The 53,217-nt window shown below is 70.3% G+C and carries 46 protein-coding genes and 1 riboswitch; of the genes, 35 read left to right on the forward strand and 11 right to left on the reverse strand.

The genetic code is table 11. The annotated features are described in order from the left end of the window. Nucleotides 1–61 precede the first annotated feature (61 nt). The 16 genes from C1I93_RS02760 to C1I93_RS02835 all read left to right on the forward strand — a co-directional run bounded on the left by C1I93_RS02760 (nt 62) and on the right by C1I93_RS02835 (nt 16,415). Nucleotides 62–1,336 carry an adenosylmethionine--8-amino-7-oxononanoate transaminase gene (locus C1I93_RS02760; RefSeq protein ID WP_111241613.1) on the forward strand — a complete coding sequence of 425 codons (1,275 nt, stop codon included), beginning with the start codon at nt 62–64 and terminating at the stop codon, nt 1,334–1,336. A 78-nt stretch (nt 1,337–1,414) separates the two neighbouring features. Continuing rightward, entirely contained in the window at nt 1,415–2,251 is an 837-nt protein-coding gene (gene pyrF / locus C1I93_RS02765) for an orotidine-5'-phosphate decarboxylase (protein ID WP_111241614.1), read from the forward strand. A 171-nt stretch (nt 2,252–2,422) separates the two neighbouring features. Then, on the forward strand, nt 2,423–2,740 hold the full coding sequence (mihF, locus tag C1I93_RS02770) for an integration host factor, actinobacterial type (protein ID WP_088962722.1): 318 nt from the start codon (nt 2,423–2,425) through the stop codon (nt 2,738–2,740). 26 nt (nt 2,741–2,766) lie between these two features. Next, nucleotides 2,767–3,300, forward strand: coding sequence for a nucleoside/nucleotide kinase family protein (locus tag C1I93_RS02775; RefSeq protein ID WP_111241615.1), 534 nt, complete (start codon nt 2,767–2,769; stop codon nt 3,298–3,300). A gap of 51 nt (nt 3,301–3,351) precedes the next feature. Beyond that, nucleotides 3,352–3,615, forward strand: a complete 264-nt coding sequence (gene rpoZ / locus C1I93_RS02780; RefSeq protein ID WP_007075826.1) for a DNA-directed RNA polymerase subunit omega — start codon at nt 3,352–3,354, stop codon at nt 3,613–3,615. Nucleotides 3,616–3,629: 14 nt separating this feature from the next. Continuing rightward, entirely contained in the window at nt 3,630–4,865 is a 1,236-nt protein-coding gene (gene coaBC / locus C1I93_RS02785) for a bifunctional phosphopantothenoylcysteine decarboxylase/phosphopantothenate--cysteine ligase CoaBC (protein ID WP_111241616.1), read from the forward strand. Between the two features lie 63 nt (nt 4,866–4,928). Beyond that, nucleotides 4,929–6,122 (forward strand): methionine adenosyltransferase, encoded by a 1,194-nt coding sequence (gene metK, locus C1I93_RS02790; protein WP_111241617.1) that lies wholly within the window; start codon nt 4,929–4,931, stop codon nt 6,120–6,122. Nucleotides 6,123–6,187: 65 nt separating this feature from the next. After that, the gene (locus C1I93_RS02795) at nt 6,188–8,146 is read left to right on the forward strand and encodes a primosomal protein N' (RefSeq protein ID WP_223256206.1); all 1,959 of its coding nucleotides are present in this window, start codon (nt 6,188–6,190) and stop codon (nt 8,144–8,146) included. A 147-nt stretch (nt 8,147–8,293) separates the two neighbouring features. After that, complete coding sequence (locus C1I93_RS02800; protein ID WP_111241618.1) at nt 8,294–9,277, forward strand: AAA family ATPase; 984 nt, start codon at nt 8,294–8,296, stop codon at nt 9,275–9,277. Nucleotides 9,278–9,413: 136 nt separating this feature from the next. Continuing rightward, a complete protein-coding gene (locus C1I93_RS02805) occupies nt 9,414–10,682 on the forward strand; it encodes a cytochrome P450 (RefSeq protein ID WP_111241619.1) in 1,269 nt (422 codons plus the stop codon). 42 nt (nt 10,683–10,724) lie between these two features. Further along, entirely contained in the window at nt 10,725–11,285 is a 561-nt protein-coding gene (gene def / locus C1I93_RS02810; protein ID WP_111241620.1) for a peptide deformylase, read from the forward strand. Nucleotides 11,286–11,289: 4 nt separating this feature from the next. Then, nucleotides 11,290–12,216: a methionyl-tRNA formyltransferase gene (gene fmt, locus C1I93_RS02815; RefSeq protein ID WP_111241650.1), complete on the forward strand. Its 927-nt coding sequence runs from the start codon at nt 11,290–11,292 to the stop codon at nt 12,214–12,216. After that, a complete protein-coding gene (locus C1I93_RS02820) occupies nt 12,171–13,628 on the forward strand; it encodes an RsmB/NOP family class I SAM-dependent RNA methyltransferase (RefSeq protein ID WP_223256216.1) in 1,458 nt (485 codons plus the stop codon). Before fmt ends, C1I93_RS02820 begins: the two co-directional genes overlap by 46 nt. A 50-nt stretch (nt 13,629–13,678) precedes the next feature. After that, nucleotides 13,679–13,927, forward strand: a complete 249-nt coding sequence (locus C1I93_RS02825) for a hypothetical protein (RefSeq protein ID WP_111241621.1) — start codon at nt 13,679–13,681, stop codon at nt 13,925–13,927. Next, complete coding sequence (locus C1I93_RS02830; RefSeq protein WP_181444986.1) at nt 13,924–14,238, forward strand: type II toxin-antitoxin system PemK/MazF family toxin; 315 nt, start codon at nt 13,924–13,926, stop codon at nt 14,236–14,238. The genes C1I93_RS02825 and C1I93_RS02830 overlap by 4 nt, the downstream gene beginning before the upstream one ends. A gap of 92 nt (nt 14,239–14,330) precedes the next feature. Then, a complete protein-coding gene (locus C1I93_RS02835; RefSeq protein ID WP_111241623.1) occupies nt 14,331–16,415 on the forward strand; it encodes a helicase-associated domain-containing protein in 2,085 nt (694 codons plus the stop codon). Here the strand turns inward: C1I93_RS02835 and C1I93_RS02840 are convergent. Together C1I93_RS02840 and C1I93_RS02845 are read right to left on the reverse strand one after the other, a co-directional pair. Then, entirely contained in the window at nt 16,409–20,017 is a 3,609-nt protein-coding gene (locus C1I93_RS02840) for a caspase, EACC1-associated type (RefSeq protein ID WP_111241624.1), read from the reverse strand. The two genes, C1I93_RS02835 and C1I93_RS02840, sit on opposite strands and share 7 nt — an antisense overlap. Next, the gene (locus C1I93_RS02845; RefSeq protein ID WP_111241625.1) at nt 20,017–20,397 is read right to left on the reverse strand and encodes a hypothetical protein; all 381 of its coding nucleotides are present in this window, start codon (nt 20,395–20,397) and stop codon (nt 20,017–20,019) included. The genes C1I93_RS02840 and C1I93_RS02845 overlap by 1 nt, the downstream gene beginning before the upstream one ends. Nucleotides 20,398–20,649: 252 nt before the next feature. Between C1I93_RS02845 and drmD the strand changes: the two genes are divergently transcribed. Genes drmD through C1I93_RS02865 form a run of 5 tightly spaced genes read left to right on the forward strand, consistent with a single transcriptional unit; the run spans nt 20,650 to nt 29,705 of the window. After that, on the forward strand, nt 20,650–23,826 hold the full coding sequence (gene drmD / locus C1I93_RS02850) for a DISARM system SNF2-like helicase DrmD (RefSeq protein ID WP_181444987.1): 3,177 nt from the start codon (nt 20,650–20,652) through the stop codon (nt 23,824–23,826). Beyond that, complete coding sequence (locus C1I93_RS02855; protein WP_111241626.1) at nt 23,826–27,944, forward strand: Eco57I restriction-modification methylase domain-containing protein; 4,119 nt, start codon at nt 23,826–23,828, stop codon at nt 27,942–27,944. Before drmD ends, C1I93_RS02855 begins: the two co-directional genes overlap by 1 nt. A gap of 39 nt (nt 27,945–27,983) precedes the next feature. Continuing rightward, entirely contained in the window at nt 27,984–28,313 is a 330-nt protein-coding gene (locus tag C1I93_RS33030) for a colicin E3/pyocin S6 family cytotoxin (protein ID WP_111241627.1), read from the forward strand. Further along, nucleotides 28,306–28,686 (forward strand): hypothetical protein, encoded by a 381-nt coding sequence (locus C1I93_RS31115; protein WP_146603413.1) that lies wholly within the window; start codon nt 28,306–28,308, stop codon nt 28,684–28,686. The genes C1I93_RS33030 and C1I93_RS31115 overlap by 8 nt, the downstream gene beginning before the upstream one ends. Further along, the gene (locus C1I93_RS02865) at nt 28,686–29,705 is read left to right on the forward strand and encodes an ImmA/IrrE family metallo-endopeptidase (protein WP_111241628.1); all 1,020 of its coding nucleotides are present in this window, start codon (nt 28,686–28,688) and stop codon (nt 29,703–29,705) included. Before C1I93_RS31115 ends, C1I93_RS02865 begins: the two co-directional genes overlap by 1 nt. A 39-nt stretch (nt 29,706–29,744) precedes the next feature. On the opposite strand, the gene C1I93_RS02870 is transcribed toward C1I93_RS02865, so the two are convergent. Further along, nucleotides 29,745–29,939, reverse strand: a complete 195-nt coding sequence (locus C1I93_RS02870) for a DUF397 domain-containing protein (protein ID WP_111241629.1) — start codon at nt 29,937–29,939, stop codon at nt 29,745–29,747. Next, nucleotides 29,939–30,838, reverse strand: a complete 900-nt coding sequence (locus C1I93_RS02875) for a helix-turn-helix domain-containing protein (protein WP_111241630.1) — start codon at nt 30,836–30,838, stop codon at nt 29,939–29,941. Before C1I93_RS02875 ends, C1I93_RS02870 begins: the two co-directional genes overlap by 1 nt. Before the next feature lie 135 nt (nt 30,839–30,973). On the opposite strand from C1I93_RS02875, the gene C1I93_RS02880 reads away from it, so the two are divergent. Further along, the gene (locus C1I93_RS02880) at nt 30,974–31,312 is read left to right on the forward strand and encodes a hypothetical protein (protein ID WP_146603414.1); all 339 of its coding nucleotides are present in this window, start codon (nt 30,974–30,976) and stop codon (nt 31,310–31,312) included. A gap of 1,034 nt (nt 31,313–32,346) precedes the next feature. On the opposite strand, the gene C1I93_RS02885 is transcribed toward C1I93_RS02880, so the two are convergent. From C1I93_RS02885 to C1I93_RS02895, 3 genes are read right to left on the reverse strand one after another with little or no spacing between them, the layout of a single operon-like run. Further along, complete coding sequence (locus C1I93_RS02885; RefSeq protein ID WP_111241632.1) at nt 32,347–33,261, reverse strand: hypothetical protein; 915 nt, start codon at nt 33,259–33,261, stop codon at nt 32,347–32,349. A gap of 19 nt (nt 33,262–33,280) precedes the next feature. After that, nucleotides 33,281–34,435, reverse strand: coding sequence for an AAA family ATPase (locus C1I93_RS02890; RefSeq protein WP_111241633.1), 1,155 nt, complete (start codon nt 34,433–34,435; stop codon nt 33,281–33,283). Further along, nucleotides 34,432–35,607 carry a DUF262 domain-containing protein gene (locus C1I93_RS02895; RefSeq protein WP_220039553.1) on the reverse strand — a complete coding sequence of 392 codons (1,176 nt, stop codon included), beginning with the start codon at nt 35,605–35,607 and terminating at the stop codon, nt 34,432–34,434. Before C1I93_RS02895 ends, C1I93_RS02890 begins: the two co-directional genes overlap by 4 nt. Before the next feature lie 149 nt (nt 35,608–35,756). Here C1I93_RS02895 and drmA point away from each other — a divergent pair, with 149 nt between their 5' ends. Genes drmA through drmC form a run of 3 tightly spaced genes read left to right on the forward strand, consistent with a single transcriptional unit; the run spans nt 35,757 to nt 41,898 of the window. Continuing rightward, on the forward strand, nt 35,757–39,260 hold the full coding sequence (gene drmA / locus C1I93_RS02900) for a DISARM system helicase DrmA (RefSeq protein ID WP_111241635.1): 3,504 nt from the start codon (nt 35,757–35,759) through the stop codon (nt 39,258–39,260). After that, complete coding sequence (gene drmB / locus C1I93_RS02905; RefSeq protein ID WP_111241636.1) at nt 39,257–41,098, forward strand: DUF1998 domain-containing protein; 1,842 nt, start codon at nt 39,257–39,259, stop codon at nt 41,096–41,098. Before drmA ends, drmB begins: the two co-directional genes overlap by 4 nt. After that, on the forward strand, nt 41,095–41,898 hold the full coding sequence (drmC, locus tag C1I93_RS02910; RefSeq protein WP_111241637.1) for a DISARM system phospholipase D-like protein DrmC: 804 nt from the start codon (nt 41,095–41,097) through the stop codon (nt 41,896–41,898). Before drmB ends, drmC begins: the two co-directional genes overlap by 4 nt. Nucleotides 41,899–41,910: 12 nt before the next feature. Here drmC and C1I93_RS02915 read toward each other — a convergent pair whose 3' ends face one another. After that, on the reverse strand, nt 41,911–42,798 hold the full coding sequence (locus C1I93_RS02915) for a septum formation family protein (protein WP_111241638.1): 888 nt from the start codon (nt 42,796–42,798) through the stop codon (nt 41,911–41,913). Nucleotides 42,799–43,046: 248 nt separating this feature from the next. Between C1I93_RS02915 and rpe the strand changes: the two genes are divergently transcribed. The 7 genes from rpe to ribH all read left to right on the forward strand — a co-directional run bounded on the left by rpe (nt 43,047) and on the right by ribH (nt 49,205). After that, nucleotides 43,047–43,727, forward strand: a complete 681-nt coding sequence (gene rpe, locus C1I93_RS02920) for a ribulose-phosphate 3-epimerase (RefSeq protein WP_111241639.1) — start codon at nt 43,047–43,049, stop codon at nt 43,725–43,727. A 1-nt stretch (nt 43,728) separates the two neighbouring features. Then, entirely contained in the window at nt 43,729–44,709 is a 981-nt protein-coding gene (locus tag C1I93_RS02925; RefSeq protein WP_111241640.1) for a response regulator, read from the forward strand. 57 nt (nt 44,710–44,766) lie between these two features. Further along, a riboswitch (FMN riboswitch) is annotated at nt 44,767–44,939 on the forward strand. A gap of 142 nt (nt 44,940–45,081) precedes the next feature. Then, a complete protein-coding gene (gene ribD, locus C1I93_RS02930; RefSeq protein ID WP_111241641.1) occupies nt 45,082–46,143 on the forward strand; it encodes a bifunctional diaminohydroxyphosphoribosylaminopyrimidine deaminase/5-amino-6-(5-phosphoribosylamino)uracil reductase RibD in 1,062 nt (353 codons plus the stop codon). 2 nt (nt 46,144–46,145) lie between these two features. After that, nucleotides 46,146–46,742: a riboflavin synthase gene (locus tag C1I93_RS02935; protein WP_111241642.1), complete on the forward strand. Its 597-nt coding sequence runs from the start codon at nt 46,146–46,148 to the stop codon at nt 46,740–46,742. Next, nucleotides 46,739–47,434: a nicotinamide riboside transporter PnuC gene (pnuC, locus tag C1I93_RS02940; protein ID WP_111241643.1), complete on the forward strand. Its 696-nt coding sequence runs from the start codon at nt 46,739–46,741 to the stop codon at nt 47,432–47,434. Before C1I93_RS02935 ends, pnuC begins: the two co-directional genes overlap by 4 nt. Continuing rightward, entirely contained in the window at nt 47,431–48,699 is a 1,269-nt protein-coding gene (locus C1I93_RS02945; RefSeq protein WP_111241644.1) for a bifunctional 3,4-dihydroxy-2-butanone-4-phosphate synthase/GTP cyclohydrolase II, read from the forward strand. The genes pnuC and C1I93_RS02945 overlap by 4 nt, the downstream gene beginning before the upstream one ends. Before the next feature lie 5 nt (nt 48,700–48,704). Next, a complete protein-coding gene (gene ribH, locus C1I93_RS02950) occupies nt 48,705–49,205 on the forward strand; it encodes a 6,7-dimethyl-8-ribityllumazine synthase (RefSeq protein WP_111241645.1) in 501 nt (166 codons plus the stop codon). 14 nt (nt 49,206–49,219) lie between these two features. Here ribH and C1I93_RS02955 read toward each other — a convergent pair whose 3' ends face one another. The 3 genes from C1I93_RS02955 to C1I93_RS02965 are packed head-to-tail and all read right to left on the reverse strand — an operon-like array spanning nt 49,220 to nt 51,675. Beyond that, complete coding sequence (locus tag C1I93_RS02955; protein ID WP_111241646.1) at nt 49,220–49,966, reverse strand: amino acid ABC transporter ATP-binding protein; 747 nt, start codon at nt 49,964–49,966, stop codon at nt 49,220–49,222. Nucleotides 49,967–49,969: 3 nt separating this feature from the next. Then, entirely contained in the window at nt 49,970–50,818 is an 849-nt protein-coding gene (locus C1I93_RS02960; RefSeq protein ID WP_223256207.1) for an amino acid ABC transporter permease, read from the reverse strand. Further along, entirely contained in the window at nt 50,815–51,675 is an 861-nt protein-coding gene (locus C1I93_RS02965) for an ABC transporter substrate-binding protein (protein WP_111241647.1), read from the reverse strand. The genes C1I93_RS02960 and C1I93_RS02965 overlap by 4 nt, the downstream gene beginning before the upstream one ends. 137 nt (nt 51,676–51,812) lie before the next feature. Between C1I93_RS02965 and C1I93_RS02970 the strand changes: the two genes are divergently transcribed. From C1I93_RS02970 to C1I93_RS02980, 3 genes are all read left to right on the forward strand, one after another. Continuing rightward, entirely contained in the window at nt 51,813–52,076 is a 264-nt protein-coding gene (locus tag C1I93_RS02970; RefSeq protein WP_013732805.1) for a phosphoribosyl-ATP diphosphatase, read from the forward strand. A 46-nt stretch (nt 52,077–52,122) separates the two neighbouring features. Beyond that, entirely contained in the window at nt 52,123–52,968 is an 846-nt protein-coding gene (gene hisG, locus C1I93_RS02975; protein ID WP_111241648.1) for an ATP phosphoribosyltransferase, read from the forward strand. Further along, nucleotides 52,965–53,217, forward strand: a 253-nt coding sequence (locus tag C1I93_RS02980; RefSeq protein WP_181444989.1) for a DMT family transporter, incomplete at its 3' end; no start/stop codon positions are given. The genes hisG and C1I93_RS02980, both read left to right, overlap by 4 nt.

Here is a 53,217-nt window from a genome sequence, read left to right on the forward strand (position 1 = left end):
CGCCCCGGCCCGCCCGGTGCCGCCCCCGCCGGGCCGCAGGCGGAGAGGGGACAGAGGGTAGATGACTCCGGAGGAGATTCTCGCCGCCGACGCCGCGCACGTCTGGCATCCGTACGCCGCGTTGCCGCCGGCGGTGCCGCCCTACCTGGTGGAGAGCGCCGAAGGTGTACGACTGCGCCTGGCCGACGGGCGTGAGCTGGTCGACGGCATGTCGTCCTGGTGGGCGGCGATCCACGGCTACCGGCATCCGGTGCTGGATGCCGCGGTCACCGACCAGGTGGGCCGGATGAGCCATGTGATGTTCGGCGGCCTGACCCATGCTCCCGCCGTGGAGTTGGCTCGCACCCTCGTCGAGTTGGCGCCGGAGGGGCTGGAACACGTGTTCCTGGCCGACTCCGGCTCGGTGAGCGTCGAGGTCGCGGTCAAGATGTGCCTGCAGTACCAGCGGGCCGTCGGTCGGCCGCAGCGTCGCCGGCTGGGCACCTGGCGGGGCGGCTACCACGGCGACACCTTCCATCCGATGAGTGTGTGCGATCCCGAGGGCGGCATGCACCATCTCTGGCGGGACGTGCTGCCCCGGCAGGTCTTCGCTCCGATGCCGCCCGCCGACCACGGGTCCACACCGGACCCTGGGTACGAGGCGGTGCTGGTCGAGGCGGTCGAGCGGCACGCCGACGAACTGGCGGCGGTGATCGTCGAGCCGGTGGTGCAGGGCACCGGGGGGATGCGTTTCCACCATCCGCACTATCTGCGGGTGCTGCGCGAGGTGACCCGGGCCCACGACGTGCTGCTGATCTTCGACGAGATCGCCACCGGGTTCGGCCGTACCGGGACGATGTTCGCCGCCGAGCAGGCCGGAGTCGCCCCGGACGTGATGTGCGTGGGCAAGGCGCTCACCGGCGGCTACCTGACGCTTGCCGCGGCGCTCTGCACGGCGGAGATCGCGCGAGGCATCCGCTCCGGAGGGGTGTTGGCGCACGGGCCGACCTTCATGGGCAATCCGCTGGCCTGTGCGGTCGCCAATGCCTCCCTGGCCCTGCTGCGTACGGAGAACTGGGCCACGCAGGTGTCGCGGCTTCAACGGGGCCTGCGGGCCGGCCTGGAGCCGCTGCGACCGTTGCCGGGTGTGGTGGACGTGCGGGTGCTCGGCGGGATCGGTGTGGTGCAGCTCGACCACCAGGTGGACATCCCGGCGGCCACCGCTGCCGCGGTGGCGCGGGGGGTGTGGCTGCGGCCGTTCCGGGACCTGATCTACACCATGCCGCCGTACGTCACCGACGACGCCGACCTGGCGCTGATCGCAGCCGGGATCGGGGCGGCGGTCACGGCAGCCTGAGCAGTCAGGCAGTGACGCCCGGTCCCATTTGAGTAGTCGGACAGGGCAGATTGAGTATGAGAGAGAGGCGCTGACGGAATGGAGAGCTTCGGCGTACGGCTGGATCGGGCCGTTAGGGAGCGAGGACCGCTCTGTGTCGGGATTGATCCGCACCCGGAATTGTTGGCCCGCTGGGGCCTCGCCGACGACGTCGACGGGTTGGAGCGGTTCGCCCGGACCGTCGTGGACGCCCTCGGTGACCGGGTTGCGGTGATCAAGCCCCAGTCGGCGTTCTTCGAGCGATTCGGGTCTCAAGGGCTGGCGATCCTTGAGTCAACTATCCGACAGTTACGCGAGCGTGGCTCGCTCGTTCTGCTTGACGTCAAGCGCGGCGACATCGGATCTACAGTTCGTGCGTACGCTTCGGCGTATCTTGATCCATCCAGTCCCGTATATGTCGACGCGATCACCGCGAGTCCTTTTCTGGGCGTCGGATCGCTCGCGCCGATGTTCGAGTTGGCCGCCGAGCACGGGGGCGGAGTCTTCGTTCTGGCGCTCACCTCCAACCCTGAGGGCGCCTCGGTCCAGCGCGCCCGCGCCGCTGACGGGCGTACCGTCGCGCAGCTGGTTATCGATGAGATTGCCCAGCTCAACGCGGGTGCTCAACCACTCGGAAGCATCGGCCTGGTGATCGGCGCGACGGTCGGCGAGACCGGCTGTGACCTGTCGCGGGTGAACGGCCCACTGCTCGCGCCGGGCCTCGGTGCGCAGGGCGCGACCGCAGCGGATCTGCGCGCGGTGTTCGGTCCGGCGTTGCCCACGGTGCTGCCGTCGTACTCCCGTGAGGTGTTGGGAGCGGGCCCACGCCCGGAGGCGTTGCGGGCCGCGGCGGACCGCGCGGTGAGCGACTGCCGGGGCGTTCTGGCGATGTCATGACTGACTGACGGGTCGGTCACTTTGTGGTGATGGTCGCGCGCCCACGTTGCCGAAAGCTCCGTTGACCGCTAGTTTTCCCCGCGCTGGGAACCCCTTGGTTCACAGCGACACCACGTTTCACAGATGCGGCGGTGCGACCCGCCCGTCGCGATAGGGACCTGAGGAGAACTGGTGCCGCTCCCGTCACTGACCCCTGAGCAGCGCGCAGCCGCGCTGGAGAAGGCCGCGGAGATCCGCAAAGCCCGTGCCGAGCTGAAGGAGCAGCTCAAGCAGGGCAAGACCACCCTTGCTGCCGTCCTTGAGCGGGCCGAGTCCGACGATGTCGTCGGCAAGCTCAAGGTGTCGGCCGTGCTCCAGGCGATGCCGGGCATCGGCAAGATCCGGGCCACCCAGATCATGGAGAAGCTCAAGATCGCCGACAGCCGTCGCCTGCGTGGCCTCGGCGAGCAGCAGCGCAAGGCCCTGCTTGGGGAGTTCGCCGCCAACTGAGCAACGGCTGCGTGTAGAAACAAGCAGTGAGCTTGGATGACGAGGCGCGCCCGGCGACTCGGCTCACTGTCCTGGCCAGCCCATCCGGTGCCGGCAGGGAGAGTGTCGTCGAGTTGGTCCGGGCGCGTTCTCCGTCAGTGTGGACGCCGGTCACGCTCACCACCCGGCCACGTCGGCAGGGCGAGCGGGACGGCGTCCATCGGCTCTTCGTCGCAGCGGCGGAGTTCGACCGCCGGGTCGCCGCCGGCGAACTGCTGGAGTGGAGCCGGTTCGGCGCACACCGGCGGGGCACCGAGCTGGCCCCGCTGCGGTGCCGGGTCGCCGCCGGTCAGCCGGTCCTGCTGCCCCTGGACCTCGACGGGGCGCTGCTGGTCCGGGCCGCGTGGCCCGGAGCGCTGCTCGTCCTGCTCCATCCGCCCGGACGACTTCCCGACCCGGCCGCGACGGTGGCCTTCGACCGCTGCCTGTCCCACGACCGAACCGAGCGCGTGGTGAACGAGCTGGTAGGATTCATCGGTTCTTCCTTCCTGGCTCCGGCCCGGCCGCGTCCGCGCGGTTGAGCGCCGGCACCGCGGCAACGCGGTCCGTGCGAAAGACGCAGAGGTTTATCCGTGGGATCCATCGCCAACCCCGAAGGCATCACCAACCCGCCGATCGACGAGCTCCTGGAGAAGACGACGTCGAAGTACGCGCTTGTCATCTTCGCGGCCAAGCGCGCGCGTCAGGTCAACGCCTACTACAGCCAGCTCGGCGAGGGCCTGCTCGAATACGTCGGCCCGCTGGTCGAGACCACCCCGCAGGAGAAGCCGCTCTCCATCGCGATGCGTGAGATCAACGCCGGCCTGCTCACCGCCGAGCCGACCGACCAGCCGTAAACCCGCCCGTCACGATGAGCGCCCGGATCATCCTCGGGGTGGGTGGCGGCATCGCCGCCTACAAGGCGTGTGAGCTGTTGCGCCTCCTCACCGAGTCGGGCCATGCGGTGCGGGTCGTGCCGACCGCCGCCGCGCTGCGGTTCGTCGGCGCGCCGACCTGGGCGGCGCTCTCCGGCCATCCGGTCGCCGAGGACGTCTGGACCGACGTGCACGAGGTGCCGCATGTTCGCCTCGGCCAACAGGCCGACCTGGTGGTGGTCGCTCCGGCCACCGCCGACCTGCTGGCCAAGGCCGCCCAGGGGCTCGCCGACGACCTGCTCACCAACACCCTGCTCACCGCCCGCTGCCCGGTGCTGCTGGCACCGGCCATGCACACCGAGATGTGGGAGCACCCGGCCACCTCCGCCAACGTCGCCACGTTGCGAGCCCGGGGCGTACGGGTGATCGAACCGGCGGTGGGGCGGCTCACCGGTGCCGACACCGGCAAGGGCCGGTTGCCCGACCCGGCGGAGATCTTCGCCGTCGCCCGGCGGGCCCTGGCCCGCGGCCTCGGCGCACCTGCGGACCTGACCGGCCGGCACGTGGTGATCACCGCTGGCGGCACCCGGGAGCCACTGGACCCGGTGCGGTTCCTCGGCAACCGTTCCTCCGGCAAGCAGGGGTACGCCTTCGCCCGGTCCGCTGTCGCCCGGGGTGCCCGGGTGACGTTGATCTCGGCGAACGTCACGCTGCCCGATCCGGCCGGGGCGGACCTGGTCCGGGTCGGTAGCACCGCGGAGTTGCGCGAGGCGACGCTGACGGCGGCGGTCGGGGCCGACGCGGTGGTGATGGCGGCGGCTCCGGCCGATTTCCGGCCCGCGACCTACTCAACTGGCAAAATCAAGAAGTCGGACGACGGCGTGGCGCCCACCATCGACCTGGTGACCAACCCGGACATCGCCGCCGAGCTGGGCCAGCGTCGTCGACCGGAACAGGTGCTGGTGGTGTTCGCCGCGGAGACCGGCGACGCGGAGGCCAACGGGCGGGCCAAGCTCGCCCGTAAGCGGGCCGACCTCATCGTGATCAACGAGGTGGGCCCGGACAAGGTCTTCGGTGCCGAGACGAACGCCGCCACCGTCATCGGCGCGGACGGTTCGGTCAACCGGATGCCCGAACGGTCCAAAGAGGACCTGGCTGACGACGTGTGGGATCTGGTGGTCGCCCGGTTCCCGGACGGCACCTCCCGGCCGTTGGACGATGGCAACCGTTGACCTGAAGCACTGCTGCCGGTGGCTACACTGCCGCAGTACGACATCCAAAATTTTAGGAGTGCCGTGACACGCCGCCTCTTCACGTCCGAATCGGTCACGGAAGGCCACCCGGACAAGATCGCCGACCAGATCAGCGATGGCATCCTCGACGCACTGCTCAGCGAGGACCCCCACAGCCGGGTGGCCGTGGAGACACTGATCACCACCGGTCAGGTCCACGTCGCCGGCGAGGTGACCACCAAGGCGTACGCCGACATCCCGACGATCGTCCGGGAGACCATCCTCGGCATCGGCTACGACTCGTCGAAGAAGGGCTTCGACGGCGCGTCCTGCGGCGTCAGTGTCTCGATCGGCTCCCAGTCCCCGGACATCGCCCAGGGCGTCGACAACGCCTTCGAGCTGCGGACCGGGGCATCGGAGAGCGCGTTGGACGCCCAGGGCGCCGGTGACCAGGGCATGATGTTCGGCTTCGCCTGCTCGGAGACGCCGGAGCTGATGCCGCTGCCGATCGCCCTGGCGCACCGGCTGGCCCGCCGCCTCTCGGCGGTCCGCAAGGACGGCACGGTTCCTTACCTCCGTCCCGACGGCAAGACCCAGGTCACCATCGAGTACGACGGCCTGCGGCCGGTACGACTCAACACGGTGGTCGTCTCCAGCCAGCACGCCGCGGACATCTCGCTGGAGTCGCTGCTCACGCCGGACGTGCGCGACCACGTCATCCAGCCGGAGCTGGAGAGCCTCGGCCTGGACACCGAGGGTTACCGCCTCCTGGTCAACCCGACCGGCCGCTTCGAGATCGGTGGCCCGATGGGTGACGCCGGCCTGACCGGGCGGAAGATCATCGTCGACACCTACGGCGGCTACGCCCGGCACGGCGGTGGCGCCTTCTCCGGCAAGGACCCGTCGAAGGTCGACCGGTCCGCCGCGTACGCCATGCGGTGGGTGGCCAAGAACGTGGTCGCCGCCGGCCTGGCCGAGCGCTGCGAGGTGCAGGTCGCGTACGCGATCGGCAAGGCGCACCCGGTGAGCCTGTTCATCGAGACCTTCGGCACCGAGACTGTGCCGGTCGCCTCGATCGAGAAGGCGGTCACCGAGATCTTCGACCTGCGTCCGGCCGCCATCATCAGGGATCTGCAGCTGCTGCGGCCGATCTACGCGCAGACCGCCGCGTACGGCCACTTCGGCCGTGAGCTGCCGGACCTGACCTGGGAGAACACCGACCGGGCCGCCGACCTCAAGTCGGCCGCGGGAGCCTGACCGGCGACAGGCGCGACGACCGGCGGCCCGCTGACGGGTCGCCGGTCGCGCGTGTCTGCGTCGACGTGCCGCTGGCTCACCTGGACCGCCTGTTCGACTATCTGGTCCCGCAGGCGTTGGCCGCCGACGCGGTGCCGGGGGTCCGGGTGAAGGTGCGCTTCGCCGGCCAGCTCGTCGACGGGTGGCTGCTGGAACGGGCCGAGCGCTCCGACCACCCCCGGCTGGCGTACCTGGAGAAGCTGGTCTCACCGGTGCCGGTGCTGGCGCCCGAGGTGGCCCGGCTGGCCCGGGCCGTCGCCGACCGATACGCCGGCAGCCTGGCCGACGTGCTGCGGCTGGCGGTGCCACCCCGGCACGCCCGGGTGGAGAAGGAAACCACCGCCCCGGCCACCCCGCCGCAGGAGCCAAGCGCGTCGCAGGAGCCGGACGTGGTCCAGGAGCCGGGCGTGGTCCAGGAGCCGAGCGCGGCGGGGGAGCCGAGCGGGTGGCAGGACTATCCGGCCGGTCCGGCGCTGCTGCGTGCGCTCGCCGAGGACCGCGCGCCCAAGGCGGTGTGGTCGGCGTTGCCGGGGGAGGACTGGGCGGCCCGCTACGCCGAACTGGTCGCCGCCACCGTGGCCGCCGGCCGGGGTGCACTGGTGGTGGTCGCCGACGGGCGGGACCTGGACCGGCTCGACGCGGCGCTGACCGCGACCCTCGGACCGGGCCGGCACGTGTGCCTCTCCGCCGCGCTCGGGCCGGCGCGACGGTACCGCGCCTTCCTCGCCGCCCGCCGTGCCGACGCGCCGGTGGTGATCGGCACCCGGGCGGCCATGTTCGCCCCGGTGGCAAGGCTCGGTCTGGTGGCGATCTGGGACGACGGCGACGACCTGCACGCCGAGCCTCGGGCACCGTACCCGCACGCCCGGGACGTGCTGCTCACCCGGGCCCAGCTCGAAAACGCCGCCGCGCTCGTCGGTGGTTTCGCGCGTACCGCCGAGGCGCAACTGCTCGTGGAGACCGGTTGGGCCCGGGAGGTGGTCGCCGACCGGGCGGTGCTGCGGGCGCGTACCCCCGCCGTCACACCGACCGGCGACGACCCGCAGCTGGCCCGCGACCCGGCCGCGGCCACCGCCCGGCTACCCAGCCTGGCCTGGACCGCCGCGCGCGAGGCGTTGCGGGCCGAACTGCCGGTCCTGGTCCAGGTGCCGCGCCGGGGCTACCTGCCCTCGGTGGCCTGCGCCGAGTGTCGGGCCCCGGCCCGCTGCCCGCACTGCGCCGGACCGCTGGCGTTGCCGTCGGCCGGCGGGGCGCCCGCCTGCCGTTGGTGTGCCCGGGTCGCCGCCGCGTACGCCTGCCCGCACTGTGGCGGGCGGCGGCTACGGGCCTCGGTCGTCGGGGCCCGGCGCACCGCCGAGGAACTGGGCCGGGCCTTTCCTGGTGTGCCGGTGCGTACCTCGGGGCGGGAGGAGGTGCTGGCGGAGGTGCCCGGTGGCGCCGGCCTGGTGATCGCGACCCCGGGTGCCGAACCGGTGGCCAACGGTGGCTACGGCGCGGTGCTGCTGCTGGACACCTGGGCGCTGCTCACCCGGGCCGACCTGCGGGCCGGTGAGGAGGCGCTGCGGCGGTGGACGGCCGCGGCGGCGCTGGCCCGACCCGCTGCCGCCGGTGGCCGGGTGGTGGTGGTCGCCGACGGCGCGCTCGCGCCGGTGCAGGCGCTGCTGCGCTGGGACGCGCCCTGGTTCGCCGCGCGGGAACTGGCCGAGCGGCGGGAGTTGGGTTTTCCGCCAGCGGTCCGGATGGCGAGCGTCACCGGAGTGCCCGACGCCGTGGCCGACCTGCTGGCGCAGGCGCGGCTGCCCGACGGGGCGGAACTGCTCGGTCCGGTGCCGGCCGACGGTGAGCGGGAGCGGATGCTGGTCCGGGTGCCGCGGGCCCGGGCCGCCGCGCTGGCCGAGGCGCTGCACGTGGCAGCCGGGGTACGCAGCGCCCGCAAGGCGGCCGATCCGGTACGTGTGCAGATCGACCCGCTCGCGCTGTTCTGACGTTGTCGGGCCGGTCACGGTGGGTGGCGTTCGCCGGTGGCCCCGGTGTGGGTGGTAGCATCGCCCGTCATGCCGACCACGGCGGGACCGCGTCGGTCCGGCGATATCAATGATCTCAATCAGCCGGTGATCAGGGGTGGACCAGTCGTGACCGTTCGTCAGTCGATCGTCTTCAACGGTGACCTGGGCAGCGGCAAGAGCACCGTCTCGGTAAAGATCGCCGAACGGCTCGGGCTACGCCGGGTCAGTGTCGGCGATCTCTACCGGCAGATGGCCCAGGAGCGGCAGATGACCGCTCTTCAGCTCAACCTGCACGCCGAGTTGGACCAGGCGGTCGACGGCTACGTCGACCAGCTCCAGCGGGACATCGCCGCCTCCGGTGAGAGCCTGGTCATGGACTCGCGGCTGGCCTGGCACTTCTTCACCGACGCGCTCAAGGTGCACATGATCACCGAGCCGGGTGAGGCGGCCCGCCGGGTGCTGCTGCGCCCCTCCGGTCCGGCCGAGAGCTACACCTCGCTGGAGGAGGCCAAGGCCAAGCTCAGGGAGCGCAGCGAGAGTGAACGCGGCCGCTTCCTGATCCGCTACGGCGTGGACAAGGCCCGGCTGCGCAACTACGACCTGATCTGCGACACCACCCGCGCGCCGGCCGGCGAGGTGATCGAACGCATCGTCGACGCGTACGAGGGGCGCCTCGCCCCCGAGGTGCTGCGGGGCGCGCCGCCGCTGCTGCTGCTGGACCCGGCCCGGGTCTACCCGACCGAGGACGTCGCGGGCCTGCGTGGGCTCTGGGACTCGAACGCCGCCGAGGAGATCGCCGCCGCCGGCGAGACGGAGCTGGAGCCGCTGGAGATCGGCTACACCGGTGAGTACTTCTTCGTGGTCAACGGGCACCGCCGCCTCAGTGCCGCCCTGCGCAGCGGGTTCCGCCTGGTGCCGGGCCGGTTGGTGGCCGAGGTCGAGGAGCCGGTGGTGGGCGACACGGGCGCCGTCGACTACTTCGCCGCGCACGCCCGGCCCAGCCTGATCCACGACTGGGCGGCGGCTCACGAGATCCACCTGCCGTTGCCGGAGCACGCCCTGCTCGCCGGGGACGCGGTGCTGGCCGGGGAGTCCGGCAACGCCGGCTGAGCGCGCCGCGCGCCGCCGCCTGGAGCACGCCGCCTGGGCGGGCCGCCTGGGCACGCCGCCTGGGCACGCCGCCTGGGGCGGGCCCGCTGGCGGTGCGCGGGCATGATGGAGCCTTCGGCACACCGGGGAGGCCATCATGGACGCCGCCGAGGCGCTCGCATCGCTCATGTCGCCTCAGGGGCGCGTCGACCCGTACCCGGCGTACGAGCGGTTGCGCGCCTTCGGGCCGGTGGTGCAGACCGGTCCGGGCCTGTACGCGGTCACCGGCTACGCCGAGGCCGACGAACTCCTGCGCGACAGCCGGCTCCGGATGCTGGACGGCGAGCTGCGCGACCAGATCCTGCCGCAGTGGCGGGACAGCCCGGCCCTGTCGTCGATCGCCCGGTCGATGCTGCGGACCAACCCACCCGACCACAGCCGGATGCGACGGCTGGTCGCCGGCGCCTTCACCCCGCGCCGGATCACGGCCATGCGCGAGGTGGTGGCGACGCAGGCCGGCGAGCTGATCGCGACGATGGCGGCGGACGGCCGGGGCGGGTCGCCGGTCGATTTCATGGCCGAGTTCGCCTATCCGCTGCCGGTCGGGGTGATCTGCGCGCTGCTCGGCGTGCCGGCCGCCGACCGTCCGCTGTTCCGGCGCTGGGCGGCCGACCTCACCGGCGCCCTGGAGCCGGAGATCACCCCGGCCGAGCTGGCGGTGGCCGACGCGGGCGCCACCGAGCTGCGCGACTACTTCACCGAGCTGGTCGCGGCCCGCCGCCGGATCCCGGGTGACGACCTGACCTCCGCGCTGGTGCAGGCGCACGACGCCGAGGAGCGGCTTTCCGCCGAGGAACTGCTGGCCAACCTGGTGATCCTGCTGGTGGCCGGCTTCGAGACCACCACCAACCTGCTCGGCAACGGCCTGGCGGTGCTGCTGGCACATCCCCGGGCCGCCGACGGGCTGCGCCGCCACCCGGAGCAGGCCCCGGCCTACGTCGACGAGCTGCTGCGCTACGACTCGCCGGTGCAGTTGACCACCCGTACCAGCGGCGAGGCGGTCCGGATCGGCGGTGTCGAGCTGCCCACCGGCAGCTGGCTCCTGCTGCTGCTCGGTGCGGCCAACCGGGATCCCCGCCGCTATCCGGAGCCGGACCGCTTCGATCCGTGGCGGGCCCTGCCCAGCCCGCTCTCCTTCGGCGCCGGACCGCACTACTGTCTCGGTGCCGGGCTGGCCCGGCTGGAGGCCCAGGTCGCCCTCCCGATGCTGCTGCGCCGGCTGCCCGAGCTGGCCCCGGCCGGCGCACCCCGGCGCCGGATCCGGTTGACCCTGCGCGGGTACGACAACCTGCCGGTCACCGTGGGTGAACCGGCGCCGGCCGCTGATCATGATGCGCCGGACGGGCGTGGACCGGGCACTCCGTAGACTGGTACGGCACTCGCCGTCCCGCCTAAGGAGTCAACCCGCGTGACCGTCCAGCCCATCCGTCTGTTCGGGGATCCGGTGCTGCGCACGCCGGCGGATCCGGTGGTCGACTTCGACGCCGAGCTGCGCACGCTCATCGCCGACCTGACCGACACCATGCGTGAGCGCAACGGTGCCGGCCTCGCCGCCCCGCAGCTCGGCGTGAGCCTGCGGGTGTTCACCTTCCACGTCGACGACGTGCTGGGCCACCTGGTCAACCCGGTGCTGGAGTTCCCCGACGCCGAGGAGCAGGACGGCCCGGAGGGCTGCCTCTCCATCCCCGGGCTCTACTTCGACACCAAGCGGCGGCAGAACGTTGTCGCCAAGGGCTTCACCGGCCACGGAGACCCGGTGCAGATCGTCGGCACCGGCCTGATGGCGCGCTGTGTGCAGCACGAGACCGACCACCTCGACGGGGTGCTCTTCATCGACCGGCTGGATCCGGCCGGTCGCAAGGAGGCGATGAAGGCCATCCGCCAGGCCGAGTGGTACGACGCCGCCGCGCCGCCCACTGTCAAGCTGAGCCCGCACGGCGCCGGCAACCCCTTTGGCCTGGGGCGGTGACCCGGTGCGTGTGATCTTCGCCGGTACGCCGGCCGTCGCCGTTCCCGCCCTCGCCGCCGTGGCCGAGTCCCGGCACGAGCTGGTCGCCGTGGTCACCCGGCCCGACGCTCCCGCCGGGCGGGGCCGCGGACTGCTCCGCTCCCCGGTCGGCGCCTGGGCCGACGAGCGCGGCATCGAGGTGCTGACCCCGGCCCGCCCGCGTGAACCCGAGTTCCTGGACCGGCTGCGTGAGCTGGCACCGGACTGTGTCCCGGTGGTGGCCTACGGTGCCCTGGTGCCGCCGGTGGCGCTGGCGATTCCCCGGCACGGCTGGGTGAACCTGCACTTCTCGCTGCTGCCCGCCTGGCGGGGCGCGGCGCCGGTGCAGCACGCCGTGCTGCACGGCGACGAGCTGACCGGTGCCAGCGTCTTCCAATTGGAGGAGGGGCTGGACACCGGGCCGGTCTACGGCACGCTCACCGACGAGATCCGGCCCACCGACACCTCGGGTGACCTGCTGGAGCGGTTGGCCCACACCGGTGCCGGGCTGCTGGTGGCGGTCCTCGACGCGCTTGCCGACGGCACCGCCCGGGCCGAGCCGCAGCCCGCCGACGGGGTGTCGCTGGCACCCAAGCTGACCGTCGAGGACGCCCGGGTGCGCTGGGCCGACCCGGCCTTCGCGGTGGACCGGCGGATCCGCGCCTGCACCCCGGCACCCGGCCCGTGGACCACCTTCCGGGACGAGCGGGTGAAACTGGGCCCGGTGACCCCGGCCCCCGACGCCGCCGACCTGAAGCCCGGCGAGCTGCGGGTGGAGAAGGCCCGGGTGCTGGCCGGCACGGCCACCGTGCCGGTCCGGCTGGGCGAGGTGCGGGCGGCGGGTAAACGGGCCATGGCGGCCACCGACTGGGCGCGCGGCGTCCGGGTCGCGGCCGGGGAGGAGTTCGCGTGAGGGAGACCGCACCCCGGCGGGGTACGGAACGTCGGGGGCCGCGCGCCGTGCGGCCGGCGGTGGACCTGCCGCGACACGCCGCGTACGAGGCCGTCGCGGCGGTCAACCGCGACGACGCGTACGCCAACCTGGTGCTTCCGGTGATCCTGCGCGAGCAGGGGCTCATCGGTCGGGACGCCGCCTTCGCCACCGAGTTGACCTACGGCACCCTGCGTCATCTCGGCACCCTCGACGCGATCCTCACCTCCGCCGCCGGCCGGGACGTGCAGCGCATCGACCCACCGGTACGCGACGCGTTGCGGCTCGGTGCGTACCAGTTGCTGCACACCCGGGTGCCCGCGCACGCGGCGGTCTCCTCCACCGTCGACCTGGTCCGGACGGTGGGCCCGGGTGCCACCGGCTTCGCCAACGCGGTGCTGCGCGAGGTGGCCGGGCAGGACCTCGACGGCTGGGTGTCGCGCCTGGCGCCGTCGCCGGAGACCGACCCGATCGGTCACCTGGCGCTGGCCCACAGTCATCCACAGTGGATCGTCAGGGCGTTCTCCGAGGCACTCGGCGGTGACCTCGGCGAGACCACCCGGCTGCTGATCGAGGACAACGTACGCCCGCCGGTGCACCTGTGTGCCCGGCCGGGCCTGGCCGACCCGGTGGAGTTGGCCGACGAGGCAGGTGGCGCGCCGGGTGCCTTCTCGCCGTACGCCGTCTATCTCGGTGGTGGATCGCCGGGCGACCTGGCGGCGGTGGCCGACGGGCGGGCCCATGTCCAGGACGAGGGTTCCCAACTGGTCGCCACCGCCCTGGCCGTGGCGCCGGTGGACGGCCCGGACGGCCGCTGGCTCGACCTGTGTGCCGGGCCGGGTGGCAAGTCGGCGCTGCTCGGCGCCATCGCCGCGCAGCGCGGCGCGCGGCTGACCGCGGTGGAGGTGGCCGAACATCGGGCCCGGCTGGTCGAGAAGGCGACCCAGGGCCTGCCGGTCACCGTGCTGCACACCGACGGCCGGCTGGTCGGCAGCGAGGCGAAGCTGCCGGAGGAACACTTCGACCGGGTGCTCGTCGACGCGCCGTGCACCGGTCTGGGCTCGCTGCGCCGCCGACCCGAGTCCCGGTGGCGACGTCAGCCGTCCGACCTGCCGGCGTTGACCCGGCTCCAGCGCGAGCTGCTCGCCGCCGGTCTGCGGGCGCTGCGGCCCGGTGGAGTGCTTGCCTATGTCACCTGTTCGCCGCACACCGTGGAAACTCACGTGTCGGTGACCGAGGCGGCCCGTCGCAGCGGCACCGCTGTCGACTTCGTCGACGCCCGGCCGTTGCTGCCGGCGGGCATGCCGGGGCTCGGTGACGGGCCGACCGTGCAACTGTGGCCGCACCGGCACGGCACCGACGCCATGTTCCTCGCCCTGCTCCGCCGCACCTGAGCTGCGCGGCGGAGCGGCATAGTTGTCAAAAGCGGCGGTAGGATAAAAGTATGACCGTGAAGCTGAGTATCAGCGTGCCCGACGACGTTGCCAGTTACCTACAGAGCCAGGGCAACGCGTCCGCCGCTGTTGTGGAGGCCGTACGACGGGTCCTGCCCGACGCCCGGCGAGCACGGCAGCGGGAAGCGGCTCAGGCGTACGGGGAATACCTGCGTCAGCGGTCCGTCGAGCGGGTCGAGGCCGACCGGGCGCTGATCGAGGAGAGCAACGACATCGCCCTGCGTGACTCGCACTGGTGAGACGTGGGCAGATCTGGACCCTGTTGCGTGGAGGTAGCCAGCATCGGGTTCTGGTGATCAGCAATGACGAGTACAACAGCGTCGACGAGCTTGCCATCTGGGCGTTGACCGTCGTTCGCGAGGTACCCCATCCGAACCATCTTGCGGTACGCCTCGACGGCGACGACCCCCTCCCAGGCGCGTACGTCAGAATCCACAGTGTGGTGCAGATCCTGGATCGGGATGCGCTGCGTGACAATCATGGCTTTGTCTCACACTCCACCATGAGCGCCATCGAGGCGGCCCTTCGCGAGTTTCTGGAGTTGCCGTAGCTCGCGCACGATCCGGACAGCAGTTGCACCAAGTCGAAGTCGTACCCGCCGGGCAGCGCCCCGACGGGTCGACCGGGTCGTAGGTTGGCAGGATGCAATCGCTCGCCGTCTTCCTGCGTACCCTGACCGAGGCACAGCTCACCAGTCTGGTCGCGACCCGTCGCGACGTGACGCTGGAACCTGCGCCGCAGACCACGGAGCAACTCGCCGCCCGGCTGCTGCATCCCGCGTCGATGGCGGCTGCCTGTGCGTTGCTCACTCTGCCGCAGCTCCAGGTGGGGGAGGCCGCCAGCGCGTTGGGAGACGGGTGGAGCAGCGCGCGGCTGGCGACGCTTGTGGGCGCACCGGAAGACGACGCGGATCTGGCGGCGGCGCTGCGCCGGCTCACCGAGCTTGCGCTGATCTGGCCGCTCGACGACGGGTTCGCGGCGTCGCATCTGGAGCCGTTGTGGCCGCACCCGCTGGACCTCGGGCCCGGGGCCGCCGAACTGTTCGCCACGAGGAACATGACCGAGTTGCGCAGGTTGGCAAAGTCGTACGGGATCGCCGCGGCGGGCCGGAGCAAGGACGAGTTGATCGCTGCGCTGGCCGGCTGGCTGGCGGTGCCGGAGAACGTACGCCGGCTGGTGGCACCGGCTTCCGCCGACGTTCGCCGCCGGCTCACCATGCTCGCCATCGAGCCCGCACAGCCGTACGGCATGCCGGGGATGATGTTCGGTGCGCCCGGGGTGGGGGTGCCGTGGGCTGTCGAGCGGGGTCTCGTCGTCCGCTCCGACTGGGGTGTCGAGCAGATGCCCCGAGAGGTCGCACTCGCGCTGCGAGAGGGTGCCGTCGGCGCCTTCGATCCGCAGCCGCCAGCCGTGCCGACCACCCCGGTCGACACGGCGGACACCGAACGGGAGGCCGCTGCCGCCGCCGCCGAGGCGCTCGCCGCGCTGACCGCCATCGCCGGCACCATGAGCGACGGTCCGGTCCCGCTGTTGAAGACGGGCGGTCTCGGCGTACGCGAGCTGCGGCGGATCGTCAAGTCGTCCGGCCAGGACGAGGATCGAACCCGCCTCACCGTCGAACTGCTCGCCGCCGGTGGCCTCACCGAGGCGTCGGAGGCCGGCCTGATCCTCACGAGGGGCTACGACGAGTTCGCCGCCACCGAACCCGCCGACCAGTTACTGGAGATCGTGAATGACTGGCTGACGATGCCGGCGTGTCCGCTCGCGCCGTCCGACTCGACTGCCGTCTCCTCCCGCGTTCTCTACTGGGACGAAGGGGAGGAGATGATTCTGACGGGTCTGCGCATCATGATGTTGCGTGCTCTCGTCGGCATCGTCCCCGAAGGTCACGCCACCGACCCCGAACTGCTCACCGAGCGGCTGGCCTGGCAGAGCCCGATCCTCACCGGCCAGGCCGAGGAGGATCTGTACCGGTACGTCACCGGCATCTGGCGGGAGGCCCACCAGCTCGGCCTGCTCGCACACGGTGCACCGACCGGGTTCTGCCGTGCGATGTTCACAGGCGACAGCGATGCGGCGCACCGGCAGGCTCAGGCCATGCTGCCCCGCACCCGCGACACGGTCCTGTTGCAGAACGACCTCACCGCAGTGGTCACCGGCACCCCGTCGGCCGACCTGCTGGCGTTGCTGGACAGGGTGGCCACGCCGGAGTCCCGTAGCGGCGCCTGGACCTGGCGGTTCTCCCCGGCCAGCGTCCGTGGCGCGCTCGACGCCGGACACACCCCGGCGGATCTGCTGGCGCGGATCACCGCGGTGGCCGACGGCAACCGGGTGCCGCAGACGCTCACCTACCTGATCAGCGATCTGGCCCGCCGGTACGGCCGCGTGCAGGTGCGCCCGGTCGGCTGCTGCCTGTGCAGCGACGACGAAGCTTTGCTCAGCGAGCTGCTGCACACCCGTTCGTTGCAGGCCCTGCATCTGGTCAGGCTCGCCCCGACCGTGCTTGCCAGCGCCCAACCGCAGGCTGAGACCCTGGCCGCCCTGCGCGCCGCCGGCCACGCCCCGGCCGGTCTGCGCATCGACGGCCGCCCGGCGATCGAGGAACCGTCGGGCCGCCGTGCCGCTGCACCGCCCACCGAGACCGACGGCGATGACCTGATCCCGCTGCCGCGCCTGAGCAACCCGGCCGATCTCGCGCGAGCACTGCACGACGGCCGTCCTCATTGATCGGAAACTGATGCGTTCTGCTCCGGCCCGGCCCGGCGTAGGTCGTCAACCAACTCTGCCGCCACCTGCGCCGGCTCGGACAGGCAGCGCCAGGCGGGCACCCGGCGGACAGGTGTGGAACCACGTGTGACATCGAGTCGAGCGAGCACCCGGCGGAGCCCCCGACCGTTGGGGTCGCCCATTGGATCGTCGACGACGACGGCCAGTTCGGCATCCCCGTGCCCCACCACGAAATCGACGGGCCGCCCGGCCACCACGACGTCGCGCCGCACAGTGAAGGCGGTGCTCCGAAGGGCAAGGTGCAATCGATCCGCTGGCGCTGTCGCGGCATCCGGTGGGGCGCCGGCGACATCATGAACCAACGCCAAGGCGGTCAGCAGGCCGCGTTGGCCCGACCACCACGACCGATCACCGACCACGACGAGCTGAGATTTTGCCCGGGTGATGGCGACGTTCCACAGGTTGGTCTGGTGTACCAGCCAGCCCCGGGTTCGGTCCGGAGTGCCGTGCGCCCCGACCGGCGAGACGACCATGATGTCTCGTTCGCTGCCCTGAAACTTGTGGATCGTCGCGCAGAGCAGATTCTCGGTGAGGCCGGCATCGCGCAGGGCCGCGGCCAGGCGACGCTGGTGCGCGGCAAGCGGCGTGACCACCCCGATCGAGACATCGGGGTACGCGGCCCGCAGGCCCGTCACCTCGGCGACGACCGCGTCGATCTCGATCTGGTTGAGCCCGGATCCGGTTGCGCCACGGCTGAACTGTCCGGGCACGTCGCGCCAACGCACCGCTGGATCGGCCGCAGCGGCCAACCGGTTCGGATCTGTCAGCACGGCGAGCCGCCCCTGGTAGACCTCCCGGTTCGGCACGTCCACGATGTCCGGGTGGCACCGGTAGTGCTCGTCGAGGAGATGTGCCGCGCCCGCGGCGGTGGCGAACGCGTCGTACGCGGAGTGGGCCGTGTAGGTCAGCCGGCGGCTGGTGAGCCAGCCCGTACCCAGTTCCGCTCGGGCGCGTTCGGCGACGTCGTCGCTCTCCGGCAGGTCCACGACGGGGGCGAGCTGACGAGGGTCGCCGATGAGCAGGGCACGCTTGGCGCGGTAGAGCATGGGCAGGATCGCGGGAATGGTGCACTGTGCCGCTTCGTCGATCACCACGAGGTCGTACATCGCGGGGCTTCTCTTCAATCGCCGGGCGGACAGCGCGGTCACTGCCCAGCCCGGCAGCACTCGGAGCAACTCCGGGAAATAGGCCCAACTGTCCGACTGCGGCTTGGCCATCTCATCGGCTCGGTCCTGGAGCAGGCGCGCTCCCGCAGCCACCCGCCGGGCGATCTGGGACCGCAGTACGTCGATGCTGAGGGCGGGCCGTTCGGTGCCGGTCAAGTCGACCAGTCGCCGCCAGGTGACTTCGGCGTCGGGCAGTTCAGCGATGCTCCGCTGGCACTGCCGCCACCGCAGTTCGAACACTGCCCGCTCGGCGAGCTCCTTGACGGCATCCCGATCCACGACCTGATACGACCGCAGCCGCCACCGGTACCACCAGCCGAACCACCGGCTGGCGAGGGCTCGATCGGTCAGCTGGACGAGGCGCGCCAGCGCCGTGTCATCGGTGGGCAGCGGTGCCGCGCCGATGCCGGAGTCGACCTCACGCTCAACGGCCAGGTCTGCGAGGTCACGTTCGAGCTGCCGCCGCTTGTCCAAGGCCGTACGGAGGCCAGCGGCCTCTTCACCCAGGAGTCGCAGCTCGTGCAGGGGTGTCCGGTCCTCCGGCGTGGTGGGCCGTTCCGCCGGTGGATACGCCGCCAGGAGGTCGGCGAGGTGCTTCGGTTCCTGCATACGGTGGTCCTTGTTGCCCGTACGCAGCAGCAGGCCCGGGCCGATCAGGTCGGTCACCCGGTCGAGCACGGAGTCCACGGCCTGGTTGCTGGTGGAGCCGATCAGCACGCTCTGGCCGGCGGCGGTGGCGGTGGCCAGCAGAGCCGTGACGAGTTGACTCTTACCGGTGCCCGGCGGCCCCTGGGCGACAGTCAACGGCTGTGACATCGCCGCTTGGATGATCTCTTCCTGCGCCTCGTTCGTCGGGCTCATCGCCACCGTCGTGACCTTCGCCGCAACTGCCTCGTCCGGGCGGACCGCCAGCGCAGCCAGCGCCGTCCGCTCGATGAGCCGAGGGTTTTTGATCATGCCTCGTAGGTCGTCGACGAGCTGCCGCTGCGGCGACTCGGCGGCGTCGACGGCGTACAGGATCGCGGCGTTCTGCACCCCGTTCACCGGCCCCGTCCGGATGGTGCCGCCGAGCCTGGCCGGATCCAACTCCGTCACCGGGCTCAACCCGAACGTCTTCACGAGCACGTCGACGGTGGCGGTGAGGGACGCAGGGTCGCCGGGCGCGAATGCCTGTTCGACGCGGAGCCGCAGTTCGTCGGCCTCCACTTCGGAGAGCTGTAACAGGTCGACGAGCGCGGCACTGGGCCGGGGCGGAAAGGAGGCGTGCAGGACGTCGTCCGCGCCGACGGTGACATCACAGACCAGCAGCGGCGCGAGCCGGAGTGGCTTCTGCCGAGCCGGCCGAACCGCGACGACGGGATAGCCGTACTGGATCTCCCGGCCGTCGGCGCGCGCCCGCGCGGCGAGTTTCGCCGCCCCACCGCCGAGCTGGACGGGCGTTTCCGAGGTGAAGACGGCCTCGGCCCCCGGTGGTGCCGCGACATACGTCCCGCTTGCCTGCGGGTCGATGAACGACTGCAGCACTGTCGACCGCTGCATGCAGTTGATGTAGTAGGTCACCAGCCGACGCCACTGGTCCGCATCGAACGGCGCCTCGTCCGCCGGGCTCGCCGTGACGACCGTGACCTGCCGTGCCGCAGCGACGGAGCCCGGGGCAGTCACCAGCCGGATCGGCTCGGTGACGCCCTCGCTCGACTCCACCGGCGTGTGCTGGCGACGCCGGGCCATCTCGGTCGAGGCGTACCGGGAAAGGTCATTGGTGGTGATCCACCCATCGTCGGAAGACCCCTCGGCCGCACCGCGCAGACCGTCAAGCAGCACCTCGGTGAAGACCGAGGGGCGGTCGGGTCCCTGCGCCTTCGACGCCTTCTGGTGTGTGCTGGAGGTCAAAATGAAGGTGCCCCGCTGCCGTTTGAGGCGGCGTGGCTCTTCCCGTACACCGCCCCGGAACCGGTGCCGGGCCGTGAACGCACCGGAGAAACAGCAATCGAGAAGGACGACCTTCTGGCTGGCCTTGGAGTCGTTGAGCAGATGACGCAGCATGCCGTCGGTGTCGAAGGCGGTCGCGTGCAACTGCCCGCTGACCGTGTCGGTCGCCGCGAGGAACAGCGACTGACCGTCACCGTGCAGCACCCCGTGACCCGAGTAGTAGAGCAGGGCCAGGTCGCCGGTGCGTCGTACCCCGTAGAACTCCTCGACGACCTGACGGAGGTGCGCCGCCGGCAGGTCGAGTTCGGCACGTACGCTGTCGAACTCGCCAGCGCTGTCCAGCAGTGCCTTGAGCTGCGTAACGTCCTGCTGCACCGAGGGTAGGGGCGCGAGCGTTTGGTCGACGTGGCAGGTGGCCGTGCCGAGCAACAGGGCGTGCCGGCCCATCAGGGACGGGCCCGTTCGATCGCGGCCTGCACCGTTCTGATCAGTTCGTCGGTCTGTGCATGGGTGGGCCGGTCGATGGTCAGCTCGATGTCACCGACGCGCAGATGCACCCGGCGGCCGGTGTGGCGTTGCAGGAAGGCCAGGACAACGTCAACCAACGCCTGCACGTAGCCGGGCTCGGTGCCCGCCAACACGGTGACCACGCCGAGCGCCAGCTCTGCGACGCCCTTGGCATCCCTGTCAACGCTGGCTCGCTCGACGCGAGAAACCTCGCCGACCTCGCGGAGGTCATCCGCCAGCTCGTCGGTCAGCTCGCCGAGGACGAACTCGTCATCATCGGCGAGCGGCGTGAAGGCGATCCGGATGCGGACGCGGGACATCCAACCTCCTGACTGTGCGGCGCGAACCAATCTACGGAAAGGGCGCCGTCGGCACCTGCTTCTGTCAGCTTGTTGATCGAAAGTCCGCTACTGATCAGGCATCTCTGGTCCTACATGGAGCATGGGTTATTCCGATGTGGAATCGTGTACTAACCTTCACGCCTGCCGTCCGGACGCCTGCTCCACCTGTGACGTTCGATGAATGAGGCGACGCCCCTGCGCCTGAAGGAGTCCACCGATGGTTCGAGTCGGATGACCATGACGACCGACAATCCTCCGGTGCCGGGCCAGCTCGTCACGGTACGCAACCGACGCTGGGTTGTCGCCGATGTGGTCCGCAGTGAGGTGGCCAGCGGCGATCCGCATGTCTTCACCGGCCGGACCCCGCACCTGGCCACCCTGGTCAGCATTGAGGACGATGCCCGCGACGAGGAGTTGCGGGTGGTCTGGGAACTGGAGCCGGGCCGGCGGGTGCACGACAGCGCCACGCTGCCGGACCCCCGGCACGGGTTCGATGACCCCGGGCAGTTGGACGCATTCCTTGATGCCGTGCGCTGGGGTGCCATCGCCTCGGCCGACCGCACCGCCCTCCAGGCGCCCTTCCGCTCCGGCATCGAGATCGAGGACTATCAACTCGATCCGGTGGTCCGGGCGCTGTCGATGCCGCGGACGAATCTGCTGATCGCTGACGACGTCGGCCTCGGCAAGACCATCGAAGCCGGGTTGGTGATGCAGGAGCTGATGCTGCGGCACCGGGCCCGCACCATGATGATCGTGTGTCCGGCCGGGTTGACCCGGCAGTGGCGCGACGAGATGCGCGACAAGTTCGGCCTCGACTTCCGCATCGTCGACGCGGCTCTGCTCCGGGAGCTGCGCCGGACCCGAGGTCTCTACACCAACCCGTGGACGCACTACCCACGATTGATCGTCAGCGTGGACTGGCTGAAGCGGGACCGGCCGATGCGGCTGCTCCGCGAGGTGCTGCCGGCAACGCCGCGCTATCCGCGCGCCGTCGACCTGCTGGTGGTGGACGAGGTGCACACCTGCGCGCCGTCCGGCCGGGGCCGGTATGCGGTGGATTCGCAGCGTACGAAGGCGATCCGCGCCCTCGCCCCGCACTGCGAGCACCGGCTCTTCCTCTCCGCCACCCCGCACAACGGTTTCACCGAGTCGTTCACCGCGTTGCTGGAGTTGCTGGACGACCAGCGGTTTGCCCGGGGCGTCAAACCGACCGACGAGCAGTTGGCCCGGGTGATGGTGCGGCGGCTCAAGAGCGAATTGCCGCCGAGATGGGACGGCAGCCCTCGGTTCCCGACCCGACATCTGAGCTACCTGGAGGTCGACTACTCGGCCGCCGAACGGCACGCCCACGACCTGCTCAGCCGGTACGCGGCGAGTCGCCGGACCAACGCCGACGGCCGGGCGGGGGAGATCGCCGCCGACTTCGTCACCACGCTGCTCAAGCGTCGCCTCTTCTCGTCGCCGAAGGCGTTCGCCGAAACGGTGGAGACGCATCTGGCGACGATGACCACCCGGGATCACGCGGCGTCCGGCGGGGCGGAACGGCTGGCCGGCGAGAAGGTTCTGCAACCCGTGATCGACCGGCTGGCCGAGACGGCCGAGGACGATGCCGCCTACGGCAGCGCCGAGGCCGACGCCTTGACCGCTGTCCGGCATTACGCGGCCCCGCTCTCCGCCGAGGAGCGGGCGCTCCTCGGCGAGCTGCGCACCTGGGCCCGCTCTGCGCAGGACCGACCGGACGCGAAGCTGGCGGCGCTGCACCGCTGGCTGGACCCGATCGTGCGGCCCGACGGCGAGTGGCAGTCCGAACGGGTGATCATCTTCACCGAGTACCGCGACACCCAACGCTGGCTGCACGACCGCCTACTGAGCGCCGGGTACCCACCGGAGCGGATCGCTCTGCTCTACGGCGGGCAGGATCCGGACGAGCGCGAACACGTCAAGAACGTCTTCACCGAGCATCCCGACCTCGACGACGTCAGGATTCTGCTCGCCACCGACGCCGCCAGCGAGGGCATCAACCTGCAACGGCACAGCCACCGGCTGCTGCACTGGGAGATTCCGTGGAATCCCAACCGACTTGAGCAGCGCAACGGCCGCATCGACCGGCACGGTCAGCGCGCCGACCGGGTGGAGGTGCTGCACTTCGTGCCGGCCGGTTGGCAGCAGGTCGACTACACCACCGGTTCGCTGGAGGACGAGCTGGCGTTCCTCCGGTTGGCGGTGGAGAAGGTCGAGGCGATCCGCACCGACCTGGGCAGCGCCGGTGAGGTGATCGCCGCGCAGGTCGAGCAGAAGATGACCGGCAAGCAGACGGACTGGCGGGTCACCGACGTCGAGATCGATCGCCGGGCGAGCCGCGCCCGGCTTCGGGTGGAACGTGACCTGGCCCGGGACCTGCACCGGCTCACCGAGACGCTGAAGGGCAGCCGGGCGGAGCTGAACCTCAATCCGGCCACAGTGGAACGGGTGGTCCGCACCGGGTTGCGGCTGGCCCACCGCCGCGATCTGATCGACGCGCCGACTCCGGCGGGCGCGTCCGGAGACTGGTTCCGGTTGCCCGAGCTGCCCGGCGCGTGGGCCACCGCCCGTAACGACGGGCTGCTGCATCCGGTCACCGGTCGGGAGCGGCCGATCACCTTCGATCCGGATGCGGCGGCGGGGCGAACGGATGTGGTGCTGCTGCACCTCGGGCACCAGCTGGTGCAGATGTGCCTGCGTCTGCTGCGGGCCGAGCTGTGGGCACAGGCCCGGGGCGACGCCGGGTCTGCCGGAGCGAAGCTCAGCCGGGTCACTGCCCGGGTGGTCCCCGGTGACCTGCTGCGCACCCCGGCCCTGGTCGCCCACGGCCGGGTGGTGCTCACCGGCGCGGAGGGCACCCGGCTGCACGAGGAGATCGTCACCGCCGGCGGCCTGATCGAGGGCGGCAAACTCGTCCGGGCCCGCCAGGAGGACCTGGAGGCGCTGCTCGCCGCCGCGACCGACCAGGTCCCCGCCGAGCAGGTCCGGCAGAGCCTGACCGAGCTGTGGCCGACGCTGACCGGGCCGCTGGGGCGCGCCCTCGGCACCCGCGCCGACCAGCGCGCCCGCAGCTTGCACGGGCTGCTCGCCCGCCGCTGCGAGGAGGAGGTGACCGCGATCGGCGCGGTCCTGACCGAGCTGGAGACCTCGATCCGCAGCAAGCTCGCTGACGAGCCGCACTGGGAGCAGCCGACCCTGTTCACCATCGAACGCGAGCAGTTGCACGCCGACCGGGACGCGCTGCACGCCCGGCTGCGCGACATCCCGGCCCAACGCGAACGGGAGAGCGACGCGCTGCGCCGCCGCTACGCCGACCCGACGGCCCGCTGGTTCCCGGCGGCCGTCACCTTCCTGGTCCCCGCGTCCCTGGCCCGAGGTGCCCGCTGATGCCCACCATCCCCCGCCAGACCCGAGGCGCTTCCGGCCGTGTCGGCACGAGTCGCCGCGCGCCAGGACCCCCGGCGCAGAAAGTCGACGAGCAGCACGCCGAGTGGCTCGGTCTGCTGCGCCCGGAGGGGCCGTTCCTGACGGTGCCGGTGCTCGTCGAGGCGCTGCCGCACGGGCTGGACACCGTGCCGACCGACGTGCGGGACCGGATCCGTCGGGGCTGGGCCGAGGTGCAGGACGCCCCGGACCTGCTCGGCCCGGCCTGGGTCGAGCTGATCCTCGGCGAATTGCTGGGGCATCCGGCGAGCGCGCGAACCGACCCCGCTGCGGACATCGGCGGCTTCCGGCCGGACGTGGTGCTTTCCGGTCCGCAACCCGGCGGCGGTAGTGCGGCCCGGCTGCACGTGCACCGCCTGCCCTTCGACGCGAAGCTCACCGCCGCCCGGGGCGACCGGCCCGCTCCGATCGAACAAGCCGCCCAGGTGTGCCGGGACAACGACGTACCGCTGGCCCTGGTGACCAACGGGCAGCACTGGGCGCTGGTGCACGCCCGCCGAGGCGAGCCGACCGGGGTGGGCGTCTTCGACGCTGACCTCTGGTGGGAGGAGCCGGCGTTGCTGCGCGCCTTCGCCACCCTGCTCGCCGCGTCCCGGGTTCTCGTGCCGCCGGCCGGTGTCGATGGCCGTCCGTCGACAAGTCTCGCCGGGCTCTTCGTCCGCAGCGCGGAGGCGCTCACCCAGATCACCACCACTCTCGGCGACCAGGTGCGTCGGGCGGTGGAGCTCTTCGTCGGCGAGCTGGCCCGGCTGGACCGGGAGTCCGAGGGCCTGCTGCTCGGTAAGGTCAGCGACCGCGAGGTCTACCGGGGCTCGCTGACCGTGATGATGCGTCTGGTCTTCCTGCTGTACGCCGAAGAACAGCGGCTGCTGCCGGTGGCCGACCCGCTCTACGCGCAGGCGTACGCGGCCTCCACCCTGCACGATCAGCTCCGTGCGGCCCGGGACCTGCACGGCGAGGAGGTCGGCGATCGGCGTACGGCCGCCTGGCCCCGACTGCTCGCCCTCTTCGCCGCGGTGCACGGCGGCTGCGAGCACCCCGACCTGCGGATCCCCGCCCACGGCGGGTCGCTGTTCGACCCGCAGAGGTTCGGTTGGCTGGTCGACGCGGCGGTCACCGACCGGGTGGTGCACGAGATGCTCGATGCCCTGCTGGTGCTGCGGCACCGGGGCCGGGCCTCCGAGCAGCTCAGCTACTCCAGCCTCGGCGTGGAGCAGCTCGGCCACGTCTACGAGGGCCTGCTGGAGTTCTCCTGCGCCCGAGTGCAGGAGCCGTACGTCGGGCTGCTTGGCAGGCGCGAGCCCGAGCTGCCGCTGGCCGAGCTGGAGGCGGCAGCTGGCCGGGGTGAGGCGGAGCTGCGGGTCTGGCTGGTCGCCCGCTGCGACCTCACCGTCCGGCAGGTGGAGAAGGCGCGAGCCAGGATGCCCGCGCCGCACCAGCTCGCCGCGCTGCACGCGGCCTGCGACAACGACGCCGACCTGACCGATCGGGTACGCCCGTACTGGGGGTTGCTCCGCACCGACCTACGTGACCTGCCCACGGTCTTCCCCGCCGGCTCGGTGCTGTTCACCCAGTTCGGCGACCGGCGGAACACCGGCACCCACTACACGCCTCGGGAGCTTGCCGAGGAAGTCGTCCGGCACACCCTCGCCCCGCTCTGCTTCGCCCACGGCCCCGCGCAGGGCGTCACCGACGAGGGAGTGTGGCGGGCCAAGACCGCCGACGAGCTGTTGACGTTGAAGGTGCTCGACCCGGCGATGGGCTCCGGGGCGTTCCTGGTGGCGGCCTGCCGCTACCTCGCCGAGGTGCTGGTGCGGGCCTGGCACCGCGACGGGCTCCCCGCCGAGCTGTCGGAGTTGGCGAACGGCAACCCGGACCAGGAGGATCTGCTGCTCGCGGCCCGCCGCCTGGTCGCCGCCCGCTGCCTGTACGGAGTGGACCGCGACGACATGGCGGTGGAGCTGGCCAAGCTGTCGCTCTGGCTGGTCACCCTCGCCAAGGGCAAGCCGTTCGGCTTCCTCGACCACGCGCTGCGCTGCGGCGACTCGCTGGTCGGCATCACCAATCTCGACCAGCTCACCGCCTTCCACCTGGACCCGGAGGCGGGGCGATACCAACACAGCCGCTTCTTCGGCGACCTGGTCGGCCGGCTACACCGGACGGTCGACGAGATGACCACGCTGCGTGAGTCGATCAGCGCGACGGTGGTCGAGGACACCCGGGACGCCGCCGACAAGGCCAGCAAGCTCGCCGAGGTCGAGCACCTGGGCCGGGGCGTACGGCTGGCCGCCGACGCGGTGGTCGGCGCGGCGCTCTCCACCGCCGTCCGCCCCCAGCGCCGCCCGTGGGACCCGGAAGACGGCACCGACGAGCCGGAGATGAAGTACGACGGCCGCCTGCTCAGCGTCAGCGACGACGTGTTCCGCCTGCTCGACGGACCGCACGACGCCGAGCTGGAGGAGGGGATCACGATCACCGTCGCCGGCTGGCTGCGCGGCTCCCGTCCGGACCCGATCCGACCCCTGCACTGGCCGCTGGAGTTCCCCGAGGTGGTCAACCGCACCGGCTTCGACGCCGTCATCGGCAACCCACCCTTCGTCGGCGGCCAGCGCCTGACCGGGGCGATCGGACCGGACGTACGCGAATATCTGGTCGAGCGGATCGGCCGGGGCAAGCGGGGGAGCGCCGACCTGTGCTCCTACTTCCTGCTGCGCAACCTCAGCGTCACCGGCAAGGGGCGGGTGGGCATCATCGCCACCAACACGATCGCCCAGGGCGACACCCGGGAGGTCGGCCTCGACCAGGTCGTGGACCTGGGCTGGACGGTCTACCGGGCGAACAAGTCTCAGCCCTGGCCGGGCACCGCCTCGCTGGAGGTCTCCCTGCTCTGGGTCGGCCACGCCGCCGCCAACGAGAAACCGGTCCTCGACGGACAGCAGGTTGCGGGAATCACCCCGTCGCTGGACGCCCGCTCCCGGGTCACCGGCAACCCGCACCGCCTCGCCGCCAACGCCGGCCTGTCGTTCATCGGCTCCTACATTTTGGGCACCGGCTTTTTGCTGGATCCGGAGCCGGCGCAGGCGCTGATCGCCAAGGACCCGCGCAACGAGGAGGTGCTCTTTCCCTACCTTAACGGGGAGGACCTCAACGGTCGCCCCGACTGCTCCGCCCGCCGCTGGGTCATCAACTTCCAAAACTGGCCGCTCGAACGAGCCCAGCAATACCCCGACTGCTTCGCCATCGTCGAACGAGAAGTCCAACCCTTTCGGGCTACCAATAATCGGGTAGCGCGACGAGAAAGGTGGTGGAAATTCGCGGAGCGGGCCCCAGCATTGTACTCGGCAATCGACGGACTCGACCGCGTGCTTGTCATCGCACGGGTCAGCAAAACCGGCCTACCGGTGTTCGTGTCAACCGGGCAGGTGATTAGCGAGGCAACGGTCGTGTTCGCTACCGACCGGGCAGAAGACCTCGCCTTGCTTTCCAGCAACTTTCACTTCTCGTGGTGGACGACGAAGGGCGAGTCGAGCCTGCGGTCTGACCCCCGCTACACGCCGTCGGATGGATTCGAGACGTTTCCGCAGCCGGAGGCGACGGAGCGGATGGGGCGGGTCGGGGCGGAGTTGGACTCGTATCGGCGGTCGGTGATGTTGGGGCGGGATTTGGGGCTGACGAAGCTCTACAACCTGGTCCACGACGAGCAGGAGACAAGCGCCGAGGTCCAACGGCTGCGGGACATCCACGTCGAGATCGACGAGGCGGTGGCCGAGGCGTACGGCTTCGACCTCACGCTTGGGCACGGGTTCCACCGGACCCGGCAGGGCACCCGGTTCACCATCGACCCGAGCGCCCAGGTCGACGTGCTGGACCTGCTGCTCGAACTCAACCACAAGCGTCACGAGGAAGAGCAGCCTCAACAGGCTGCCACCCGACGCAAGTCACGAAAGCCAGCGAAGGTCGTTCCACCGCGCCGATCAGCAGACGCCCCAGCAGGCGAGCCGCCATCGATCGGGCCGGCCCTTGACGGCGGCCTATTCCCCCTCCCTGATGCCCTATTCTGAGCAATGGTGTCGGATGTCCGACAAGCTTCGCCAATCAGGATGACCGTGTCAGTATGTAACGAAGGTTTCATATCGCTAAAGTTTGGGGTTCGCCAGCGCGTGTCCCTACCACTGCGGTTGCATCGGAGCCATACTGACTTGACGTACACACCCCTGCCCAGACCCTGCATCGTAGATGATCTAGAGCATTTGGGAGCGCGCAACGGAGTTCGTCGGTGGCGAGATGGGGCCGGACGCATATACACCTACGATGGCCAACACTGTGAGTTAGAGGTTTTCAATTCCCGTGGCCGCCACATTGGCGTCGCAGACGTATACACTGGAGAGTTCATCAAGCCTGCGGTTAGAGGAAGGAAGATCGATGTTTAAGCTTCACCAGAGAAAGCGATCAGACGATCGACCTACCTTCGTCGGTGACGTGCTGCGGGGCGAGACGACTCTCGACCGGATCGACGACTACATCGATCGATGGCATGATGCGCCGATGGGATCCCCAGATTCCTCTATGGAGCTTCACGAGTTCTTGGGCATGACCTGGGAAGAATATCGCCTCTGGGGTGAGCGTCCTGAATCTCTTCGGTTCATCGTGGCGGCGCATCGGGCGAGAAAACCCGTGAGGGAAATCCTTTATGCGGACCGCGCGCTAGGCGCGGCTGCACGGTCGAGCAACAAGACTGATGCGGAGCGGGTGCTCGCCTGGCTGAAGTCACGAGGGCGAATCGGGAAAATCGCAGACCGATAATGAAAGAAACTGAACTCGGACTTTGGTCTATCCGAAGCCCTGACGAGCCTGCAAGGTCGCTCGCCTCGGCCATCGTTGAGCGATACGACCTGGATCCGCCGGTTGATATAAAGGCGCTCGTGCAGGAATGTGCGGATCTCTACTTTGAGGGCTGGCCGTTTGCCGGTTGCGACGCACTGGTCCACGATCTGCACCTGCCCCGGCCGCAGGTGTTTGTGCGTAGCGGGCTACCTCCACGCCGGGAAATGCTTACCCTCGCCCACGAGTACGGTCACATCAAGATGGGTTGGCACTACGGGACAGTGGGCTGCCAGGCCATCACGAGCGAGGTGACTGTCGGGCCGGCCGAGGAGATTTCCAGCCTCTCGTACGACGCTGATGGCCAAGAGCGCGAGGCGACACGCTTTGCCAGCTATCTGCTCATCCCCGACCGCCACATACTGCCCCTGATCAACAGCACCGACATGGCGCTCATCCTCGATGGTCTGGACCGCACAGGCGTCTCTGCGGACGCCGCATTCATGCGGCTGCGAAGCCTCCTGCAGCCTGGCTTCCTGTTCACCTTCCAGGTGCAGGCGGAACGACGTCTCTACACCTCGTCAGGCACCGTGGTGCCGGCAGCCTTCAACCAGCTTCGCACTGGGGCCCTGGGTGAATCATCGGTGGATTCGGGTGCGGCTTATGTCGGTGGTCGGCGCGTCGAGTGGTTCCGGTTCACGGATTTTGCAGCATTCAAGCCTGCGCCGGGTTCGCAATCGGCGACCGAGCTGCTTCGTTCGGCGATAGCCTCACACGAAAGCGACCCGGGGCTCCAGCAAAAGCTACTCCTCCGCATAAACGGAGTGGTCGGCGGTAGTCTCTCCGCAGAACGGGCACAGCGGCCTGAGCAGGCGCTTGCGCTACTCCGTCACAAGTTCGACAGCAAGCCGGAGTTCGATGAGGTCGTGAAACACCCTGACTTCGACCTCTATCTGAGGCGCAAGGTGGAGGAGTGGGCCGTCAGGCGAGGCATCCTCTGAGTCAGCCCTCTCCCGCCGTAGGAAGTAAGGTGGCGGCCGTCAGCTCGCTGACTCGTCCTTGAGGCTGGTCAGGAAGCTGGTCCAGGAGCGGCCGTCGAAGGCGAGTATCGGGCCGGTGCGGTCCTTGGTGTCGCGGACGTCCACCGCGCCGTCGACGAACCGCACCTCGACGCAGGCTGCGTTGTTGGAGCTACGGGAGGACTTGAACCAGTCACGGTCGGAGCGAGGGGCCATCACGTCATCTCCTTGCCGATCTGCCGGATCAGCTCCAGCGACTCCGCCGAGCTTAACGCCCGCTCCCGCGCCTCGGCGAAGGTCACCGCGTAGTCCGCGACCCGGCTGGACTGATCGATGATGTCGCTTGAGGTGAGCACCTCCTGCCAGACCAGGTCGGGCAGCCGGGGCGACGGGAACGACAGGATCTGGAACGGGCCACCGAGCGCGGGATGCGCTCCGGCGGTGAAGGGCACCACCCGGATCTCGAACTGCTCCGGGCGCTCGGTCAGCAGCCGGTCCAGGTGGTCGAGCTGGGCGCTCATCACCTCCGGGCCACCGACCTGCTGCCGCAGCGCGCCCTCGCTGATCACGGTGGTCAGCCGCAGCGGGTAGTCACCGCCGAGCCGCTGCTGCCGGGCCATCCGCGCGGCGACCCGCCGGTCCATCTCGGTCAGCCGGACGTAGGTGTTGCCGCCCCGGATCACCGCGCGGGCGTACTCCTCGGTCTGCAGCAGCCCGTGCAACAGCTCGTTGTCATAGGTGCGGATGTGCTCGGCGCCGGCCTCGTAGCCGAGGAAGCGGAGGAACTCCGCCGGGAAGAGCTGCGAATACTGGTGCCACCAGGCCCGCCGCATCGCCGCGACGCGCAGCGCCTCCAGCTCGGCGGCGTCGGCCGGGTCGATCTCGTACACCTTGACGAGCTGAGCCAGTCGATCACCCGGCAGCTTGACCCGCCCGGCCTCCACCCCCGAGATGTACGCCTGCGTGATGCCGCTGGAGCGGCCCGCCGCCACAGCGGTCATGCCCACCTCCTCACGGCGCTCCCGCAGCCGCAGGCCCAGCTCCCACGCCTGCACCGTGGGCGACTCAAGTGGTGGCGACGACTTGCGGCGTGTCCTTGCGGCGCTGGATGTCATCTCTACTCCATCCTGAGTGTCACCGATACCTGACCGACCATAGTCGACGAAAACACTCGGCACCATCCCCTTGATATAACCGAATAGATAGGCAATGCTGCCTCTACGAGATTCACGCCGATGCGAGGAGGCAGGATGGCTGGCAGGCTCAGGTTGATCGAGCAGGAACCGCAGGTGCGGCACGCGTTCTCGCTCTCGCGGGTCGTCGACGCCGGCACCTGCGACGAGTGGCACGACCTGCTCGGGGTCCTCCGGGTACCGGTCGACCGGCTGGCGCCGGACAAGCTGTGCGACCAGCTGCGCCCGTGGGCGTTGGCCACCCTGGCGGCCGGAGGTTACGGCTTCGGCCGTTACTACGCCTGCTACTCCACGCTCGACGAGGACGACGAACCGGACAAGGCCATCGCAGACGAGGACATCGACTGGTCCGGCACGGCCGTCCTGATCCCCGCCGAGCCACCCGTCGGCCGGTGATCTGCGCCCGACCGTCGAACGTCGTTTCCCTACGGCATCTACTGCGGACATCGATGCTGCTCGGCAGGCATAGCGCTGGCCTTGCAGCAGCGGCGGATCATCCAGGGCCGTAAGCGCATCGATACACGATCAAATCGGATGGCGCATTCGGTCATGCCGGTGATCGATGCCGCCGGTTTTCTGGTCCCACGGTCACGATTGCCGCCGTACGGTCAAAGGACCGGGACGGTAACCGGGCTGTGGTTCCTCACCGGCTGCCCGGGGCCACGCTGTTCCGGGCCTGACCGTAGCGGAGGAGAGCATGAACTCCGGGCGTGGCATCGGCGACTGGTACGCAAACTCCGAAGGACGCTGGTCGGACGGACTTCAGCGCGACTGGGAGAACGATGATCCGGTTGATCGGACTCCTGATTCTTGGCTCGATCGCCTCCCGTTGAAGACGCAGGCTCGGGCGGCCGAAACCGGTGCCACCACATCAGGTAAACGACCGGGAACCAAGGGCAACCGGCAGCCACGTCCGCAGCGAACCCCGTCAGTGATCAACGGGACCGCTGTGTCATCGGATCGGCCACTCCGGCAGATGTTCATCTCGGCCGTACGGGACATGCTGAGGAAGAAGCCTGAGATCGGTGAGAAGGAAGTGCTCTCACGGCTGCGTCCGCAATGGCCGCTCGCCACGAAGCGCGAGGTTCGGCAAGCACTCGACGCCGGTCGTCGAGATCCGATGGTCCGTGCTGATGCAATACGCGCCGCGAAGCGGGATCGTATGGGCCTCTCCGGGCGCAAATTGGCAGCACGGCTCCGTCGAAACGGCTGGGATGCAATGACGGAGGTAGAGGTACGAGCAGCCCTTCGGCAGCCTCAGCCGGGACGTAGTACTCATCGGCCTCCGGCTCCACCACGCCCACTCCCTACCCCGCAACACCGCCCGGATAGCTGTGCCGCCTGCGGAGTGGTCCCCTCTGCCCTTGGTACGTGTCGCTGCTCGTGAGCGCATGGGACCATCCGCCGGTGCTGACTGCGCGTGGCGGCCGTCAGGTGAGCTTGGCTCCGATGTAGGCGATGACGAACTGCTGCCGGGCACCGTCCATCCGGAAGTGCAGTCGCCCCGCGCGCGGCGTGAACCGCGCATGCCAGTCGAAGAGGTGCGCCTGGCCGTCGGTGTCGACAAAACGACAGAGCGCCTTGCGGCTTTCGCTTTCCGGCGTCACCTTGCTCCGCCACTGAGGAGCGGCCTCCGCGCTCGGCACCCAGTCGGCCACCGTCAGTTCGAGTTCGGCGAGCCGCTCTTTCACGGGCTGAAGCCATGCCGGTGCGAGTCGATGCAGATCGCCGGCGACGCGGGGCAGAAAGCGCAGGTGCGGGAAGATGTCCTCCCGTGCCTCCCACAGCTCGGCTCCGGTGTGGATGCGGGTCAGCTCCGAGTCGCAGAGCCACTGTCGATGCCGGTCCACGTGCGCCGCCCGGGACGCGTGCCGTACGTCAACCTCGGTCTCGGTGAGTGTGACGGTGCCCGCGTCGTTCTCGGCGAGGCCACGCTGACTCAGCCGCAGTGACGTCTCTTCCCACGGTTGCGCCAGCGGCAGCGAAACCGCCAGGCCGCCAACCTGGTGCGCGGTGCCCAGGCCCTCGGCCGCCTGCTCCTCGTGGAAGTATTCCGTCCCGTCGCGTAGATCAGCCGGGGCGACCTCCCGGAACGGCGCGCGCTGGTTCATGCCGCGCAGGTAACGCATCGCATCACGATTGCGTCCGTCGCCGGCCCACTCCCGGACGGAATAGTCGTCGCCCAGGTCGAGATCGAAGAACCGACGCTCGGTGACCAGGGCGACGTCGGTGCGGTGTTGACGAACCTTCCGCAGCAATCTCACGAAGCCGTGTAGGGAATCCGACACTTCCTCGCGCCGTGCCTTGGTCTCCCGATAGGAAAGCTCGTTCAGCACCAGCAGCAAGGACAAGATTCACTCCTCGTCAGTCGAGCAGACGATCAAGCGCCCTGTCCCACTCATCGAAGAAGCCCCTTGGCCATTGCGACAACATGCCGTCGGAGTCAATCTTGGGAGAGCTGACCTCGATCTCACCGTCGTCGTTCCGGTCAAAATAATGCAACACCACATGATTTGGCGTCAATACCCGATCCTTGACGGCGAGCCGCACCCCGTTGAGCACATGATCACTGTGGCTTTCGATTACGAGCTGCCCGCCCGCAGCCACCGCACGACAGGCCAACCGGGCAAGCATTGTCTGCCCCCGAGGGTGCAGATGCGCTTCCGGATTTTCCAGCATCACCAACCGGCCCGGACCTGCCGAAAGGCAGGCAACGATGATCGGCAGCGCATAGGTGAGACCGAAGCCGACGTTGGTGGGGCGGTAGCGGATGTTGGACGACTTGATGCCGGCCGTGCCGCCGAATCCGTAGCTCAGCCGCACCATGTCGGTGCCGCGCAGGTCCTCTGCCATCAGGTTCACGCCGGGGCAGATCTCCCGCAGCCACGCCTCGGTCTGGTCGAGCAGGCCGTTCGACTTTGCGGCCGGGTGACGCAACTCGGGCGAGGAGACCCGGTCCTCGTGGCGGGCCCGCAGATAGTTCACCGTGTGCTCACCCCGGACTCCGAGGAACCCCCGACGCACCGCCATCTCGTACGACTTCGGGTAGCTCACAGCCGGAACGATCCGGTCGGCCCGCAGGTATTGGAAGCCAGTCCCGAAGAGCCCCGACTGTTTCGGCGGCGGTTGCTGCACCTCGGAAGGGCTCACTGGTCGCGGTACCTGGAGCAGGTCGGCCTCACGGTCCTCGGCGGGCCGGTATTCGACCCGCCAGGTCCTTTCGGAGCCGTCGATCGTGGCGGCGATCGCGATGAAGATCCGGCCCTCGTGGCCCCCGTCGGCGTAGTTCTCGTGCAGGACGTCCTGCCCGACGCCCAACTCGACGAGCTCTCCGTTGAGCAGCAGCCCACCTCTGTGGTCGAGCACGCCCGCGTCGTATGACTGGCGCAGCAACGCCAGCGCCTGGATCGTGGTGCTCTTGCCGGCCGCGTTCACGCCGCTGAGCAGCGTAAGCGGCGCAAGGGGGAGACCCATCTGCCGGAACGCCTTGAAGTTCTCCAGTTGCAGCCGCTCGATCATCGACTCATCACCGACTCGAAGATTTTCCGGATGCGCGCGAAGCGCAGGCGCACCTTGCCCGGGTCACCCGTCCCCTGAGAGATCGCCCCTTGGAAGTCGACGTCGTTCATGAGGCCGATGAACTCCTTCTCCACCCTGCGTCGCCGCTCCGTGAGTAGTGCCATCCCCGGGCCGCCGACTTCGGCGAGGTTGACCGAGATCGCCTCGAACAACGCCTTGTTGATCGGCATGCGTCGGCTGCTTCCCTTGCGGTCACGCTTGCGGAACGCATGCTGCTCGAAGGTCTGCCTGGCCGCGATCATCGCTACTTCGAACTCGGTCCACAGTCGCTCGACCTCATGAGCTGGCAACGTGTTCAGATTGCGCATCGCTTCCCGTAGGAAGCGGTCGAAGTCGTCGTGATCGTAGTCGGATGGGCTGGTCAATCGGAACGCGATGAACCGGAGGATCATCTCCCGGTCGACCATCCGCTCGCTGCGCACACTGTCGCCGGTCGCCGAGCGGAAGACGTCGGATTCAGCCCACTCGCGCAGGATCGCTCGACCGTTGCCAGGAATCAGGGCATGTCGCAACTCCTGCCGGGAAAGAGGCAGCCCGCCGGTGTTGATCCGGGCGAAGATGTTGAATTTGACTTCCTCCGGCGTGCCCCGCCGAATGAGATGCACGATGAGCTCGGTCTCCCGCAGCCGGGTCTGTAACCGACCGGGAAGATCGTCGAAGGTCTTGCCGTCGTATTCCGCGCCCAGATATTCGAGGTTGACCAGCCGCAGCGGCTCCCGGTCGATTGCCTCGGGCTCGATGAACTGCGCGATCGTGGTCAGCCGCTGGATGCCGTCGACCATGGCCCACTCCTCGTCGTCGCCCTCGGCCGCATAGAAGGTGGGCAGCGGGATGCGCAGCAGCAGCGACTCGATCAGCCGACTCTTGGCCGTCGGTCGCCAGATCCCGGCCTGACGCTGAAAGTCGGGTTGCAGGTCGACGCGCCCGGTGCGAATACGGGACAGCAGCAGATCGACAGTGGTGTTGCGGGTGACCACGTCGATCTTCTCGGGGTCGAACGGGGTGTGGATGATGTCGATTGCCTGGTCGGCTCTGGCGTCCTGGGCGTCGTCGACCTCGATTCCGGTCGCCCGACCGAGCGAATCCAACTCCTCGAGGACGTCTGGCTCCACCTCGGAAATCTCGCCACCTCGATTCGTCCCGGCCGTTGCCGTATGGCAGCGCCGCATGACCGACCGGTAGCAGCCTAACGGATCACACCGCCGAAGGGGCCGCGTCGAGCGCCCCGCCGATGTCGTAGGGAAACGCTACGGTCACTCACATGACTGGGCAGGGCGTGCTCGCCGTACCGGATGAGCGGACGATCCGTGACGAGCTGCAACGGTTGGTCGTTGCCGACCTGCGCGGGCCCCTCGGCGGGCTGGGGGAGGAGTTTCCCACCAGGGAAAATCCGCTGGACCGCTACATTCTCGGGCGGCTGGCGCCCAACGGGGTGTCGGTCGATCCGGCCACTGAGGACAGTTTCGCCGAAGCTACCGCCTCGGATGCAGCCGACGGCGGCCCTGAGCCAACCGCGCCGAGCGTGCCGAGCCTGGCGCCATCCGCGCTCGGCTTTACCGCCAGCGTGCCGCTGTCGGTCGCCGAGCTGCTGGTCACCGCGGCCTGGGGCAGCTACGACACCGCTGCCTCCGAGCGTGAGGAACATGCTGGCCGACCGGTCTGGCGGCGGCACCAACGCGGCGGCGTGGTCGTCGTGCCGCTGCGCGAAGGGCTGATCGCGCCGCAGTCGGTCGACGCAGCACAGCCAAATGTCGTAGTGCGGGGCCGGGTGCGTCGCCTGGGGAAGGTACGACTGGTCTCGCTCTTCCTGGAAAACCGGGAGCACAGCGATTCGTCGCGCCAGCCGAAGCGGTGGATCTTCCAGGTCGAGCTGGCCGCCACCGGCCCGGAGCAGGGCGCGCCGGTCTTCGTGCCCCGGCCGGAGCAGGTCACCGGCGGAGACGACGCCGACCAGGCCGAACGGCGCCGGCTGGCGATGGCCTACCGGTTCCACCCGGAGTTCGCGGTGGGACACGGCACCGCCGTCCATGCCGAGCCGTCGTCCAGCGATCCCCAGCGAGCCCTTCGGGTACGTACCACGACCGTCCCCACCCACGAGCTGCCCTTCACCGACGTGCCCAGCAGCGACCAGGACGACGACCTGCCCGAGTTGGCCGACGTCGAGTTGGACATGCGGCGCCTCGCCGAGCTGGCCGACGGCCCGGCCACCGCCCTCACGGCGGCATTGCAACCCCTCGTCGTCGGCTATCGGGCGTGGATCGACCGCAACGAGGCGAGCGCCGGTGACCCGGACCGGCGGCTCGACGGGTACCAACGACAGGTACGCGAGGCGCTGCGCGACGCCCGGGAGGCGGCCGACCGGATCGCCGCCGGCATCAAGCTGCTCGCCGCTGCCGACCCGACGGCCCGTCAGGCGTTCGGGTTCGCCAACCGGGCGATGTACCTGCAACGTGTCCACAGTGTTGTCGCCGCCCGGCGGCGGGAGCACCCGAACCTCCCACTGGCGCAGGCGATCGCCGACGCCGATCGGCCGGAGAACCACAGGTGGCGGCCGTTCCAGTTGGCCTTCGTTCTGATCAACCTGCCAGCTCTGGCCGACCTACGTCACCCGGAGCGAGGTGACGACGTCGAACGTGCCTTCGCCGATCTGCTCTGGTTCCCCACCGGTGGCGGTAAGACCGAGGCGTACCTCGGCCTCACCGCCTTCACCATCGCGATCCGCCGTCGTCAGCCCGACCAGGCCGGGATGACCGGCGGTGCTGGGCTCGCCGTGCTGATGCGCTACACCCTGCGGCTGCTCACCATCCAGCAGTTCGAGCGGGCCGCGACCCTGATCTGCGCGGCGGAGTCCCTACGCCGGGCAGATCCGCAGACCTGGGGGAGCACACCGATCCGGATCGGGCTGTGGGTCGGTGGCCGGGTCACCCCGAACCGCACCCAGGACGCGAAGGACTGGCTGGACGAGCGGCGGCGGGGCCGGTCCACCCGGGGCATCGGCTCACCGCATCAGCTCACCAGTTGCCCCTGGTGTGGCACGAGGATCGAGCCGGGCCGGGACATCAAAGTCGATCGGGACCACTGGCGGACGCTGGTGCGCTGCTTCGATGTGGAGTGCCCGTTCAGCGAGGTGGGCAGCTTCCCATTGGCCGGCGACGAGATCGGCCTGCCGGTGATCCTGGTCGACGAGGAGCTCTACCGCCAACCACCGGCGTTGGTGATCGCCACTGTCGACAAGTTTGCCCAGTTGCCGTGGAAAGGCGAGACCGCCGCGCTCTTCGGCCGGGTCGGCAAGCACTGTGACCAGCACGGCTTTCTCACTGAAGATCTCGAATCGACCGACTGGGAACGCAAGCGGCACCGGCCGGGCAACCGCATCGTCCCCTGCGCGCGGCTACGTCCGCCAGACCTCATCATTCAGGACGAGCTGCATTTGATCTCCGGGCCGCTCGGCTCGCTGGTCGGGCTCTACGAGACCGCAGTGGACCGGCTGGCCAGCTGGGAGCCGGTCCCCGGGCACTGGTCCCGGCCGAAGGTGATCGCCTCCACCGCCACCGTACGCCGCGCCCAGCAGCAGATCGGCGCGCTGTTCAACCGGCATACCCGGGTTTTCCCGCCGTCGGGGCTGGACGCCTCGGACAGCTTCTTCGCCCGCCAGCGCCAGACTGAGGAACATCCGGGTCGGCGGTACATCGGCATCTGCGCGCACGGTAACCGGCTCCGGTCGACCCTGATCCGGGTCTACGTCTCCGTGCTTGGCGCGGCGCAGAAGCTCCACGAGACCTACGGCCGCAACCGGGTCACCGACCCCTACATGACCCTGGTCGGCTACTTCAACAGTTTGCGAGACCTGGGCGGCATGCGGCGACTGGTCGAGGACGACGTCTCCAGTCGACTGATCCGTGCCGACGAACGCGGGCTCGCCCGACGGTACGACCCGTACCTGGAGGAGTTGACCTCCCGGATGCCCTCGGACGCCATCCGGCCGCTGCTGGACCGGCTCGCGGTGCGCTTCGACAGCACCCGGGCCAAGGGTGCTCCCCGGCCGGTCGACGTGCTCCTCGCCACCAGCATGATCGCCGTTGGGGTCGACATCGCCCGGCTCGGCGTGATGGTGGTGGCGAACCAGCCGAAGTCCACCGCCGAGTACATCCAGGCGACGAGCCGGGTCGGGCGGCAGGCTCCGGGTCTGGTGTTCACCGTCTACAACTGGGCTCGTCCGCGCGACCTGTCGCACTACGAACGGTTCGACCACTTCCACGCCACGGTCTACCGGCAGGTCGAGGCCCTGTCGGTCACCCCGTTCGCCGAGCGGGCCATCGACCGAGGGCTGACCGGGGTGCTGGTGGCACTGGTACGCGATCTGGAGAGCACCTACAACGGCAACCTGCGGGCGCGCGACTTCGACAGGCACGGTCAGCTCGCCGATCATGTCGTGCGGTTCCTCAAGCGCCGCAGCGAGGTCGCCGCCGACAACACCGTGCGCCAACGGGTGGAGGACGAGTTGGAGTCCCGCCTCGACCTCTGGGCACGGGAACGGGCTCGGCCCGCCCGACGGCTGGCCTACGACAAGCCGTACCACAGCGATGACGTCGCTGGGCTGCTGCACCGCCCGGAGGAGGGCCGGTGGGCACAGACCACCTGTCCCACCTCACTGCGCGACGTGGAGCCCGGTATACAGCTCCAGTTGCAGCTCGGTGCCGTAGTGGATGATCCACCACCGTTCGCTCCGCCACTCGGGGGCGGCATGGCAGGAGGGCCCGCGTGAGCGGGCCGCAGCCCCGCAGCCTGCGGGTCGGCGCGTTGCGCCCCAACCAACTGCTGCACACCTACGGCGTCGGCTCGGTCGCCGATCTACCCAGCCTGTCGGTGCTGACCCTCGGGTTGGCGCACTGGGACCTCACCCACTCGATGCCGGTCACCGAGGACCGGTTGTTGACTGCGGTCCGGCGCAGGCTCGGTGGTCAGGTGGAAAGCCTTCGGCTTCCCCCGCACCTGCCGGAGACGTCCGACCTGTTCGCCGACTGGACCCGCGTGGGCGTGCCGGTCGCGCTCTTTCCCACCTGGCTGCGCTGCTCGGACACCCGATGCAACCGGCTCGCGCCGGCGGATTCCGGGCTGTTCGAGTTGTTGTCGTCGCCCTACCAGCCGGACCGGGCCCGCTACGTGCACAGCTGCCGAGGCAACGGCAACTCCCGCCCTACCGCAGTGCCGGCCCGCTTCGTGCTGGCCTGCGACAACGGTCACCTCGACGACTTCCCCTGGTCGTACGTCGCGCACGGTGGCATGGACCCCGGCGCCGGTCACTCGCTCACACTCGCCGAACGTGGCAGCACCGGCGAGGCGGCCAACATCTTCATCTCCTGTGAGTGCAAAGCTTCCCGCCCGATGTCGGTGGCGATCGGTCTGCACGCTGAGAAGACTCTCCCCGCCTGCCGCGGACGCCACCCCCACCTCGGCACGTACGAGCCCTGCGATGCCCCCACCCGCACGCTCGCCCTGGGCGCCACCAACAGCTGGTTCGCCATGCAGCTGCGGGTGTTCAGCCTGCCCCGTTCCGAGCATCCGGTCGATCAGGTGGTCGCCAAGTTCTGGTCATCAGAGCTGCACCTGCTCGCCGGGCTGGACGCGGACACGGCGAAGAAGATCATGCAGACTCAGGCTTGCTGGGGCGAGTTGCGTCCCTACGGCGCCGACCGGGTCTGGGCGGCGATCCAACGTCGCAGCACGGCCGAGCCGGACGACGAATCCGAGGACGACGACGATCTGCGCAAGCCCGAGTGGCTGGCCTTCACCGCCGGCACCAGCACCGAGCTGCCCGACTTCACCACCCGACCGGAGCCGGTGCCACACCAGCACCGCAGGTGGCTCCGGTCGGTGGTCCTCGTCCCCCGGCTACGGGAGGTCTCCGCGCTGTACGGCTTCACCCGGATCGACGCCCCCGAGTGGGACGTGCTCGACACCCCCGACCGGCGGCGGGCACCGCTGACTCACGGCAAGCCGACCTGGCTGCCCTGCGCTGAGATGCGTGGCGAAGGGATCTTCCTGCGGGTCGACGAGGAGTCCGTCGTCGAGTGGGAACACCGGCCAGAGGTCAAACAACGCGAACAGCTGCTGATCCGCGCCCACGACCTCTGGCGGGCGCAGCGCAAACTGGCCCCGGAACAGTGGCCCGGTCTTCGCTACGTGCTGCTGCACACCTTTGCCCACGTGCTCATCCGTGAGCTTGCCCTGGAGTGTGGATACAGCGCCGCCGGCATCGGTGAGCGGGTCTACGCCTGGGCCGGCGACACGCCGACCGCCGGAGTGCTCCTCTACACCGCGGCACCGGACAGCGAGGGCACCCTCGGCGGCCTTGTTTCCCTGGGGCGTACGGACCGGCTCGGTCAGCTCGTCGAACGGGCCTTGGACGCGGCTCGGCTGTGCAGCTCTGATCCGCTCTGCGCCGAGCACGACCCGACCGTGCACGCCCGCCTGTCGGCCGCCGCCTGCCACGCCTGCCTCTTCGCCGCCGAGACCTCCTGCGAACGCGGCAACCACTACCTGGATCGGGCTCTGTTGGTCGACACCCTCACCGACCCTGGCTCCGGATTCTTCGCCCGATGAACCACGATCGGTTCACGGAGGTGATCACCGATATCGCCACCACGCTCCCCGCCGATCACGTCACTGCCTGGGCCGCCGTGCTGCTGACCGTCGATACGCCGGCCGACAGTGCGGTGGCCGCCGCGCTGATCGACGCCCGGCCCGGGTTCTCGGTTGGCACCTATGCCGGACGACTGATCAAGAGTTGGCGAACCGACGCTCCCGACCTCCCCGGTGCAGCGGTCGCTCTTGCGCTGCGCAGCGCCGCCCTCCTGCACCAGCGCATGGCGGCGAGGCGCACCGAGCTGGCAGTCAGCGGGCCGACCAGCACGGCCGTGCCGGTACGGCTCACCAGCTCCGTGGTCGTGGAGGTCATCCGGGCGGCCCGGAGCAGACTGCTCGTGGCGAGCTTCGCCGCGTACGGGGTCGCCGAGGTGATCGCTGAGCTGCGGTCTGCAGCCAGCCGGGGCGTACACATCGATCTGATTCTGGAAAGCTCGGCCGAAGACGGCGGTGCCCTACGGGGATCGGCCAGCGCTGCCGGCACCTTCGCCGCGCTCCGCAACCGGGCCACGTTCTGGCACTGGCCGGCTGCACGACGAGCCGCCAGTGGAAATCCGCAGGCGGCCCTGCACGCGAAGCTCATCGCCGCCGACAGCAATGTCGCGCTGATCAGCAGCGCCAACCTCACCGACCGAGCGCTGTCCCACAACATCGAGGTCGGCGTTTTCCTCCACGACCCAGAGGTGGTGCGAAAGCTCGTCGCGCACTTCCAGGCCCTCGCCGATCCCCGGACCGGCGTGTTGCAGCGACTCTTCTGAGCGGACGTCGGGTCAGGTCACCGGTAGGCCCTGTGGACCGACACCGCGCATCGAGCCGGTGATCTTGCGGTCGTCGGTCCACAGGATGCAGCGCACCCCACGGTCACCCTCGTCCCATTCCCGCTGCGACGGGGGGTAGAAGATGGAGCCGGCGCGGTAGGGCAGGTCGCCGTTGTTCGGCACGTCGGCGAAGGCGGCGATCAGTTCCATGCAGCGTTCGTGTGCCCGGCCTGACGAGTTGCTGAACTGCTCCCAGCTCATGTCCTCCTCGATGTACACCCCGACGAACTCGGCGCCGTGCGGCTCGGTGCACAGCACCGGGGCCATGTAGTTCAGGCTGTTGCCGATGAGCTTGGGGTCGAAACACCTGTGCACCAGCGGCGAGTCACCGATGAGTGCCCCGCGCAGGCTGCCGGTGCGGTTGATCGGCCGGGTGTTGTCGATGCTGTCGGTCTCGCTCAGGTCGCACCGGAACCAGCGGGCGCCGCCGTTCCACGCCGCCACCGAGGGCAGGGCGATGCTGAGCGTCAGCCGGGCGGTGTGCCAGTCCCCGCCGAGAACCAGCCGGGTCCGCTGGTCGCACTCGGCGCGGGCGGTACGCAGCGCCGTGGAACCCGGCGTGGGTCGCGAACCCTCCGCCGCCGCGCCGGTGAAGATGCCGACGTGCACCGTCTCGGCCAGATGGTTCCGGGCGCAGTCCACGACTTCGTACGTGCTGGCCTGCACGACCGGGGTGACCCGGGGCAGGCACGCGTCGGTCGCCGGCACGAACATCGCCGGCGTGCCCAACGCGGGCCAGTCGTTCGTGAGATCCCCATCCGTGCCGCCCGGCCGGACACAGCCGGTCAGCAGGAGCACCGTCACGCCGGCCAGCGCCAGCGCCGCGAGCCACCGTCGCATCGTTCGCCCTTTCCGAGAGCCGCCGCCCGGTTGTCGGCTCCCGTGCCCACCGGCTGCACCATACCGGTCACCGTCCCGGATGGAGTGTCGCCGTGTTTTGGCCGTCTGGCCAGTCGAGATTCTTCTTCTTTGGGCCGCATTGGCCCGAAGGGGGTCATATCTACACCATCGGTCATCCCCGGGTCACGGGGCGTTCCGGCAGGTGCCGTGCCGCCAACGGCTGGTGGCCGCGTTCGTACACTGGCCTTGTGACCGTACCGCCGCCGATCGTCGCGCCGAGCATCCTGGCCGCCGATTTCTCCCGTCTCGCCGAAGAGGTCCGTGCCGTCGAGGGCGCCGCGGACTGGTTGCACGTGGACGTGATGGACAACCACTTCGTGCCGAACCTGACCATCGGGTTGCCGGTGGTGCAGAGCCTGCGGGCCGCCACCGAGCTGCCCTTCGACGTGCACCTGATGATCAACGATCCGGGCCGGTGGGCGCCCGGCTACGCCGACGCCGGGGCCTACAACGTCACCTTCCACGCGGAGGCGTGTGACGACCCGGTGGCGCTGGCCAAGGAGTTGCGCGCGGCGGGCGCCAAGGCGGGGTTGGCGATCGACCGGGACACCCCGATCGAGCCCTACCTCGACCTGCTGCCGAGCTTCGACACGTTGCTGATCATGACGATCAAGGCCGGGTTCGGCGGGCAGCGCTTCATCCCGGAGCTGCTGGAGAAGGTCCGCACCGCGCGCCGACACGTCAACGCCGGCCACCTCGAACTCCGCATCGAGGTCGACGGGGGCATCGCCGCCGACACCATCGAGCAGGCCGCCGCGGCCGGGGCTGACGCCTTCGTCGCCGGCACCGCCGTCTACGGTGCCGACGACCCGGCGGAGGCGGTACGCCGGTTGCGCGGGCTGGCGGAGCGCGCGGCGACCGGAGCCTGAGGTGGAGCCCGACGACGACCGTAAGGACGTGATCCTCGTCGTCGACGACGACGAGGACATCGCCCGGTTCGTCGAGTTCAACCTCCGGCTGCACGGCTTCGACGTGATCACCGCCGGGGACGGACAGGAGGCGCTCGAGAAGATCGAGCGCGAGCGTCCCGACCTGGCCGTGGTCGACCTGATGATGCCGCGGGTGGACGGCCTGGAACTGACCCGGCGGCTGCGCGCCAACCCGATGACCACCGCCCTGCCGGTGATCATGTTGACCGCCAAGGGGATGACCCAGGACAAGGTCAACGGGCTCAGCGCCGGCGCGGACGACTACCTGGTCAAGCCGTTCGACACCCTGGAGCTGCTGGCCCGGGTCACCTCGACGTTGCGGCGCAACAAGGAGTTCCGCGAGGTCTCGCCGTTGACCGGGCTGCCGGGCAACAGCCGCATCCGGCGGGAGATCGCCGATCGGGTCCGCAGCGGCGCCGACTACGCGGTCGGTTACATCGACATCGATCGGTTCAAGAGCGTCAACGACCGGTACGGTTTCGTCAGAGGGGACGACTTCATCTCCGCGCTGGCGCGTACCCTGCACCGGGCGGTGGTCTCGGTGGCGCTGCCGCCGGCCTTCCTGGGCCACGTGGGCGGCGACGATTTCGTCTTCGTCTGCACTCCCGAGCAGGTCCTGCCGCTCACCTCGCGGGTGTCCAGGGAATACGAGAAGGCCGCGGACGCGCTCTACGACGCCACCGACCGGGAACGCGGCTACGTGGAGTTGAAGGACCGGCGGGGCAACATCCGCCGCGCCGCGCTGGTCACCCTCTCCATCGGGGTCGCCGTCTCCGACGCCGAGAAGCGCCTCACCGACCCGCTCGACGCGATGACTATCGCCTCCGAGATGAAGACGGTGGCCAAGAGCCAACCCGGCTCGTACGTGGCGGTGGACCGCCGGCGCGGGGTGGCCGATCCGAGTCACCGTCATGTGAAGTAGCTCGCCAGGGTGGCCGAAGACCCCGGTCGGCGTGTAAAACTTCCCTCAGTACCCACCACGCGCTGGCGGGACTCGGTGAAATTCCGAACCGGCGGTGATCCACGGTCCGACCGTGGTAAGCCCGCGACCCGGGAGCGGTTCGTCCGCCCGGTGGACCTGGTGAGAATCCGGGGCCGACGGTTGGGTGCGGCTCGTCCGCGCCCAGACAGTCCGGATGGGAGACAGCGCGCGGGACGGAAGGGCCGGGTGGCTCGCCGGGTTCCGGCGTGCATGCCCCGCTCGCCGGGTCGGCTGCGCCGCACCCGGTTTCCGCCTGCCTGTCCGACTCCCGCCCCGCCCGCGCGAAGCTGAGCGAGAGGGCAGGGCCAGGCGATGGCAAGCGTCTCCGTCGACGAGGCGATGCGTCGCGCGATCGAGCTAGCGGCGCGCGGGCTCGGCACGACCAGTCCCAACCCGGTGGTCGGCTGCGTGCTGTTGGACATCGACGGCGAGGTGGTCGGCGAGGGATTCCACGCGTACGCCGGCGGCCCGCACGCCGAGATCGTCGCGCTGGCCCAGGCCGGTCACCGCGCCAAGGGCGGCACCGCTGTGGTCACCCTGGAACCCTGCGACCACACCGGCCGCACCGGCCCGTGCAGCCTCGCGCTGGTGCAGGCGGGAGTGGCCCGGGTCGTCATCGCCGTACCCGACCCCAATCCGGTCGCCACCGGTGGCGCCGCGACGTTGCGCGCCGCCGGGGTCCAGGTCGACCTGGGGGTACGCCGGACCGAGGCGGAACACGGAAATGTGGCCTGGCTGACCGCGATGCGCCGGGGCTGGCCGTACGTGATCTGGAAGTACGCCGCGACGCTGGACGGGCGCTCGGCGGCGGCCGACGGCACCAGCATGTGGATCACGTCCGAGGCGGCCCGGATGGACGTGCACGCGCTGCGCGCCACTGTCGACGCGGTGCTCGTCGGCGTGGGCACGGTGCTCGCCGACGATCCCCGGCTGACCGTACGCAACCTGCGCGACGGCAGCCTGGCCATCCGGCAGCCGCTGCGGGTGGTGGTGGACTCGGCCGGGCGTACCCCGGCCGACGCCCAGGTCCGCGACGGCGCCGCCGCCACCTGGATCGCCACCGCCGACGAGGTGGGCGCCGGTCCGGACGGCGGGGTGGACCTGCCGGCGTTGCTCGCGGCACTGCACGCCCGGGGAGTGCGCGCGGTGCTGCTGGAGGGCGGCCCGCGGCTGGCCGGGGCGTTCCTCGCCGCCGGCCTGGTCGACCGGGTCGTCGGTTACCTCGCCCCCCGGCTGCTCGGCGCCGGACCCGCCGCCCTGGTCGACGCGGGCGTGACCACCATCGCCGAGGCCATCGATCTGGAGATCACCGACGTTACGCAGGTCGGTCCCGACCTGCGGATCACCGCGTCGCCCCGAAAGAGGGAGGGCTAGGCATGTTCACCGGCATCGTCGAGGAACTGGGCGAGGTCGTCGGGGTCACCCCGACGGCGGAGGACTCGGCTGTGGTGGCGGTCCGGGGCCCGCTGGTCGCCTCCGACGCCCGGCACGGCGACTCGATCGCCGTGAACGGCGTCTGCCTGACCGTGGTCGACGTCGACGGCGGGGTCTTCACCGCCGACGTGATGGGCGAGACGCTGCGCCGTTCGGCGCTGGCCGCGCTGCGTACCGGCGACCCGGTCAACCTGGAACGCGCCGCCGCGCTCGGCAGCCGCCTCGGCGGCCACCTGGTGCAGGGCCACGTGGACGGGGTGGGGGAGGTGCTCGCCCGCGAACCCGCACCGCGCTGGGAGACCGTCCGGTTTCGGCTGCCCGCCGCCCTGAGCCGGTACGTGGTGGAGAAGGGCTCGATCACCGTGGACGGTATCTCGTTGACCGTGGCTGAGGTCGGCGACGACTGGTTCACCGTCGGGCTGATCCCCACCACGCTCGCGCTGACCACGCTCGGTGCCCGGGCCGTGGGCGACCCGGTCAACCTGGAGGTCGACGTGCTGGCCAAGTACGTCGAGCGACTGCTCGGCGCGGCGTCATGACCGGCGCGCTCGGCTGGCTGCTCACCGCCGAGGTCCACCTGGCCGGCTCGCCGGTGCTGGTACGCGAGATCGTCGGCAACGTCTTCGGTCTCGGCTCGGCGCTGCTCGGCCTGCGCCGGCTGGTCTGGGCCTGGCCGCTGGGCATGATCGGCAACGCGCTGCTGTTCACCGTCTTCCTCGGCGGCGCCTTCGCCACCCCGCAGGCCCACGACTTGTACGGGCAGGCGGGCCGGCAGGTCTTCTTCTTCGCCGTCAGCGTCTACGGCTGGTGGCGCTGGAGTCGTACCCGCCGGCTCGGCACCGCAGCCGACGGCGCGGCGGTGACGCCCCGCTGGGCCACCGGCACCGAGCGGCTGGGGCTGCTCGCCGCCGCCGTGCTCGGCACCGCGCTGGCGTACCCGGTGCTGGCCGCGCTCGGCTCCTGGGGTCCGCTGCCCGACGCCTGGATCCTCACCGGCAGCCTGCTGGCCACCTACGGGATGGCCCGCGGCTGGGTGGACTTCTGGCTGATCTGGATCGCTGTCGACGTGGTCGGCGTGCCGCTGCTGCTGCGCGGCGGCTTCTACCCGTCGGCTGCCATGTACCTCGCCTACGGCGCGCTCTGCGTCTGGGGGCTGGCCAGCTGGTGGCGGACCTCGCGGGCCAGCCGCCCGGTCACACCGACCCCGACCTACGTGGAGGCCACGGCATGACGGGTTCCTTCGACAGCATCGAGCAGGCGGTGGCCGACATCGCCGCCGGCCGGCCCGTCGTCGTGGTCGACGACGCCGACCGGGAGAACGAGGGCGATCTGATCTTCGCCGCCGAGCTGGCCACACCGGAGCTGCTGGCCTTCACGGTGCGGCACACCTCGGGTTTCATCTGCGTGCCGCTGCCCGAGGCCGAGTGCGACCGGCTCGACCTGCCGCCCATGCACCACACCAACCAGGACCGCCGGCAGACCGCCTACACGGTGACCGTGGACGCCCGGGAGGGGGTGAGCACCGGCATCTCCGCGGCCGACCGGGCGCACACCATCCGGCTGCTCGCCGACCCGGCGACCGGCCCGGCCGACCTGGCCCGACCCGGGCACGTGGTGCCGCTACGGGCCCGTCCGGGCGGGGTGCTGCGCCGTCCCGGGCACACCGAGGCGGCCGTCGACCTGACCCGGCTGGCCGGGCTGCGGCCCGCCGGCGTGCTCTGCGAGCTGGTGAACGACGACGGCACCATGATGCGCCTGCCGGACCTGGAGAAGTTCCGCGCCGAACACTCGTTGACCCTGATCACCATCGCCGACCTGATCGCCTACCGGCGGCGTACGGAGAAGCAGGTCGAGTTGGTCGCCGACGCCCGGATGCCGACCGCGCACGGGGTGTTCCGGGCGCTGGGCTACCGCAGCGAGTTCGACTCGGCCGAGCACGTGGCCCTGGTGATGGGCGACCTCGGTGACGGCCGGGACGTGCTGGTGCGGGTGCACTCCGAGTGCCTCACCGGGGACGCCTTCGCTTCCCAGCGGTGTGACTGCGGACCCCAGCTCAACGCCGCGCTGGACCGGGTCGCCCGGGAAGGGCGGGGCGTGGTCCTCTACGTACGCGGCCACGAGGGGCGGGGCATCGGGCTGCTGCACAAGCTGCGCGCGTACCAGTTGCAGGACCAGGGCCGCGACACCGTCGACGCGAACCTCGACCTCGGGTTGCCGGCCGACGCCAGGGACTATGGCACCGGCGCGCAGATCCTCTACGACCTCGGGGTGCGCTCGATGCGGCTGCTGACCAACAACCCGGCGAAGCGGGCCGGGTTGGAGGGCTACGGGCTGACCATCACCGGGCGGGAGGGCCTGCCGGTGCGCCCGCACCCGGAGAACGTGCGCTACCTGCGCACCAAGCGGGACCGGATGGGACATCTGTTCGACCAGCTGGACGAGGTGACCGAGGCCCCGATGGGCCGCCCGGTCCCCGGCGACGAGATCGGAGCGTAGGAACGATGGCGGGTTTCGGTGAGCCGGGTGCGGCTCCGGTCGACGCGGCAGGCTTGACTGTCGGCGTGGTCGCCGCGCGCTGGCACGGCGAGTTGACCGACCACATGGCGGATCGGGCGGTGGCCGCCGCGCAGGCGTGCGGCGCGCGTACCGTGGTGGCCCGGGTGGCCGGTTCGGTGGAGCTGCCGGTGGTGGCGCAGGCCCTGGCCCGCCGCTGCGACGTGGTGGTCGCGCTCGGCGTGGTGGTACGCGGCGCGACCGCGCACTTCGACTACGTCTGCCGCTCGGTCACCGACGGCCTGACCCGCATCGCGCTGGACGAGGGCAAGCCGGTCGCCCACGGCGTGCTCACCGTGGACACCATCGACCAGGCCCGCGACCGCGCCGGCCTGCCCGATTCCACCGAGGACAAGGGCTGGGCCGCCACCATCGCCGCCCTGGACGCGGCCCTGGCCATCCGCCAGGCCGCCGCCTCCGCCAACCAGCGGGTCGGCTTCGGAACCTGACCCACCCCGGGTGGTCAGAGGCGGCCGGCCTCGATGATCCGGGCCAGGAACTGGCGGGTACGCGGCTGGGTCGGCGCGGCGAACACCTGCTCCGGCGGCCCCGCCTCGACCACCCGCCCGGCGTCGAGGAAGCAGACCTGGTCGGCGACGTCGCGGGCGAAGGCCATCTCGTGGGTGGCCAGCAGCATGGTCATGCCGTCGGCCTTGAGGTCGCGGATCATGGTGAGAACCTCGCCGACCAGCTCCGGGTCCAGCGCCGAGGTGACCTCGTCGAGCAGCAGCAGGCGGGGCGAGTTGGCCAGCGCCCGGACGATCGCCACCCGCTGCTGCTGGCCGCCGGAGAGCCGGTCCGGGTAGGCGTCGGCCTTGTCTGCCAGGCCGACCCGGTCCAGCAGCTCCCGGGCGTGCGCCTCGGCCTCGGCCCGGGGACGTCGGTGCACCCGGCGCGGGGCCAGGGTGACGTTGTCCAGCACGCTCAGGTGCGGGAAGAGGTTGTACGACTGGAAGACCAGCCCGATGCGGCGGCGTACCCAATCGCTGTCGACGCCCGGCGCGGAGATCTCCTCGCCGTCCAGCTCGATGGTCCCGTCGTGCAACTCCTCGAGGAGGTTGACGCAGCGCAGCAGGGTCGACTTGCCGGAGCCGGAGGCCCCGATCAGCGCCACCACCTGATGTTCGGCCACGGTCAGGTCTAGTCCGTCCAGCACGACCTGGCCGCCGAACTCCTTGCGCAGCCCCCGGCAGCGCAGCAGAGCGTCCATGCCTCAGCCTCCGGACTGTCGTCGGGCCGCGCGCAGGGTCACCCGGTCGGTGACCGCGATCAGCGGGATCGCGAGCAGGACGAAGAGCACCCCGGCCACGATGTACGGCGTGTAGTTGAACGTCTGGGCGGTGGCGATCTGCGCGGCCCGGACCGCGTCGATCGGCCCGGCCAGGGCGACCAGACCGACGTCCTTCTGCAACGCCACGATGTCGTTGAGCAGCGGCGGGGCCACCCGGCGGACGGCCTGCGGCAGCACCACGTGGCGTACGGTCTGCCGGTAGGTCAGCCCCAGCGACCGGGCCGCCGCGAGCTGGCTGGGGTGCACCGACTCGATGCCGGCGCGGAACACCTCGGCGAGGTACCCGCTGTAGGTGAGCACCAGCGCCGCCCCGCCCAGCACCAGCACCGACGGCATGCCCTGCAACCGCAGGCCAGGGGTGCCGAGGGTGAGCACGTAGAGCACGATGATCAGCGGCAGGCCACGGAAGACGTACGTGTAGCTGGCGGCGAGTGCCCGGATCGGGAAGAAGATCGGCCCGCGCAGGGTGCGCAGGATCGCGATCAGCAGCCCGAGCAGCAGGGCGGCGACGGCGCAGAAGACCAGCAGCCGGACGTTGAGCCAGAGCCCGGTCAGCACCCGGGGCAGTGCCTCCCGGGCGATCTCCGGGTCGAGGAAGGTCTGGCGTACCCGTTCCCAGCCGGGTGCCCCGGTCACGGCGACCGCCAGCAGCGTGCCTACCGCCGCCGTGGAGGCGGCGGCGACCAGGACGCTCAGCACGGTCTGCCGCTGCCGGTACGCGTCCCTCGCCCGCTGGGCGGGCGAGGGAACGTGGTGCAGGGAGGTGCTCACGTGAGTTCGGGTGCTCCCGCGACCTGGGCCAGCCACTGCTGCTCCAGCTGCTTGAGCACCCCGTCGGCGGAGAGCTGCCCGACCGCGCCGCTGACGCAGCCGGTGAGCGGGGAGTCCTTGTCCAGCAGCAGGCCGAACGCCTCCGGCGTACCCACCTGGGGCAGCTGCCCGACGATCACCGCGTCGTCGATCTCGGCGGCGGTGATGTAGAAGGCGGTGGGCAGGTCCACCACCAGGCCGTCGAGCTGGCCGTTCTGGAGGGCCTTCTTGGCGTCGTCGTTGCTGTTGTAGACCTGTGGCTCGACCGTCGGCTTGATCACGTCGGTGATGGCCTGGTAGCTGGTCGTGCCGACCTGGGCGCCCAGCTTGGCGTCCTTCAGGTCGGCCAGGGCGGTCTTCCCGGCGATCTTGGAGGACTTCAGCGCGATGATCGTCTGCCGGACCAGGTAGTACGGCGCGGAGAAGTCGACAGCCTGCTTGCGCTCGTCGGTGATGGAGAACTGGTTGATGTCGAAGTCGAACTCCTTGGGCCCGGGCGCGATGGCGGAGTCGAACCTGACCCGGGTCCAGACGACCTCGTCGCGGGCGTACCCGAGCTTCTCGGCCACCGCGTAGGCCACGGCGGACTCGAAGCCCTCGCCGTTGTCGGGTTTGTCGTCGACGAACCACGGTTGGTACGCCGGCTCGTCCGTGGCGATGGTGAGCTTGCCCGGGGTGCGGGTGGGCAGGCTCTCCTTGGTGCAGGTCGCCGACCCGGAGGGCAGGGGGGCAGGGGTGGCCTGCGGGGTGCAGGCGCCGGCGGCGAGCAGGACGGCGCCGGCGGCCGCGAGGGTGAGGGTGCGCGAGGTGCTGACCATGGCGGACAGCGTACGACCAGCCACTGCCTGCGCCGAAGGGTGTCCCACCATGTTGGTAGGGAATGCTGGTCCCGCCCACCGGTCACAGCCGACCCGGTGCCTGCGGCGACCGAGGGCGACTGAGAGAATCCGATCCCGTGAAGACGTTCGAGGAGTTGTTCGCCGAGCTGCAGGCCAAGGCCGCTGCCGGCACCCCCGGCTCGGGCACTGTCGCCGCGCTGGAGAAGGGGGTGCACTTCATCGGCAAGAAGGTCGTCGAGGAGGCGGCCGAGTCGTGGATGGCCGCCGAGCACGAGGGGCCGGAGCGCACCGCCGAGGAGATCTCCCAGCTGCTCTACCAGGTCCAGGTGCTGATGCTCGCCAGCGGTCTGGAGCTGAAGGACGTCTACCGACATCTCTGAGTGCCCCCGCCGTCGACCTGACCACCGATCGAAGGAGCACTCCGTCATGCTGCGTGTCGCCGTACCCAACAAGGGCACCCTGGCCGAATCGGCCGCCCAGATGCTGCGCGAGGCGGGTTACCGCCAGCGCACCGACCCGAAGGACCTGGTCTGCCGGGACGAGCCCAACGACCTCGAGTTCTTCTACCTGCGCCCGAAGGACATCGCCACCTACGTCGGCTCCGGTGACCTGGACGTCGGCATCACCGGCCGCGACCTGCTGATCGACTCGGGCGCGCCGGCCGAGGAGGTGGTCGACCTGAACTTCGGCCGGGCCACCTTCCGGTTCGCCGCCCGCGCGGGCGACGTCGACGACGTACGGGAGTTGGGTGGGCACCGGATCGCCACCGCGTACCCGGGGCTGGTCGAGCGACACCTGGCCGAGCTGGGCGTCAAGGCGGAGGTGATCCGGCTCGACGGTGCGGTGGAGAACGCCATCCGCCTCGGCGTGGCCGACGTGGTCGCCGACGTGGTGGAGACCGGAGCCACCCTGCGCCAGGCCGGCCTGGTGGTCTTCGGCGAGCCGCTGCTGCGCTCCTCGGCGGTGCTGGTCCGCCGCACCGGCGCGACGCCGCACCCGCAGGCGGAGCAGTTGCTGCGCCGGCTGCACGGGGTGCTGGTGGCCCGCCGGTACGTGATGCTCGCCTACGACGTGCCGGCCGGTCTGCTGGACCGGGCCAGCTCGCTGACTCCCGGCATCGAGTCGCCGACGGTCTCACCGCTGCACCGTGAGGGCTGGGTGGCGGTGCAGGCCATGGTGCTCCGCGACGACGTGCACCGGATCATGGACGAACTCTACGAGCTGGGCGCCCGAGCGATCCTGGTCACCAACATCCACGCCTGCCGGCTGTGAGAGCGTCCCGGGCGGCGGTCGCGCTCGCAGTGGTCGGCCTCGCTGGCGCCGCCTCGGCCGGGCAGGCCGCGATCAACGCCGAGCTCGGGCAGCGGGCCGGCAACGCCACCCTGGGCGGGGTGGTCAACAACCTCGGCGGAAGCCTGGTGGTCCTGGTCGGGCTGCTGGTGCTGCCGTCGATGCGGACCGGACTGGTCGCCCTGCGCCGATCCGGCCTGCCCTGGTGGTCGTACCTGGGCGGGCTGGGCG

The sequence above is a fragment of the Micromonospora endophytica genome, assembly GCF_003236305.1.
Lineage (GTDB): Bacteria > Actinomycetota > Actinomycetes > Mycobacteriales > Micromonosporaceae > Micromonospora > Micromonospora endophytica.

Bases quoted from the DNA above. Each gene is read 5' to 3' on its own strand.
- C1I93_RS02760 (WP_111241613.1), top strand. From the start codon at position 62: ATGACTCCGGAGGAGATTCTCGCCGCCGACGCCGCGCACGTCTGGCAT.
- pyrF (WP_111241614.1), top strand. From the start codon at position 1,415: ATGGAGAGCTTCGGCGTACGGCTGGATCGGGCCGTTAGGGAGCGAGGA.
- coaBC (WP_111241616.1), top strand. From the start codon at position 3,630: ATGAGCGCCCGGATCATCCTCGGGGTGGGTGGCGGCATCGCCGCCTAC.
- C1I93_RS02805 (WP_111241619.1), top strand. From the start codon at position 9,414: ATGGACGCCGCCGAGGCGCTCGCATCGCTCATGTCGCCTCAGGGGCGC.
- C1I93_RS02825 (WP_111241621.1), top strand. From the start codon at position 13,679: ATGACCGTGAAGCTGAGTATCAGCGTGCCCGACGACGTTGCCAGTTAC.
- C1I93_RS02835 (WP_111241623.1), top strand. From the start codon at position 14,331: ATGCAATCGCTCGCCGTCTTCCTGCGTACCCTGACCGAGGCACAGCTC.
- C1I93_RS02840 (WP_111241624.1), bottom strand. From the start codon at position 20,017: ATGGGCCGGCACGCCCTGTTGCTCGGCACGGCCACCTGCCACGTCGAC.
- C1I93_RS02845 (WP_111241625.1), bottom strand. From the start codon at position 20,397: ATGTCCCGCGTCCGCATCCGGATCGCCTTCACGCCGCTCGCCGATGAT.
- drmD (WP_181444987.1), top strand. From the start codon at position 20,650: ATGACCATGACGACCGACAATCCTCCGGTGCCGGGCCAGCTCGTCACG.
- C1I93_RS02855 (WP_111241626.1), top strand. From the start codon at position 23,826: ATGCCCACCATCCCCCGCCAGACCCGAGGCGCTTCCGGCCGTGTCGGC.
- C1I93_RS33030 (WP_111241627.1), top strand. From the start codon at position 27,984: ATGACCGTGTCAGTATGTAACGAAGGTTTCATATCGCTAAAGTTTGGG.
- C1I93_RS31115 (WP_146603413.1), top strand. From the start codon at position 28,306: ATGTTTAAGCTTCACCAGAGAAAGCGATCAGACGATCGACCTACCTTC.
- C1I93_RS02865 (WP_111241628.1), top strand. From the start codon at position 28,686: ATGAAAGAAACTGAACTCGGACTTTGGTCTATCCGAAGCCCTGACGAG.
- C1I93_RS02870 (WP_111241629.1), bottom strand. From the start codon at position 29,939: ATGGCCCCTCGCTCCGACCGTGACTGGTTCAAGTCCTCCCGTAGCTCC.
- C1I93_RS02875 (WP_111241630.1), bottom strand. From the start codon at position 30,838: ATGACATCCAGCGCCGCAAGGACACGCCGCAAGTCGTCGCCACCACTT.
- C1I93_RS02880 (WP_146603414.1), top strand. From the start codon at position 30,974: ATGGCTGGCAGGCTCAGGTTGATCGAGCAGGAACCGCAGGTGCGGCAC.
- C1I93_RS02890 (WP_111241633.1), bottom strand. From the start codon at position 34,435: ATGATCGAGCGGCTGCAACTGGAGAACTTCAAGGCGTTCCGGCAGATG.
- drmA (WP_111241635.1), top strand. From the start codon at position 35,757: ATGACTGGGCAGGGCGTGCTCGCCGTACCGGATGAGCGGACGATCCGT.
- drmC (WP_111241637.1), top strand. From the start codon at position 41,095: ATGAACCACGATCGGTTCACGGAGGTGATCACCGATATCGCCACCACG.
- C1I93_RS02915 (WP_111241638.1), bottom strand. From the start codon at position 42,798: ATGCGACGGTGGCTCGCGGCGCTGGCGCTGGCCGGCGTGACGGTGCTC.
- ribD (WP_111241641.1), top strand. From the start codon at position 45,082: ATGGCAAGCGTCTCCGTCGACGAGGCGATGCGTCGCGCGATCGAGCTA.
- C1I93_RS02935 (WP_111241642.1), top strand. From the start codon at position 46,146: ATGTTCACCGGCATCGTCGAGGAACTGGGCGAGGTCGTCGGGGTCACC.
- pnuC (WP_111241643.1), top strand. From the start codon at position 46,739: ATGACCGGCGCGCTCGGCTGGCTGCTCACCGCCGAGGTCCACCTGGCC.
- C1I93_RS02945 (WP_111241644.1), top strand. From the start codon at position 47,431: ATGACGGGTTCCTTCGACAGCATCGAGCAGGCGGTGGCCGACATCGCC.
- ribH (WP_111241645.1), top strand. From the start codon at position 48,705: ATGGCGGGTTTCGGTGAGCCGGGTGCGGCTCCGGTCGACGCGGCAGGC.
- C1I93_RS02955 (WP_111241646.1), bottom strand. From the start codon at position 49,966: ATGGACGCTCTGCTGCGCTGCCGGGGGCTGCGCAAGGAGTTCGGCGGC.
- C1I93_RS02965 (WP_111241647.1), bottom strand. From the start codon at position 51,675: ATGGTCAGCACCTCGCGCACCCTCACCCTCGCGGCCGCCGGCGCCGTC.
- hisG (WP_111241648.1), top strand. From the start codon at position 52,123: ATGCTGCGTGTCGCCGTACCCAACAAGGGCACCCTGGCCGAATCGGCC.